54 protein-coding genes and 1 tRNA gene (1 of these 55 running past the window's edge) are annotated in these 57,671 nt (G+C 39.5%); 32 read left to right on the top strand and 23 right to left on the bottom strand.

Annotated elements, in window-relative coordinates; genetic code table 11:
- Nucleotides 1-408 carry the final stretch of a metallophosphoesterase gene (locus JOD18_RS17585; RefSeq protein ID WP_204670424.1) on the top strand. 522 nt of this gene lie to the left of the window's left edge, so the window shows 408 of its 930 coding nt (coding positions 523-930); the start codon falls outside the window, past its left edge; it ends in the stop codon at nt 406-408.
- Between the two features lie 721 nt (nt 409-1,129).
- Here JOD18_RS17585 and JOD18_RS17580 read toward each other — a convergent pair.
- Nucleotides 1,130-1,510 carry an SLAP domain-containing protein gene (locus tag JOD18_RS17580; RefSeq protein WP_204670423.1) on the bottom strand — a complete coding sequence of 127 codons (381 nt, stop codon included), beginning with the start codon at nt 1,508-1,510 and terminating at the stop codon, nt 1,130-1,132.
- A gap of 202 nt (nt 1,511-1,712) precedes the next feature.
- On the opposite strand from JOD18_RS17580, the gene JOD18_RS17575 reads away from it, so the two are divergent.
- Entirely contained in the window at nt 1,713-3,419 is a 1,707-nt protein-coding gene (locus tag JOD18_RS17575) for a methyl-accepting chemotaxis protein (protein ID WP_204670422.1), read from the top strand.
- Nucleotides 3,420-3,752: 333 nt separating this feature from the next.
- Nucleotides 3,753-5,300, top strand: a complete 1,548-nt coding sequence (locus tag JOD18_RS17570; RefSeq protein WP_204670421.1) for a PTS sugar transporter — start codon at nt 3,753-3,755, stop codon at nt 5,298-5,300.
- 90 nt (nt 5,301-5,390) lie between these two features.
- Here the strand turns inward: JOD18_RS17570 and JOD18_RS17565 are convergent, their stop codons facing one another.
- Nucleotides 5,391-6,590 (bottom strand): MFS transporter, encoded by a 1,200-nt coding sequence (locus tag JOD18_RS17565; RefSeq protein ID WP_204670420.1) that lies wholly within the window; start codon nt 6,588-6,590, stop codon nt 5,391-5,393.
- 15 nt (nt 6,591-6,605) lie between these two features.
- Nucleotides 6,606-7,604 carry an ROK family protein gene (locus JOD18_RS17560; protein WP_204670419.1) on the bottom strand — a complete coding sequence of 333 codons (999 nt, stop codon included), beginning with the start codon at nt 7,602-7,604 and terminating at the stop codon, nt 6,606-6,608.
- A 100-nt stretch (nt 7,605-7,704) separates the two neighbouring features.
- Between JOD18_RS17560 and JOD18_RS17555 the strand changes: the two genes are divergently transcribed.
- Nucleotides 7,705-8,550, top strand: coding sequence for a sugar phosphate isomerase/epimerase family protein (locus tag JOD18_RS17555; protein ID WP_204670418.1), 846 nt, complete (start codon nt 7,705-7,707; stop codon nt 8,548-8,550).
- Nucleotides 8,551-8,620: 70 nt separating this feature from the next.
- On the opposite strand, the gene JOD18_RS17550 is transcribed toward JOD18_RS17555, so the two are convergent.
- Together JOD18_RS17550 and JOD18_RS17545 are read right to left on the bottom strand one after the other, a co-directional pair.
- Entirely contained in the window at nt 8,621-9,982 is a 1,362-nt protein-coding gene (locus tag JOD18_RS17550) for a PFL family protein (protein ID WP_204670417.1), read from the bottom strand.
- 15 nt (nt 9,983-9,997) lie between these two features.
- Entirely contained in the window at nt 9,998-10,270 is a 273-nt protein-coding gene (locus tag JOD18_RS17545) for an ACT domain-containing protein (protein ID WP_204670416.1), read from the bottom strand.
- Between the two features lie 740 nt (nt 10,271-11,010).
- On the opposite strand from JOD18_RS17545, the gene JOD18_RS17540 reads away from it, so the two are divergent.
- The gene (locus JOD18_RS17540; RefSeq protein ID WP_204670415.1) at nt 11,011-11,742 is read left to right on the top strand and encodes a Cof-type HAD-IIB family hydrolase; all 732 of its coding nucleotides are present in this window, start codon (nt 11,011-11,013) and stop codon (nt 11,740-11,742) included.
- A 360-nt stretch (nt 11,743-12,102) separates the two neighbouring features.
- Complete coding sequence (gene gndA / locus JOD18_RS17535; RefSeq protein WP_204670414.1) at nt 12,103-13,524, top strand: NADP-dependent phosphogluconate dehydrogenase; 1,422 nt, start codon at nt 12,103-12,105, stop codon at nt 13,522-13,524.
- A 1,053-nt stretch (nt 13,525-14,577) separates the two neighbouring features.
- Here gndA and zwf read toward each other — a convergent pair.
- Nucleotides 14,578-16,059 carry a glucose-6-phosphate dehydrogenase gene (gene zwf / locus JOD18_RS17530; protein ID WP_204670413.1) on the bottom strand — a complete coding sequence of 494 codons (1,482 nt, stop codon included), beginning with the start codon at nt 16,057-16,059 and terminating at the stop codon, nt 14,578-14,580.
- A 350-nt stretch (nt 16,060-16,409) separates the two neighbouring features.
- Here zwf and JOD18_RS17525 point away from each other — a divergent pair, with 350 nt between their 5' ends.
- Nucleotides 16,410-17,174: a TIGR01457 family HAD-type hydrolase gene (locus tag JOD18_RS17525; protein ID WP_204670412.1), complete on the top strand. Its 765-nt coding sequence runs from the start codon at nt 16,410-16,412 to the stop codon at nt 17,172-17,174.
- A gap of 265 nt (nt 17,175-17,439) precedes the next feature.
- Here the strand turns inward: JOD18_RS17525 and mreBH are convergent, their stop codons facing one another.
- Nucleotides 17,440-18,447, bottom strand: coding sequence for a rod-share determining protein MreBH (mreBH, locus tag JOD18_RS17520; RefSeq protein ID WP_204670411.1), 1,008 nt, complete (start codon nt 18,445-18,447; stop codon nt 17,440-17,442).
- A 356-nt stretch (nt 18,448-18,803) separates the two neighbouring features.
- Here mreBH and JOD18_RS17515 point away from each other — a divergent pair, with 356 nt between their 5' ends.
- From JOD18_RS17515 to JOD18_RS17500, 4 genes are all read left to right on the top strand, one after another.
- Nucleotides 18,804-19,172 (top strand): DnaJ family domain-containing protein, encoded by a 369-nt coding sequence (locus JOD18_RS17515; RefSeq protein WP_204670410.1) that lies wholly within the window; start codon nt 18,804-18,806, stop codon nt 19,170-19,172.
- A 74-nt stretch (nt 19,173-19,246) separates the two neighbouring features.
- Nucleotides 19,247-19,726 carry a low molecular weight protein-tyrosine-phosphatase gene (locus JOD18_RS17510; RefSeq protein ID WP_204670409.1) on the top strand — a complete coding sequence of 160 codons (480 nt, stop codon included), beginning with the start codon at nt 19,247-19,249 and terminating at the stop codon, nt 19,724-19,726.
- 57 nt (nt 19,727-19,783) lie between these two features.
- Entirely contained in the window at nt 19,784-20,071 is a 288-nt protein-coding gene (locus tag JOD18_RS17505) for a hypothetical protein (protein ID WP_204670408.1), read from the top strand.
- A complete protein-coding gene (locus JOD18_RS17500; RefSeq protein WP_204670407.1) occupies nt 20,064-20,927 on the top strand; it encodes a YihY/virulence factor BrkB family protein in 864 nt (287 codons plus the stop codon). The genes JOD18_RS17505 and JOD18_RS17500 overlap by 8 nt, the downstream gene beginning before the upstream one ends.
- A gap of 130 nt (nt 20,928-21,057) precedes the next feature.
- Here the strand turns inward: JOD18_RS17500 and JOD18_RS17495 are convergent, their stop codons facing one another.
- Nucleotides 21,058-22,977, bottom strand: a complete 1,920-nt coding sequence (locus JOD18_RS17495) for a heavy metal translocating P-type ATPase (protein ID WP_239588197.1) — start codon at nt 22,975-22,977, stop codon at nt 21,058-21,060.
- 246 nt (nt 22,978-23,223) lie between these two features.
- On the opposite strand from JOD18_RS17495, the gene JOD18_RS17490 reads away from it, so the two are divergent.
- The 4 genes from JOD18_RS17490 (at nt 23,224) to pdaA (ending at nt 26,203) form a co-directional block, all read left to right on the top strand.
- Nucleotides 23,224-23,616: an OsmC family protein gene (locus JOD18_RS17490; protein ID WP_204670406.1), complete on the top strand. Its 393-nt coding sequence runs from the start codon at nt 23,224-23,226 to the stop codon at nt 23,614-23,616.
- A gap of 118 nt (nt 23,617-23,734) precedes the next feature.
- Nucleotides 23,735-23,884, top strand: coding sequence for an SE1561 family protein (locus tag JOD18_RS17485; RefSeq protein ID WP_204670405.1), 150 nt, complete (start codon nt 23,735-23,737; stop codon nt 23,882-23,884).
- Nucleotides 23,885-23,899: 15 nt separating this feature from the next.
- Nucleotides 23,900-25,207 (top strand): Na+/H+ antiporter family protein, encoded by a 1,308-nt coding sequence (locus JOD18_RS17480; protein WP_338029563.1) that lies wholly within the window; start codon nt 23,900-23,902, stop codon nt 25,205-25,207.
- 222 nt (nt 25,208-25,429) lie between these two features.
- The gene (gene pdaA, locus JOD18_RS17475; protein WP_204670404.1) at nt 25,430-26,203 is read left to right on the top strand and encodes a delta-lactam-biosynthetic de-N-acetylase; all 774 of its coding nucleotides are present in this window, start codon (nt 25,430-25,432) and stop codon (nt 26,201-26,203) included.
- A gap of 39 nt (nt 26,204-26,242) precedes the next feature.
- Here the strand turns inward: pdaA and JOD18_RS17470 are convergent, their stop codons facing one another.
- The 3 genes from JOD18_RS17470 to JOD18_RS17460 form a co-directional block, all read right to left on the bottom strand.
- A complete protein-coding gene (locus tag JOD18_RS17470) occupies nt 26,243-28,318 on the bottom strand; it encodes an RNA degradosome polyphosphate kinase (protein WP_204670403.1) in 2,076 nt (691 codons plus the stop codon).
- 619 nt (nt 28,319-28,937) lie between these two features.
- Nucleotides 28,938-30,464: a Ppx/GppA family phosphatase gene (locus JOD18_RS17465; RefSeq protein ID WP_204670402.1), complete on the bottom strand. Its 1,527-nt coding sequence runs from the start codon at nt 30,462-30,464 to the stop codon at nt 28,938-28,940.
- A gap of 216 nt (nt 30,465-30,680) precedes the next feature.
- Nucleotides 30,681-32,024, bottom strand: coding sequence for a tetratricopeptide repeat protein (locus tag JOD18_RS17460; protein ID WP_204670401.1), 1,344 nt, complete (start codon nt 32,022-32,024; stop codon nt 30,681-30,683).
- Nucleotides 32,025-32,441: 417 nt separating this feature from the next.
- On the opposite strand from JOD18_RS17460, the gene JOD18_RS17455 reads away from it, so the two are divergent.
- Entirely contained in the window at nt 32,442-34,562 is a 2,121-nt protein-coding gene (locus JOD18_RS17455) for an ATP-dependent Clp protease ATP-binding subunit (protein ID WP_204670400.1), read from the top strand.
- A gap of 157 nt (nt 34,563-34,719) precedes the next feature.
- The gene (locus tag JOD18_RS17450; RefSeq protein WP_204670399.1) at nt 34,720-35,550 is read left to right on the top strand and encodes a dimethylarginine dimethylaminohydrolase family protein; all 831 of its coding nucleotides are present in this window, start codon (nt 34,720-34,722) and stop codon (nt 35,548-35,550) included.
- A gap of 16 nt (nt 35,551-35,566) precedes the next feature.
- Here the strand turns inward: JOD18_RS17450 and def are convergent, their stop codons facing one another.
- The gene (gene def, locus JOD18_RS17445; RefSeq protein ID WP_204670398.1) at nt 35,567-36,121 is read right to left on the bottom strand and encodes a peptide deformylase; all 555 of its coding nucleotides are present in this window, start codon (nt 36,119-36,121) and stop codon (nt 35,567-35,569) included.
- Nucleotides 36,114-36,305: a helix-turn-helix transcriptional regulator gene (locus JOD18_RS17440; protein WP_204670397.1), complete on the bottom strand. Its 192-nt coding sequence runs from the start codon at nt 36,303-36,305 to the stop codon at nt 36,114-36,116. Before JOD18_RS17440 ends, def begins: the two co-directional genes overlap by 8 nt.
- Before the next feature lie 145 nt (nt 36,306-36,450).
- Here JOD18_RS17440 and JOD18_RS17435 point away from each other — a divergent pair.
- Nucleotides 36,451-36,523 (top strand) — tRNA-Ala (locus JOD18_RS17435).
- Nucleotides 36,524-36,968: 445 nt separating this feature from the next.
- On the opposite strand, the gene JOD18_RS17430 is transcribed toward JOD18_RS17435, so the two are convergent.
- The gene (locus tag JOD18_RS17430; RefSeq protein ID WP_204670396.1) at nt 36,969-37,205 is read right to left on the bottom strand and encodes a hypothetical protein; all 237 of its coding nucleotides are present in this window, start codon (nt 37,203-37,205) and stop codon (nt 36,969-36,971) included.
- 588 nt (nt 37,206-37,793) lie between these two features.
- Here JOD18_RS17430 and ald point away from each other — a divergent pair.
- Together ald and JOD18_RS17420 are read left to right on the top strand one after the other, a co-directional pair.
- The gene (gene ald / locus JOD18_RS17425) at nt 37,794-38,909 is read left to right on the top strand and encodes an alanine dehydrogenase (protein WP_204670395.1); all 1,116 of its coding nucleotides are present in this window, start codon (nt 37,794-37,796) and stop codon (nt 38,907-38,909) included.
- A 204-nt stretch (nt 38,910-39,113) separates the two neighbouring features.
- Nucleotides 39,114-39,308, top strand: a complete 195-nt coding sequence (locus JOD18_RS17420; RefSeq protein ID WP_204670394.1) for a hypothetical protein — start codon at nt 39,114-39,116, stop codon at nt 39,306-39,308.
- A 127-nt stretch (nt 39,309-39,435) separates the two neighbouring features.
- Here the strand turns inward: JOD18_RS17420 and JOD18_RS17415 are convergent, their stop codons facing one another.
- The 4 genes from JOD18_RS17415 to JOD18_RS17400 form a co-directional block, all read right to left on the bottom strand.
- Nucleotides 39,436-39,681: a YuzB family protein gene (locus tag JOD18_RS17415; RefSeq protein ID WP_204670393.1), complete on the bottom strand. Its 246-nt coding sequence runs from the start codon at nt 39,679-39,681 to the stop codon at nt 39,436-39,438.
- 94 nt (nt 39,682-39,775) lie between these two features.
- Nucleotides 39,776-40,462, bottom strand: a complete 687-nt coding sequence (locus JOD18_RS17410; RefSeq protein WP_204670392.1) for an LrgB family protein — start codon at nt 40,460-40,462, stop codon at nt 39,776-39,778.
- Entirely contained in the window at nt 40,455-40,823 is a 369-nt protein-coding gene (locus JOD18_RS17405) for a CidA/LrgA family protein (protein WP_204670391.1), read from the bottom strand. Before JOD18_RS17405 ends, JOD18_RS17410 begins: the two co-directional genes overlap by 8 nt.
- A 109-nt stretch (nt 40,824-40,932) precedes the next feature.
- Nucleotides 40,933-41,481 carry a GNAT family N-acetyltransferase gene (locus JOD18_RS17400; protein ID WP_204670390.1) on the bottom strand — a complete coding sequence of 183 codons (549 nt, stop codon included), beginning with the start codon at nt 41,479-41,481 and terminating at the stop codon, nt 40,933-40,935.
- 538 nt (nt 41,482-42,019) lie between these two features.
- On the opposite strand from JOD18_RS17400, the gene recX reads away from it, so the two are divergent.
- The 3 genes from recX (at nt 42,020) to JOD18_RS17385 (ending at nt 43,542) form a co-directional block, all read left to right on the top strand.
- Complete coding sequence (recX, locus tag JOD18_RS17395; RefSeq protein ID WP_338029562.1) at nt 42,020-42,841, top strand: recombination regulator RecX; 822 nt, start codon at nt 42,020-42,022, stop codon at nt 42,839-42,841.
- 80 nt (nt 42,842-42,921) lie between these two features.
- Entirely contained in the window at nt 42,922-43,251 is a 330-nt protein-coding gene (locus tag JOD18_RS17390) for a YfhH family protein (RefSeq protein ID WP_204670388.1), read from the top strand.
- A 21-nt stretch (nt 43,252-43,272) separates the two neighbouring features.
- A complete protein-coding gene (locus JOD18_RS17385) occupies nt 43,273-43,542 on the top strand; it encodes a YfhJ family protein (RefSeq protein ID WP_204670387.1) in 270 nt (89 codons plus the stop codon).
- Between the two features lie 88 nt (nt 43,543-43,630).
- Here JOD18_RS17385 and JOD18_RS17380 read toward each other — a convergent pair whose 3' ends face one another.
- Complete coding sequence (locus tag JOD18_RS17380; protein WP_204670386.1) at nt 43,631-44,620, bottom strand: metal-dependent hydrolase; 990 nt, start codon at nt 44,618-44,620, stop codon at nt 43,631-43,633.
- A gap of 253 nt (nt 44,621-44,873) precedes the next feature.
- On the opposite strand from JOD18_RS17380, the gene mutY reads away from it, so the two are divergent.
- The 4 genes from mutY (at nt 44,874) to JOD18_RS17360 (ending at nt 48,872) form a co-directional block, all read left to right on the top strand.
- Nucleotides 44,874-45,935, top strand: coding sequence for an A/G-specific adenine glycosylase (mutY, locus tag JOD18_RS17375; protein WP_204670385.1), 1,062 nt, complete (start codon nt 44,874-44,876; stop codon nt 45,933-45,935).
- 137 nt (nt 45,936-46,072) lie between these two features.
- Nucleotides 46,073-46,243: a gamma-type small acid-soluble spore protein gene (locus JOD18_RS17370; protein WP_204670384.1), complete on the top strand. Its 171-nt coding sequence runs from the start codon at nt 46,073-46,075 to the stop codon at nt 46,241-46,243.
- Nucleotides 46,244-46,478: 235 nt separating this feature from the next.
- Nucleotides 46,479-47,006, top strand: a complete 528-nt coding sequence (gene ntdP / locus JOD18_RS17365; protein ID WP_204670383.1) for a nucleoside tri-diphosphate phosphatase — start codon at nt 46,479-46,481, stop codon at nt 47,004-47,006.
- A 114-nt stretch (nt 47,007-47,120) separates the two neighbouring features.
- A complete protein-coding gene (locus JOD18_RS17360) occupies nt 47,121-48,872 on the top strand; it encodes an ABC transporter ATP-binding protein (protein WP_204670382.1) in 1,752 nt (583 codons plus the stop codon).
- 301 nt (nt 48,873-49,173) lie between these two features.
- Here JOD18_RS17360 and JOD18_RS17355 read toward each other — a convergent pair whose 3' ends face one another.
- Nucleotides 49,174-50,247, bottom strand: coding sequence for an FUSC family protein (locus JOD18_RS17355; protein ID WP_204670381.1), 1,074 nt, complete (start codon nt 50,245-50,247; stop codon nt 49,174-49,176).
- Between the two features lie 377 nt (nt 50,248-50,624).
- On the opposite strand from JOD18_RS17355, the gene JOD18_RS17350 reads away from it, so the two are divergent.
- Nucleotides 50,625-51,836 carry a bacillibactin exporter BcbE gene (locus tag JOD18_RS17350; protein ID WP_204670380.1) on the top strand — a complete coding sequence of 404 codons (1,212 nt, stop codon included), beginning with the start codon at nt 50,625-50,627 and terminating at the stop codon, nt 51,834-51,836.
- Between the two features lie 27 nt (nt 51,837-51,863).
- Here JOD18_RS17350 and JOD18_RS17345 read toward each other — a convergent pair whose 3' ends face one another.
- Nucleotides 51,864-52,670, bottom strand: a complete 807-nt coding sequence (locus JOD18_RS17345) for a DUF368 domain-containing protein (RefSeq protein WP_204670379.1) — start codon at nt 52,668-52,670, stop codon at nt 51,864-51,866.
- Between the two features lie 40 nt (nt 52,671-52,710).
- Entirely contained in the window at nt 52,711-54,000 is a 1,290-nt protein-coding gene (locus JOD18_RS17340) for a glutamate-1-semialdehyde 2,1-aminomutase (RefSeq protein ID WP_204670378.1), read from the bottom strand.
- A 230-nt stretch (nt 54,001-54,230) separates the two neighbouring features.
- On the opposite strand from JOD18_RS17340, the gene bcp reads away from it, so the two are divergent.
- The 3 genes from bcp to perR all read left to right on the top strand — a co-directional run bounded on the left by bcp (nt 54,231) and on the right by perR (nt 55,949).
- Nucleotides 54,231-54,698: a thioredoxin-dependent thiol peroxidase gene (bcp, locus tag JOD18_RS17335; RefSeq protein WP_204670377.1), complete on the top strand. Its 468-nt coding sequence runs from the start codon at nt 54,231-54,233 to the stop codon at nt 54,696-54,698.
- A 66-nt stretch (nt 54,699-54,764) separates the two neighbouring features.
- Nucleotides 54,765-55,337 (top strand): cob(I)yrinic acid a,c-diamide adenosyltransferase, encoded by a 573-nt coding sequence (locus JOD18_RS17330; RefSeq protein ID WP_204670376.1) that lies wholly within the window; start codon nt 54,765-54,767, stop codon nt 55,335-55,337.
- 168 nt (nt 55,338-55,505) lie between these two features.
- Nucleotides 55,506-55,949, top strand: coding sequence for a peroxide-responsive transcriptional repressor PerR (perR, locus tag JOD18_RS17325; protein WP_204670375.1), 444 nt, complete (start codon nt 55,506-55,508; stop codon nt 55,947-55,949).
- A gap of 33 nt (nt 55,950-55,982) precedes the next feature.
- Here the strand turns inward: perR and JOD18_RS17320 are convergent, their stop codons facing one another.
- Nucleotides 55,983-56,339, bottom strand: a complete 357-nt coding sequence (locus tag JOD18_RS17320) for a YgzB family protein (protein ID WP_204670374.1) — start codon at nt 56,337-56,339, stop codon at nt 55,983-55,985.
- Between the two features lie 181 nt (nt 56,340-56,520).
- On the opposite strand from JOD18_RS17320, the gene JOD18_RS17315 reads away from it, so the two are divergent.
- Nucleotides 56,521-57,393, top strand: coding sequence for a nucleotidyltransferase-like protein (locus JOD18_RS17315; RefSeq protein WP_204670373.1), 873 nt, complete (start codon nt 56,521-56,523; stop codon nt 57,391-57,393).
- Nucleotides 57,394-57,671: the final 278 nt, after the last annotated feature.

Genomic DNA, 57,671 nt, shown 5'->3' with positions numbered 1-57,671 from the left:
GAGAATCTAGCCGAGGCTTTTGAAGGGATAGATAAAAATCTGTATACCATCCTGCTTTCTCACGCACCAAGTGTGACACAGCACTACCCGCACGTACCTGCTGATTTGATTCTAAGCGGACATACTCATGGCGGACAGATTAGATTACCATTGATTGGTGCGTTAATTGCACCTGATGATGGTTTGTTTCCAAAGCTGGATAAAGGGATATACCCTTTAGGCGAAGAGCGGTACTTATATATTGACAGCGGCTTAGGCACCACAGGCGCTCCCGTACGACTGCTTAATCAGAGTCAATTCAGCTTAATTGAAATCAGTCATGGCTACTTTCACACATATAGACAAACACTTACACCTTATTATCGTGTAATCCGTTCTCCTTTCTTGCCTTGTTATTATTTTGACTGAATAAAGGTGCAAAGATTCGCTCCGGCCAAGCCCTTCGCTTTTCGACGTACAGGACGTACTAGTGCAGGCGTGGCGATTGTCGTCGCGACGTTAGCCTGCCATGGGGACGGCCTCAGCTAACTAAAAAAGAAAACCGCTTTTTTAGTGGATCTTCAGCTCGTCCTGTTCCCATAGGAGTCTTCGTAGTTGACCTACGCTAGGAAATAGTTCTACACTTCATGCAAGAAATAGCATCATGACTGGCTGCTCCCTAGAACTGCTTAATTAATTACTTCTGATGGAAGCATTCTATGAAGAAAAATGGACAATATCACCATCAAGTTTTTTTACTCATATGTCTACAATCGATGAAGCAACATGATGGTCCACTATCCTGAGTTATCCCATGCAGCTTAATAGTTAAGCTTGATTCATCTCTTGGAACTATCCTAACGTCTATTATCCCTTTATCATTCCTTGACGAACTAACGGAAGATGTAAGACTCCCAAACGTTGTAGAATCAAACCACAGCGATTGCCTTACTCACGATATCTGCCATACGTTGAAATATTTGCTGTTTTCTTTGTTAAGAAGTCGATCTACTTGTGTAAGTATACAGGCAGAATAAAGCTGTTGCACAATCAGTTGTTTAATTGTGCAACAGCCTCTTTTTTAGCGGACTTTTATATAAAAACGCTGACAGACTATAAGCAGAGGGGGAACCTTTCCGTGCTGACAGTTTTAGTTTGATAAAGAAAGGGTAAGAGAAGTCTGTTTGATTTGCTGCGGCTGGTCTATATCACTAAAGATAAAGGTCCATGGCATCGAGGTCTTGGCTGATAACTGGAGTCTGGAATCGGTAATCGTCAGTCTCGATAATACGTGGCTCTTCTCAAGCAGGAGTATCGTTTCTTCAGTCAGCTTGTGTGCTTGATGGTTAAAGTTATGCACCAATGCAGTCACCAGTAAGTCATTGCGATGATTGACAGCAATCCGGACGATAGAAAAAAATATTCCTTCAGAGGCCGTGTTTTTAGTTTGTTGAAAAAGTGTTTCTAATTCATGGCGATCCTTTAAACTGATGGTTTTATTCCAAGCTTCTTCAAATATTAGCTGCTGCATGATATTCACACTCCAATAAATAATTAGGTAGGTACATGTTATAAATTCGAAAAAAAGAAACAAACCGGCAGAAATGTCAGCTGTGCTGGTACTATGGCAGCAATACTGACACTTATGGAGTCATTTTTTATGGTGCTTTTTAAATATCTACTATAAATATTTTATCAAAAACTGTCGATATAAGTGCAAAGGAGGAATTTATATGCGACAGTTCATCAGAAATAGAAAGCTATCGACCAAATTATATATTGTATTATCTATTGCCATTTTGGTAATCTTGGCCAGTAGCTTCTTATTCATTACTACTATTTTAACAGGAAGTAAAGAATTGAGACAAGAACTATATGATCACCTCTACCAGTCTACATATTACTTGCTTAATGCAGATAGAGATTTGTACCAGGCAGATCAAGCTATTTTTACCGGCTTTTTTGCAGATGCAGGCGGTGCCTTTCAGGAAAATATCGAGCAAGTAGAACAAAGAATGCAGGCGGCAGAGGAGATTTTAATATATAGTCAAAACCTAGATGAAGCTATGGTTGAAGAAAGCTTCGCCAATTTTTATCAGGCGTTTAATCAATGGAAATCAGCAGCAGGTTCTTTCTCTGCAACGATAGATGATCAGAATGTCGGTGAAATGTTAATCGACATGCGGGAACAGTTTGAAACAGCTCGGAATGAAATTGATTTTCTGCAGCAGGAGATGGAAAATGAAACCGTTGTCATTATTAACAGACTAGAGGCTGATACTAATAATATTATTTGGACGACGGCAATCACGGTCATAGTATTTATTTTGTTATTAATCATACTTGGTGCCATCTTAATCAAACAAATAACCAAACCATTACATCAATTGGTCGCTGTCAATCAGCAAGTGGCTAGTGGTGATCTGGATGTCAGCATTACTGGAACAGAGCGCCAGGATGAGATAGGCAAGTTGGCTAAAAGCACTAATCAGATGGTAGAAGAATTGAAGGCAATGGTTGGCGGTGTCCAATCGATTGCACACCAAGTTAATCAACAGAGTGAAGACTTGTCACTGGCAGCAGAACAAGTAAGTCAAGGGTCACAACAAATTGCCATAACCATGGATGAGATGGCTCATGGAGCAGAACAACAGGCCGAGGCTTCCAGTGATATTTCGACAACGATGGAGTCGTTACACCGCCAGATTGCGTTGTCCGCTACAGAGGGGCAAGCATTGCAGCAATCCTCTCTGGAAATAATAAAATTATCAGAAGAAAGCGAGTCACAGCTGCATCAATCGGTTCAACAGATGCAAGACATCACCGCAGTTATGCAAACCACAGTATCAAAGGTGCAAAGCTTGGAACAACAGTCAAATAAAATTTCGACCTTGATTGATGTGATCCAGCAAATCGCCGATCAAACCAATCTATTGGCATTAAATGCTGCCATCGAATCGGCCAGAGCAGGAGAAGCTGGCAAAGGATTTGCTGTCGTAGCCGATGAGGTTAGAAAATTAGCGGAACAGGTCAGTGAATCGGTAGCAGAGATAACAAGTATTATTGGCGGTGTGCAGTCAGAGACTAAAGAAGTTGCAGTTGTTTTAGAAGGGGGCTATGCCACCGTAGAATTAGGGAATCAACGTGTTCATGCAAGTGAAGAAAGCTTTCAAACGATTCAGACGCAGATGGAAGAGATGATGATAAGGATTAATACAATAAGTGACAATCTCCAGCAGGTGCAGACAGACAGTGAACGAGTAACAGAAGCCGGTGCTGATATTGCCTCCACATCAGAAGAAGTAGCAGCAGGTATTGAAGAGAGTGCAGCAACAGCACAACAACAATCCTCTTCGATGGAGGAGATGGCTGGTAATGCCGAATCATTAGCCAACCTGTCACAAAACCTGAATCAGTTAATTGTCAAGTTCAAGCTTTAATCTGATCCCGCTGCAAAGATGATACACCATGTCCTGTCTTTGCAGCTAGTACTAGGGGCTTCTTTAATTGCTGGGTTTAATTGGAAAAACACTGCCGTTTATTTTAAAAAAGCGGCATTCATATTTATTCAGACAGAAAAGTAGAAATATTCCGATAATATACTAGTATCTAGTGCTGATTTTTTTTATACTATTAAGAGGATGTCAAAAAGTCCAATAAAAATGACATGACAAATTTCTGCATAGGAAGCATAGGAAACTTCTATGATTAGAGGAAGTTATGATATAATTTTATGCTTACATAATAAGGGGAACGATCTTGGGGGAGACAATGTGAAGAACATAGCAATTATTGGAAGCAGTGGAGGGAACCTCTATAATTTAGGCGGTAAACACCCTCAACAATTATTAGAAGAAATTGAACAACAGACAGACAGTGCTGGGATTGTCATTACGGCAATCCAGTTTATTGCTGCTTCAGAATCGATGGATACAGCAAAAGACAGTACAAAAGCGTCTATTTGGCAGAAAAGTGAACATGGGCTGTCTCCAAGTGCGGAAGGCAGCTTGGCGGAGATTAACCAACAGGCAAAACAGCTGGATCAAGCGATTGCTCAACAAATTGAAGCCGGCAAAATCGATGGCTTAATTGTCATGAGTGGGGATCCAGAGGGTGCGAACCAGCAAGTGCTGGAGGCTGCTGCAAAAACAAAGATACCGATTGTTGGAACTGGCGGCACCTCAATGGCTGCGATTGCTTCCAAAGGGTGCAGAGTTATTTCTACTTCTGGTACAACAGGAACTACTAACCGAACAAGGGCGGTATCGTTTATTACCTCGTTAAGCAAAGAATTTAAATTAACGTACCGGCCAATATTAGGCAGCGGCAAGTCGCAGGTATCAAAGGGCAGCGGGTTGCGCAATATTAATATTCGCGGGATTATGATGGCAGCATTGCCAGGCTTTATTGCCATGGCCTTGGTGCTTGCTTTAAGTAAAATCCCTGCACTTGGTTTTTTAGAGGATGTCTTTCAAGTTTTAATCGGGGCTTTACCGGTTATTATTGCGGTGATCGCTGCAAAACAAGTATCAGAATTGGATGAAGTATCGATTGTTGCCGGAGTGATAGCCGGTGTTTTATCGGTTGACGGCGGGATTATTGGTGGATTGATCGGTGGTATCATGGCTGGTTTATTAGTGAGATTCCTGTTTAAAACCTTTGTTGAATGGCGTTTTCCAATGACAACCGTTAACATTGGTGCTGGCGGGATTGCGGGCTTAATTGCCGGTTTACTGGTGTTCTATTTTATTGCACCAATTGCCTTATTTATTGGAGACGGCATTAAGCAGCTGCTTGAGATCACAATTGCCTTTAATCCAATTATTGCTGGGGCAGTGGCAGGTCTGCTTATTTGGCCGGCTATTATCGGTGGTGTCTATCATGCCGCTATTTTACCAATTGTTTTGTTAGATATGGAGCGTACCGGAGCTAGCTTTTTAGGTGCGATTGATATGGTTGGGCTTGTGATGGTAGCGGCCGGAATAAACCTGGCCAATATTATTCGTCCGCGTGATAAAGGCGAGGCAGCTGTAGCTGCACCAGGATTTGCGATTAATATGGGGTTTGGTACCTTTGTGGAATCGGCTTATCCGTTTATGTTTTCGAGCAAATGGATCTTTGGCGGGGCATTGATATCTGCCAGTGTTGGCGGTGCCTTAGTCGGTTTCTTTGATATTAGGGGAACAGCCTATGTGCCGACTTTTACTGCACCCCTGTTAGCAAATAATCCAGTTGGTTTTATCATTGCAATGGTGATCCCATGTTTGTTAGCTTTTCTAATTACACTGACGGTCAATTACTTTAACCGTAAATCGAGATAATATAACAAAACAGGAAGTCATTTGATGAGGTGTATAATCCCTTATCAGCTGATTTCTTTTTTTGAAATTAAAAAAAGCGGCCTGATGGAATCAGGTCGCTTCTTGTCTGAGCTTTAGCGCTAATTGTTTGCTTAGCTTACGGATCAAGATCATCAAGATAGTCATCAGTACTGCGAAGCCAAACAGCACCCATAAGGTGACGGTAACAGGGTAGGTGTCTAGCAAGCTGCCGGCAAGTTTGGGCAGGAAGGCACCGCCTAAGCCACCCATTGCTATTAATAAGCTGGTAGTTCGATCTTCCAAACCAGGAATCCCTTCGTTTACTACTAACAATCCTAGTGCAAAGATACCTCCCATAATTAAACCGGCAAAAAAGATCACAATATAGCTAAAGACTATATGTGGAGAAAGGGCAAATAACCCGAGGAAAATCATTTGTCCAAACACGGTAACAAAGAACAGCTTTCTAATATCAACGCGGTCAATGATAAGAATCATTAATAACCGGCCGAATGTCATTGCTCCCCAGAACACCGTAATACTGAGTGCTAATGCTGATGACGATAAGTCAGAAGTCATCGACAAAATCGATGGCAGATAATTAGGGAATGTCATCTCAACCCCAACATACAAAAAGAAGAACAGCGACCCCAGAAAAATAACCGGCCAAGCCGTCTTCGGATAGCGTATTTTTGCAGCAGTATGAGCCGTTTTCTCTGTTTGGGATTGTCTTTTTAATAATGGCTCATATTGACCAAAGTGAAGCAATGTCCATAAGCTGCAGCTGATAAGAATAATAACAAATACAACAGCAAAGATGTTATTCCAGTGTCCTGTTGCAATAAAAGCAGCAGATACAACAGGTATCGCTAAGGCACCTATTCCAAAGAACAATTCTGTTAATGTCATAATCGAGGCCTTTTTATCCTGTAACGCCCCAATAATCATGCCTGCCAGCAAGGTTTCCATTATCCCAAAACCAGCACCGCCTAAGGGGATGATCCATAACATGATATTCCACGGCAATAACAGAAATAAGGACAGTTGTGAGCTGGCAAATAATAAAAGGGCAATAAATAAAGTAATCCGACGCCCGATGATTTTTAGAATGGCAGGTGCTGCCAATACACCAGCAAGAAAACCAAGAAATTGATTCATAATTAACTGACCGCCATCACTGTAACTTACCCCGTAATAGTGGATTAAAGGTTCTAACACGGTTCCAATAATAATATGTCCGATTCCGCATAATAGATAGGTGAAACACCCCATAATAACAAGTTTTTTCATATGTATATCCTCCAATTAATCCATTAGAACATTTTCTAACTGTTCAAGTGTTAATGCCTTGATCCCTTTCAAGAAATCTTGATGAAATGTATCAAGATATACAATCTCAGGGACAGATGGCAGCGTATTGGTTGTTTGATAGGCCTCCCAAGCCGTTTGCAGCTGTTCGTCTGCTATCGACTGCTGATAAATAATGATTTGATGGGGAGCAAGGATAATGGTGACGATATGCAGCAGGTAACAATAGACAGCTGGAAAAGAGGCTGGCGAAATCCCATGTACCATATTCTCTGCGATCGGCAAGTATTTTATCTCGCCGGCCAAGCCATCCTTGCCTCTTTCTATCCGGCCATTTATGTATAAGCCCATGCCTGGTGCACTATTTCTGGGAAAATAAATCCCTGCAACGGATTGTTTTTCTGTATGTTGACTTCGTGTACAATAACCGTTAACAGCAGCATTAATATCATTCTCTAAAGCCACAGGTATGCCAAACTGTGATTCCAGCTGTTGAGCTAATTGTATGCCATTAAGCTTTTCGTGACTGCTTACCGTGATTTTGCCTTTAACCGGCTGCCCCGGTATACCGATGCCAATCGCAGTGATTTGTGGATGCTGTGCAATCATGTCAGCCGTAATACTTTCGATGTCTTGATAGGTATAACCTGGAGTCGCGTGCACCTGACAATAAACAGTTTCTCCATGAAGGTTAATGAGATAGACGGTACAACTATCCTGTTTATCTGTTTCATTTAGTAATAAAACTAATCCAATACGGAATTCAGCATGATAACTAAAATTAATGGCACGTCTCCCGCCTGTAGATGGAATATAGGCTCCTTCCTTTACTTCACCAGTTTCGATAAGTTCCGACAGCAGGGCATTTACGGTAACTACACTTAAATTAGTGGCAGTGGCCAATTCAGACTTAGTCGCTGCACGCCGAGTCTTTAAAGTATGGCGCAAAAGATTAATATTTTGTGATTTAATCGTCTTTCCACTTGATTTTTTCATGGCAATCCCTCACAATGAGATTAACTTTATAAAGTAGCTTTAATAAGTGTAAGATGTTTAGACAAAATAATCAACCATCAAAAAGGGAGTGGCAGGTCAAATGATAACCAAACCAATTGCATTACAATTATTCTCTGTAAGGGAAGCATTAAGTAAAGATATGAAACAAACGCTTAAGGAAGCTAGTGAAATGGGCTATGAATATGTAGAATTTTTCTTTCATGAAATTTATGAGGATGGCACCTTTTCCGAAGAAATCCCGGCAACAGAGTTAAGGGCTTATATGGACAGCCTTGGTTTACGTGTAACGACAATCCATGTGAATTACCACCCTAATTTAGATGTAGAGAATGTGATCCGCTTTAATAAAGAACTCGGCAGCAGTGGTATCGTCTTACCTGCGTATTTCTTCAGCAGTAAAGAGGATGCTTATGAACTAGCGGAATACTGTAATAAGATGGCTAAAATATATAAAGAACATGACTTGGATTTCTATTATCATAATCACTTCCATGAATTTGAGGATCTAGGCGGTGGCGAGACACCAATGGATATTTTGCTGGCTAATACAGATCCAGAACTAGTCAAAATTGAACTAGATGCCTATTGGGCTGTCAGAGCTGGCTTAGATCCAATTGCTTATATGGACAAACTGGGTGACCGCTTAGGCATTGTACATATGAAAGATATGCAAGCTAAAGCAAATCCAGTCAATTTATTGGAGCTCTTTGATGGACCGATCACTCCTGATGTAGCTTTTTCCAAGCTGGATATGACCGAAATAACAGAGATAGGGAATGGCGTATTGGATATTAAGGCCATTGTGGAAAAGGCAGAAGCGATTCCTAGTGTGCAATATATTATTGTCGAACAAGATTTTTCTGCCAAAGGGGAATTAATTAGTGTTAAAGAAAGTCTGGATAACTTGAATAAACTATTTAGTTAGTTATCATGAACAATCAACACAGAGGTCGTTTCATCCTGACTAGAGATGAAACGACCTCTGTGTTTGCCTATTAATTAATCAGTGACTGTAGCGGTGCAGGAATTCTGCCTCCGCGCTGGATCAGTTTATCGGAGTGAAATGGATTTACGCCAATGATAGGGGCACGCCCTAATAAACCGCCAAACTCAACGGTTTCTCCAGCTTTTTTGCCAATTACCGGAATAATCCGGACAGCGGTTGTTTTTTTGTTAATCATGCCAATCGCTGCTTCATCGGCAATAATCGCCGCTAATGTTGCTGGGCTGGCTGTCCCTTCAAGTGCAATCATATCAAGCCCAACAGAACAGACACATGTCATTGCCTCTAGCTTCGACAGATTGAGCGCACCATCTTCGATAGCGCGAATCATGCCATTATCCTCACTTACTGGAATAAATGCACCGCTTAGACCGCCTACATAAGAGCTGGCCATAGCTCCGCCTTTTTTTACGGCATCATTCATTAAAGCTAATGCGGCAATTGTACCGTGGGTTCCAACACGCTCTAAACCAATCTCTTCTAATATTTCCGCAACACTGTCATTTAAGGCGTTGGTCGGTGCCAGAGAAAGATCCATAATTCCAAATGGTACCTGCAGACGTTCAGCCACGACACGGCCAATTAACTCGCCGGCACGGGTAATCTTAAAGGCGGTATTTTTAATGACATCCGCTACTTCACCAAGATCGGCATCTGGATAGCGTTTTAAGGCATGCAAGACGACACCAGGTCCACTAACACCGACACTTAAGACAGTTTCTCCTTCACCAGCACCGTGAAAGGCACCCGCCATAAAAGGATTATCTTCTACCGGATTACAGAACACGACTAATTTGGCACAGCCAATACTATTATTATCTTTGGTCAGGTTAGCCGTTTGCTGGATGATATGACCTAATTGTGCAACAGCGTCCATATTGATCCCAGTTCTTGTGGTAGCGACCGAGATAGAGGCACAGACTCGTTCTGTTTGACTTAATGCCTCTGGCAAGGCTTCTAATAAAACATGATCTCCTTTAGAAATACCTTTATGTACCAACGCTGAGAATCCGCCAATAAAATCTACTCCCAAGCTTTGAGCAGCCTTATCCAATGTCATGGCCAGTTCGATGGCTTGTTTTTTGGTGGCATGCCCTAATAATTCAGCCGCAGGAGAAATAGCAATTCGCTTATTAATAATTGGTACACCATACTCTTGTGCCACTTGATTAGCTGTAGCTGTTAAATCCTTTGCACAGCTTGTGACTTTTTGATATACATTATCTTTTAGTTTGTCGAAATCATGATCCGCACAGTCCCGCAGACTTATTCCCATCGTGACGGTACGAATGTCGAGATGCTCCATTTCAACCATGCGGATGGTTTCTTGTATCTCTGTAAAGCCAATAGGCATAAGGCATTCCTCCTTTTATACGCGATGCATTGCCTGAAATACATCCTCCAATTGGATACTGATTTTTAAACCTAGTTCATTTTCTACTGGCTTGAATTGTTCTTGCAAGTGTTTAAGGTTGGTCGTGTCTTTTATATCAATGATCATAATCATCGTAAAGAAATCTTGTAAGATCGTTTGACTAATGTCTAAAATATTCATCTTATTATCGGAGAGGACAGTTGTTACCTTAGAGATAATACCAACTTGATCTTTGCCAACCACACTTACCACTGCACGTTTCTGCATGTTAATCACCTCTTTGGTTATAGAATTAGGAAATGATAGAGCTTGGAATAAATCATCATCAGCGAACCTTGTTATCGCAGTCTTCTTCTATGTAACGTTAAGTATAAACGGATAAGGAGATATCATTCAAGAAAAAACAAATATTCAGCAGATTATTTCTGTTTAAGCAACAACTCAACTTTAATACACATAAATAAACACATACCTCTCTCGATATTACGCAAACCGGCTCTACTTCTTGCCTTATCATTATTTTGACTGAAGAAGCACGCGAAGATTCGCTTCGGTCAAGCCTAACAGGAAAGCCTCTTTACCGCTTGATCCATATCCAATCACTTTTTAAATGGCTTTTATCTATTTATTTCCTTGATGAACGAGCAGAGGTATTCTAACATGACAAAACGACCAAACGTTGTAGAACCACACCATAGAGGGAGGCCAATCGTTTCGACTCCGAAGAGAATGCCCCTCGAAAAGCGAAACGATCAGCCGCAGCGGATGCCTTGCCCTCGATACCTGCCATACGTCGAAACAGCTTAAGTTGAAAGGCAGTAGCTTAGAGAAACATTTACTGCTATTCGACCGAAGTCATCACAAATATTTGTGCCTATAGGGGCTATGCAGTTTTTCGACGTACAAAAGTTAAGTAACTATCCTACCCAAGACCAGTGTTTTTGCTAATTTTACCGGTTTGGCTTACAATATATAGAGAGTATGCAGATAAGGAAAGGAGTTCCTATATGACAAAAGAGATCAAGTTAATTGCCTTGGATATGGATGGAACATTACTGGGGGATGATCACCAAGTATCAGAAGCAAATAAACAAGCTATTAAACAAGCGCAAGACAAAGGTGTAGAAGTGATCATTTCAACTGGAAGGCATTATCAAACAAGCTCCATTGTTGCTAAAGAAATTGGCATTGACTATTTGATTACGGTAAACGGCAGTGAGATTTGGACGATGTCTGGAGAATTGATTGCTCGTCAAACGATCGAAGCGGAAACTATTAAACGTCTTGTTGAACTTAGAGATAAGCATGAGGTTTGGGCTTGGCTGGCATCTGTAGATGGTATTTGGCGCGGAGAAGCACCAGAGGATTTACCTGCTTATCAATGGCTGAAATTAGGCTTCGATACTAAAGATCATCATACTAGACAGGCGATTCTTGACACCATTTCAGAATGGAATGAAATTGAGGTGAGTAATTCCAGCCCGACTAATATTGAGATCAATGCAGTTGGTGTGCATAAGGCTGCAGCCATTGAAGTCATTTGTGAGCGACTGGGTATTACGATGGATCATGTTATGGCAATGGGGGACAGCCTGAATGATATCAAGATGATTGAACAAGCTGGTTTAGGTATTGCGATGGGGAATGCACAAGAAGCAGTTAAACAAGTAGCTAACGATATCACTGCTGCTAATAGTGATGATGGTGTTGCCAAATCTATTGAAAAGTGGGTATTATAGCGGTTGTTCAAAAAGCCCGATAAAAATGACATGGCGAATTTCTGCGTTGGCTTGCTTTTCCGTTACTCACGTATTAAAAGGAAGTGGAACTTCTACTAAGATCGTCCACATCGTGTGGACAACGCAGAAGTCAACACATCCTGTGCAAGTCCGTTACTCAAAACTGCGCCGCCTTGAACTTCTTGGTCCTTTTTATCGAACTTTTTGAATCCGCACTTATAGCGCCTCGTGATAGATAATGATATGGTATAATATAGATTAGTGGTTAATTTACTAGTTCACTTACGCATTATGTCTATTTTATGATAAAATAGAGAAGGGTATAATGCAGATTTATAACGAAAGGGAGCGAATAACAGAATGGCAAAACAGCAATTTGGTGTGATTGGTCTTGCTGTAATGGGGAAAAATCTTGCGCTTAACGTAGAAAGCAGAGGTTATTCCGTAGCGGTATTCAATCGTACTTATCAAAAAACAGAAGATTTTTTAAACAAGGAAGCAAAGGGTAAAAATTTTACAGGGGCGAAAACGATTGAAGAATTTGTTGAATCGTTAGAGAAACCTCGTAAAATTATGCTAATGGTACAAGCAGGACCAGCAACGGATGCAACAATCGCTTCGTTAAAGCCGCTTCTTGATGAAGGAGACATCCTTATCGATGGTGGTAATACATTCTTTAAAGATACTATGCGTCGTAATGCAGAACTTGACGAATCTGGTATTCACTTTATTGGTACTGGTGTATCAGGCGGGGAAGAAGGAGCACTTAAAGGACCTTCTATTATGCCTGGTGGACAACAATCCGCTTATGAAAAAGTTGCACCAATCTTTGAAGCTATCTCTGCTAAAGTGAATGGAGAGCCTTGTGTAACATATATCGGACCAAATGGTGCAGGACACTATGTGAAGATGGTACACAATGGTATCGAATATGGCGATATGCAGCTGATCTGTGAAGCATACTTCATCATGAAGCATGTGTTAGGATTAGGAGCAGATGAATTACATGAGGTATTTAAAGAGTGGAATAAAGGTGAATTAGACAGTTATCTTATCGAAATCACAACAGATATTTTCAGAAAGAAAGACGAAGAAACTGGCAAGCCAATGGTCGACGTTATTCTTGATACTGCTGGTCAAAAAGGTACTGGAAAATGGACAAGCCAAAGCTCACTAGACTTGGGTGTACCGTTACCAGTAATCACAGAGTCTGTATTTGCTCGCTTTATCTCTGCTATGAAGGAAGAACGCGTAGCAGCCAGCAAAGTGCTTCAAGGGCCATCTGCACAAGATACGCCATATGAAGGCGATAAGGATGAGTTGGTAGAAGCAATTCGTCAGGCGCTTTATATGAGTAAAATTGTTTCTTATGCCCAAGGCTTTGCACAAATGCGTGCAGCATCAGAAGAAAATGACTGGAATTTACGCTATGGCGATATTTCAATGATTTTCCGTGGTGGCTGTATCATCCGTGCCCAATTCTTACAAAAAATTAAAGAAGCATATGATCGTGATCCAGAGCTTGCTAACTTATTATTGGATCCATACTTCAAAGAGATCGTGGAAAGCTATCAAACATCATTACGCCGTGTACTTTCTATTGCGATGGAGCGCGGTATTCCAGTACCAGGCTTCGCAAGTGCATTGGCTTATTTTGACAGCTATCGTACAGAAACATTACCAGCAAACTTATTACAAGCCCAACGTGACTACTTCGGTGCACACACCTATCAACGTGTTGACAAAGAAGGAGTATTCCATACAGAGTGGTTAGAAGATTAATAATTCAGAAAAACGCAGAGCATTTGCTCTGCGTTTTTCTTAAAAGATAAGAAAGTATATCCAATCCCGCTATTATTAACTATTCCAGAAATAACCTCCGTAGAAGATATAGAGAGCAAGGCAACCGCTGCGGCTGACCATTTCGCTTTCCGACTACAGGACGTACTAGTGCAGGTGTTGTGACAGGACGTCACGACCTTAACCTGCCGAGGGGCACATGCTCTTCAGCTAACTTTTGCCAAGAAGATCACTTGGCAAAAGTGGATCTTCAGATCATGTGAATCCCTTCGGAGTCGAAATGGTCGGCCTTCGCTAATGTTGTCGATAACAAGTAATAGCCAGTCCCATACTGCTGTTGCCATTTGTAAACGAACTCTATATCGTCTGCAAAGATTTCTTTTGCTATCGATGAGTAAAAATGTACTCCCTATAACCTCATGTTAGAGGTGTATTCGACTTCCTTTTTTTGAGAAGCAAGAAACATAAAAGAGGAAAGAGGATGGGAGCGGAGAGAAGTCGATTCCTGCGAGAAAGGCGGAAAGCGTCGGGTAAAAACGTAACAACTGGACCGAAGCAACTGAGATAAAGGAATCACGATGAGCTCGCGAATTGATGATGACTTTCGCCCAAGGGCATAAGGGCGACTAAGCCTCTGACGGTAGTCAATCGGCAAGTCTTCTTTATCGTAGGGCGCTGACGGAAAGTTGTCTAGTTTTTGACGCTTGTAGCCAGACAAAGGAATAGCATGAGCTGAAGATCCACTTGAAAAAGTGCTCTTCTTTTTCAAGTTAGCAGACCGACAGGCCAGGCGGCATAGAAAACACTGTGAAAGTGTCTTTTGCTTGAACAGATGTTGCACTTGTACTCTTGAGTGAAAGCGACTTCTCGCAGCGGACATCCCACTTGGCTAAAAAGTAAAGACACCAAGTGTGCTACTTGCTTTTTCTTATGCTACATCTCTAAGTGATTTGGTAGCTTCCATTAAGTAATGCTGCTTCAGAGGATGACAAACGCAAAAACAACCTATCCAGCGATGAATAGGTTGTTTTTTCATTATTCAGGTTTAACGTCCCACCATTCAAAGCCATCATGATGCAATAGCATATCGGCTTCTTTAGGTCCATTTGTACCTGACGTATAATTAGGGAAGTCTGCCTTTTTCTTAGACCAAGCCTCAGCGATTACATCGATAAATTTCCAAGAGAGGGCAACCTCATCCCAATGTGTAAAGTTAGTTGAATCACCGCGCATACAATCATGCAACAAGATCTCATATGCTTCAGGTGTATTCATTTTATCCTTTGAATTATTGTCATAACTCAATGTGATTGGTGTAGAAGAGGCGTTATAGTCACCTTTTCGTGCATTTACATGTAAAGTAATTCCTTCGTGTGGCTGTACATGGATCACTAACAGGTTAGAACGTGTCTCATGTTCTTGGCCATAATAAAGGTTCATCGGTAAATCTTTGAATTCGACCACAATTTCGGTTGATTTCTGTTTCATTCGTTTACCAGTTCGGATATAGAATGGTACGCCTGCCCAGCGGAAGTTATCAATCATCAGCTTCGCTGCGACAAATGTATCTGTGTTTGAATCAGGGTCTACACCGCTTCCTTCACGATAAGAAGCTAATTCTTCACCATTCAAAACGCCTTTGTCATATTGGCCGCGCACAAAGTGCTGATCGATTTCATCTTCATTAAAGACGCGTAAAGCACGCAATGCCTTTACCTTCTCACTGCGGATTTCTTCTGGTGTAAGACGGATAGGCGGTTCCATTGCAATTAAAGCAAGCATTTGCAGCATATGGTTCTGAACCATGTCTTTTAATGCTCCAGCCTCATCATAATAGCGCCCGCGTTCTTCTACACCTAATGTTTCACTGGATGTAATTTGAATATTAGAGATATATTGATTATTCCATAATGGTTCAAATAATGCATTTGCAAAACGGATCACTTCAATATTCTGGACCATTTCCTTACCAAGATAATGGTCAATACGATAAATCTGATCTTCTGTAAATGCTTCACGAATTTGTTCATTGAGTTCTTTTGCCGACTCATAGTTATGACCAAATGGTTTTTCAATAACAAGTCTGGTCCATCCTTCAGTAGTGGTTAAACCTTCAGACTTTAAGTTAGCTGCCAGAGTTCCAAAGAAATTAGGTGCCATCGAGAAATAGAAGAGACGATTACCTTCTGTTTGGTGCTTGGCATCTAGCTCACTAATTAAGTTCTCTAACTCCTGATAATGCTCCAGATCTTGAATATCAAATGGGTTATAATGAAAATGACTGGCAAATTCATCTTTATCAATATGAGGATCATCAAAGCTAGCAATCGATTCCTTCACTTTGTCATGGAATATTTCATTTGTCCATGGTCGTCTTGCTACTCCAATTACTGCAAAATTATCAGATAATTTTCCATTACGATAAAGTCTGTAAATGGAAGGATAAAGTTTTCTGTTTGCAAGATCCCCTGTTGCGCCAAAAATTACAATAACTGCTTTCGGGTTATTCGTTGTCATTCACTTTAACTACCTTTCTGCTTGTTTATTTACGCATTATACGCATATGTGTCACGATATGCTATAATCATGTAATCTACTACAATAATATACTGTATTATTGTAGCACGTAATATACTTCAATGGAATAATTCTACACGATAACATACAAATAAGTGCATAAATGAAAAAAATAAATCACCTTTTTTAGAAAATAAAGTCGATGAAATGAGATTTAACCTGTTTTATCGCAGTGTAATCCTCACCCAATATGCAGCACTTGTTGAAAATTATCATAAATATATACTATCATTTATTATGAAAATGACAAATAAAATACATAGAATTTTCAAAAAATTTAGGAGGCAGTTATGAAAAATTATAAAGGATTCTTAATCGATCTTGATGGCACCATGTATAAAGGTACAGAAAAAATCCAAGCAGCGATTAGCTTTGTGCAGCAATTACAAGCTCAGGACTTACCATATCTCTTTGTTACCAACAATTCCACTAAACCCCCAAGTGATGTCGCTGCAAAATTAGTGAGTATGGGTGTGCCTTGTACAGCTGACCATGTATTTACAACCAGTATGGCCACTGCGAATTACCTTAAAGAGCAGAATGCCAGCAGAAAGATCTATGCAATTGGTGAAGAGGGACTCTATTTAGCCTTAGAAGCAGCCGGCTTTGAATTAGTCGAATCGGACGCTGATTTTGTCGTTATGGGTATGGATCGTGATATTACTTATGAAAAATTAACACGTGGTGCTTTACATATTCGCAATGGAGCGAAATTTGTTGCCACCAACGGTGACGTCGCTTTACCGACGGAACGAGGGTTTCTGCCTGGTGCAGGCTCATTGATCTCGGTTTTATCAGTAACAACTGGCGTAACGCCCACCTTTATTGGCAAGCCAGAGCCTATCATTGTCGAACAGGCAATCGAGGTGTTAGGCACAGCAAAAGAAGACACCCTAATGATCGGTGATAATTATGCAACCGACATACTGGCAGGTATAAATGCCGGAATTGATTCTTTGCTTGTTTTTACTGGTGTAACGACCAAAAAAGATCTGGAAACCATTGATAAGCTGCCGACTTTAACAATGGACAGCTTGGCAGAATACGATCTATAGAAAATGTAGACAGGGGGATATTGGAAGTTAATCCCCCCTGTCGTATGTCTCATCATGCAAGTGGCCTGAAAGCATGGTTGAGTGGCCAGTAAAGGTCAGTGAGTGACCCGAAAGCATGTATGAGTGGCCAGTATAGACCAGTAAGTGGCCCGAAAGAGTGTTCGAGTGGCCAGTTTTCTAAAAACTTTAGAGTATCCACTAGATAAGGAAATAATCAGTTTCTCTTAAAATATTCTTCCTCTACTCTTTGAATACTTTTAATTAGTTATTTTGCAGCTTTTTGTAATTTCTGAATCATCTGCAGGGAACGGCCAGTTCCGACCGCCACTGATTCCAGTGGATTGGTGGCCAGATGAACAGGGACGTTTACTTCGGTTGAGAGCCATTCTTGCATGCCTTTTAACAGTGATCCGCCGCCAGTAATGGTGATTCCTTGATCCACAATATCACCACTTAATTCAGGCGGGCAGTTCTCCAGTGTTTCTGTAATTGCCTGAAAGATAGATTCTAATGTTTCTTTAATGGCAAAGTAGATTTCTGTCGATTCGATGGTTACAACCTTAGGTAATCCATTTACCAAATCGCGTCCTCTGACATCCATTGTTTCTGGTTTATGATCTTCTACTGCGTTGCCGATTTCAATTTTTACTTTTTCAGCAGTACTTTCACCGATTAAGACATTATATTTTTTCTTGATATACTGGATAATTTCTTCATCCAACCGGTCACCGCCAACGCGAACGGAACGGCTGGCTACAACACCGCCAAAAGAGATGATCCCAACTTCACTGGTACCACCGCCGATATCAACGATCATGCTAGCTTGCGGTTCGGCAACAGGCAGATCAGCTCCAATGGCTGCAGCTACTGGTTCTTCAATCAGGTGTACTTCTTTAGCGCCGAAACTCTTGACGGCATTATCAATTGCCCTGCGTTCGACCGCTGTGCTCCCTGATGGTGTACAAACCACCACACTAGGTTTACGCATAGAAACGCCAGCCTGTTTACTTACCTTCTTAAGGAAGGCTTTTAACATTTGTGTTGTACGGTCAAAATCGGCGATTACGCCATCTTTAAGCGGACGGATTGGGACAATATTCCGCGGTGTTTTACCTATCATTTCCTTCGCTTCATTGCCAACTGCGACTACTTGATCTGTTGTGGTATCTACAGCTACCACGGCTGGTTCATTTAATATAATTCCTTTATTTTTTGAATATATCAATAAATTTGCTGTACCTAAGTCAATTCCAATTTCAGTATTTGAAAACATAATATAAACCTCCAGTTGAATGTTTTTTCTCGATAACATGTATTCTAACGATATTTAGAAATGTCATTAATTTTTTATCTATAATTTAGGAAATTAATAATTTCAGCATTTTATTCATGCTAATATATAGTACTTCTGATTTGCAAGTCACTTTCTGACGGTTGATACTATAGAAAAATATGGAATAGGACAAAAGAGCTGGTTCTTATTTTTTCTTCGCAATGAGATAAATTCTTTTGTATACTTATACATAATAAAGTGAGCCTTTTGTATACAGTGGTTCTTATCATTGATGAAGTCTGACGAAACTACGTCTATGATAAAGTGTGGGTAGATTATAGAAAGGGTGGTTGAAATTGGATTTTGTCTCACAGCTAGCAGAAGAGAGAATCAAACAATCGATTGCTGATGGGGATTTTGATCATTTAGAAGGAAAAGGAAAACCGCTGCCGAAGGACAGTCTGGCAGGGGTGCCTGATGATCTGCGAATGAGCTATCGAATAATGAAAAATAGCGGTTATTTACCAAAAGAGGTTATACTGAATAAAGAAATAGCGTCGTTAAGGGATTTACTGAAATGTTGTCACCATCCAGATGAGCAAGAAAGTATTCGGCAGAAACTTTCAGAAAAAGAAGTCCAATTTCGTCTGCTAGTCGATAAAAAGAACTGGAAACAAAACAGTGCCTTTCGCAGGTACAGCAGTAAAATTCAAAAGTTGTTTTAATGGACCTACTTAAACAGATAATAACTGGAAAATAAAAAGAAACAGGATTAACAAGAGAGGTATGGTGGTATCATATGAATAAGGTATTATTTATTTGTCTAGGAAATATATGCAGATCGCCGATGGCAGAGGCGGTATTTCGTCACATTGTCAAGGAAAAGGGGGCAGAACAGGATTTTGTAATTGATTCAGCCGGTCTAGGTGACTGGCATGTTGGCAGTGTACCACATAAGGGGACGAGAAAGAAACTGGATGAGTTAGCTATTTCTTATCAGGGTCAACGGGCACGTCAGGTTGTTCCAGAAGACTTCGCTGCTTTTGATTATATGATTGTGATGGATCAACAGAACTTGGATGATCTTTCTCGTTTCGATTACAACACAGAAGATGTAATAGTAAAAAAATTGATGGATTTTGTAATAGATGCAAAAGAAGAAAACATACCTGATCCTTACTTCACCAAAAATTTCGATTATACTTATGAACTAGTGAAAGAAGGCTGTGAGCAATTATTTCATAATATTATGGAGCATAATAAAGAAAACACCCACTAATACTAATGGTATAATTCATCTGTAGAAGTGGAGTAAAGATAGAAATGGGTGACGCGAATGAGTAAAGAAAAAATTATTAAAGGAATGATTGCTGGCGCTATAGTCGGTGGTTTATTAACCTTAACTAATCGAGAAACGAGAAATTATGTAAAACAGGGATTACAGCAATGTGGAAATCGGGTTTCATTTTATATGCACCATCCGACAGAAGCTATCCATCAATTAAATGTTCAATATGACTATTACTCCAAACAGGTATCTTCCAGCCTTACTGCTGTGTTAGAAATTCTGAATCAATTACAGGATGCCACGAATAAATTAACTGAGCGGGATCAGGATGAATAAGCAGAAGTTAACAGACAATAGCCTGATTGGTTTTATCAAGCAGCTGATAGACCGGATTGGCAAGCATGATGTGCCTGGTTTATCAGCGCAATTGTCTTACTTCTTCCTCTTGTCTTTGTTCCCGTTTATGATTTTCCTTGTCACATTGTTAGGGTATTTACCTTTCAATGATATTGATGTGATGAATTTCCTATCCGATTATGCCCCTGCAGAAACAATAAATCTATTAAATAATACCATTACAGAAGTGATGAACAATCGAAACAGCGGCTTATTATCGATTGGTATTATTGGAACGCTCTGGTCGGCTTCCAACGGTATTAATGCCTTGATTCGAGCCTTTAATACAGCATATGACATTGAAGAAAAACGTTCTTTTTTTATTGCTAGAGGTATTTCGGTTATTTTAACAGTTGCTATGATCGTGGTGATTATCGTCGCCTTCGCTTTGCCGATCTTTGGTAGAATGATAGGAGAGTATGTCTTCTCCTTAATTGGTTTATCGGATGATTTTGTTAGCACGTGGAATACCTTAAGGTGGGTTATTTCATCCGCTGTGTTCTTTATTGTCTTATTGATGTTGTATAAATTGGCCCCTAGTAAGCATGTATATTTTAAACATACCTATGTGGGAGCTTTGTTTGCAACGGTATTTTGGCAATTGACCTCGTTAGGGTTCTCTTATTATGTATCCAATATGGCTAATTATTCAGCTACTTATGGGAGCCTTGGGGGTGTGATTATTATGATGTTCTGGTTTTATCTTTCCGGAATTATTGTGATGGTCGGCGGTGAAATCAATGCCCTTTTTGCTGAAAGAAGAGAACGGATTCGCACATCATCTGTAAGTGAATAGATGTTAAAAAGTTCCGGTTATTTCTAGGCTGCCTTCACTAACAAGCCTTAGAAATTCGGAACTTTTTGTGTGTGAAATAAAAACATTAAAGTATGTGTTCAAAAAATTCACGTGCCATTTTGAACACCTCTTAAAAAGATTTCAACAGACGCAGGCCATTTAAGATAACCAAAATCGTACTGCCCTCATGTCCAATGACTCCTAATGGCATATCAATGATTTGCAGAAAGTTTGTTGCAATAAGCAGTAAAATAACCCCGATCGAGAAAACAATATTCTGTTTAATAATCCTGTTCATCTTTTTCGAGAGTTTGATGGCGTACACTATTTTGGCCAAATCATTCTTTACCAGCACCATATCGGCTGTTTCCAAAGCGATATCACTCCCAGCTCCCATAGCCGCGCCAATGTTTGCAGTAGCTAAGGCAGGGGCATCATTAATGCCATCGCCAATCATCATCGTTTGTTTTTGGTTAGCAGTCAACTGCTTTAAATAATTCACCTTATCCTCAGGTAAACAATTGGCATGAAATTCCTTGAGTTTGGCTTCTTTGGCAATCGCACCTGCAATTTCGGCATTGTCCCCTGTTAACATCACTGTCTTAATTCCTAATTTGTTTAAGGTCTGGATCGCTTCCACAGAGTCTTGTCTTAGTGTGTCTTCTAACAAAAAGGCGGCGATAATCTGATTGTCTTTTTTTACATAGATGTTGGTAGCAGCAAGCTGTTCTGTCGTATAATGACGGAGAAAATCCTGAGCCATTTGCTGCCCCACCAATTCCTTATTGCCCACCAGCCAGTTTATTTGATCAATTTGGGCAGAGATCCCTTTGCCATGATGATGCTGAACACTGTTTAGCTCTACAGATGTGTCACCTTTGTAATGACTGGCCCATTTTTTCATTGCTTGCGCCAGAGGGTGAGTCGATTCATTTTCAATCGCATAGATGACATCTGCAAGCTCTGTTACCTCTGTTAGAGGATCAGCAAAAAAGTTAGTGACCACCGGCTCACCCTTAGTTAAGGTCCCTGTTTTGTCAAAGGCAACTGTATCTACCTTTGCTAAAGCTTCTGCATAAACCCCGCCCTTGAATAAAATTCCTTGACGAGCCCCATTGGAAATAGCTGATAAGGCCGCTGGCATGATGGAGGCAACGAGTGCACAAGGAGAGGCAACTACAAGCAAAATCATGGCCCGATAAATGGTGTCTGTCCATGTCCATCCTAAAAGATAATGAGGCAGAAACATCATCAGAGCAACCGTTAATAAAACGATTTTGACATAAGTACCTTCAAATTTTTCAATAAATTGTTGAGCAGGTGAGCGTTCCTCTTGAGCATGCTGCACTAATTGAATGATTTTTTGGAACATTGTTTCGGTTGGCTGCGTGTTAATTTCTATCTGCAAAGTCCCGCTTAAATTCATTGTTCCAGCATATACCGTATCGTTAAACGATTTGGGAACAGGAATAGCCTCACCAGATAAGGCACTTTCATCTATCGTGGTTTCTCCCTTGATGATCAAGCCGTCAGCCGGAATCCGTTCTCCTGTCTTTACGACAATTTGATCACCTATCACTAATTGATCAACAGATATGGTTCGGCCATTCCGTAACCTTGCCGTTTCAGGCTGTAATTTAATCAGGCTTTGCAGTTCTTTTTCGCTTTTATGTGCGGTATAGCTTTCTAAGGCGCCTGATAAAGAGAAGATAAAGATAAGGATGGCTCCCTCTGCCCAATAGCCGATGGAAATGGCTCCGACAGCCGCAATAATCATCAATAATTCTACGTTTAAACTTTTGGTTGCTATTGATTCAGTAATACCTTCTTTTGCTTTGGCAAATCCGCCAATTAAAAAGGCAGCGATTAGCAGGCTGATCCAGAGTTGGTGGCTGATGTAATTATTTAATAACCATGCACTTAGAATAAGGACACCGCTGATCATAGCAGCTAGTAATTCCAGATGCCGTTTGATAAATAATCCAAAGACTGGGGACGACTTTTCTTTTTCCATATCTGATGGATAATGGTCTATTTTTGCTTGAGTCATTGTATACCCTCCTTAAGTTGTATAGATGTTCTAATTGAGAATATTCAGACTGTGAAATACAGTTGATATTGATTATCATGTTCATTTATTATAATTATTATAAATTAATAATTATTTTAATTTTAACACTATCCATGTAAAAGTCAATATTTTATTTAATTAAATATTGGAGAAAAGGGATTAGAGGCTTAGCAAACAGCAATTGGTGGTAAACTAGTAGTAATAAAGCGATGAGGAGGATGAAAAATGGAATTCTACTTGAAAAAGGCTGGTGTAAGAGCTGATTTAGCGTATGGAACATTAGACATATCAGGAAATGAAGACTACGGCTACCGTCCTTATGAATTGATGGTTGCTTCTGTAACAGGCTGTATTGCTTCTGTTTTTGGCAAGTTATTGGACAAGAAGCTGATAAAAATTGATGATTTAAAAATAACAGCTAATGTGGAACGATCTCCTCAAGATCTAAATAAAATAACAGCGATCGATCTGCAATTTGTTGTGAAGGGATACCGCCTAAAGCTGGATCAATTAGAAGAATGTCTGGAAACGGCCCGTGAAAACTGTTCGGTGATTCGAACGATAGAGGATTCGGTGAAAATAACCGAACGGTTGACGCTTATTAACTTAAGTCATTAAGTTAATGGTTGAAAGCTATCTGATAGGTGTGAAACTGCGCTCGTGAGATAGAAAAATGCTAGACAGGCATGATTATTTCGATTAGGATGGTTAAGGGGATAAAGGAAGGGGTGTTATAATGCAGAATAAAGAGAAGATTCAGACATTACGTTCTCAATTACAATTGTTCCTTGACCGTCTTGACCATCTTGATCCAGAGGAGGCCTCGCTTGCAGATATAGATCAGTTAATCCAACTAATCGAAAAAATGGAAAAAGATATTATATAAAAAGGGGAAAGTACTGTGTTAGAGTGGGTAGTTATTACTTCGGTCATTGTTATGCTTATTTTGAGTTTACTAAGAGTACATGTGATTTTTGCAATTATTATTGCTGGTGTTGTGGCGGGATTAATGACAGGAATGAACCTGACAGACACGATTGACATGTTAATTAAAGGAATGGGAGCACAATCGAATACCGCATTAAGTTATATTTTACTTGGTGTGTTTGCAGCAATGATAAGTTATACAGGAATCACTTCGATTCTAGTGCGTTTATTAATTAAAGTATTAACAGGCAAAAGAACAACACTGGTGTTCGTGATCGCCGCTATTGCTTGTTTATCACAAAATATAATCCCTGTTCATATCGCTTTTATACCAATCTTAATTCCTCCGTTATTAAAGATTTTTGATCAAATGGAATTGGACCGTCGAGCTGTTGCCTCTGCTTTAACGTTCGGCTTAAAGGCACCATATATTATGATCCCGGCCGGTTTTGGGCTGCTTTTTCACGAAACAATTCAAATCGGTATGCATACCAGTGGTATAGATTTGACAGTTCCTCAAATTGCCTTGTCTTTGTTGATCCCCGGCGTGGGGATGATTGTCGGCTTGTTGATCGCCGTATTATTTACATACCGAAAACCGCGAGAACCAAAGCCACAAATAAGTATAAGCCCTACTACTGAGGATAAACTGGATAATATCACGTTTAATCTAAAACATGGATTAACGATCGTTGCCATTTTAGCTGCCTTAGTTGCACAAATTATTACAAATAATTTAGTAATCGGAGCACTTACCGGTATTATTCTAATGATTTTACTTATTGCGGTTCCATTAAGAGAGGGAGACGCATTTGTACAGAACGGGGTAGCTATGATGGGATCAATTGCCTTCGTGATGCTTGTGGCTGCTGGATACGGAGAAGTTTTAAGAGAAACTGGAGCAGTAGATGCCCTGTTAGAAGCTTCCTCCGGTATGCTGACAGCTAATAAATCAGTTATTGCCTTCGTGCTGCTGCTCGTTGGTTTAATTATTACCATGGGAATTGGTTCCTCCTTTGGCACGATCCCTATTATTGCTACCTTATATGTGCCAATTTGTGCAGCGGCCGGCTTTTCGCCAATGGCGATTGCAGCATTGATTGGAACTGCTGGTGCCTTAGGTGATGCCGGCAGCCCGGCCAGTGATAGTACATTAGGTCCGACATCAGGTTTAAATGCCGATGGCAAGCACCATCATATTTGGGATACATGTGTACCAACCTTTATTCATTATAATATTCCGCTGTTTATTTTTGGCTGGATTGCCAGTATTGTATTATAAGCGGATTGCATAGAGAACTCACCTTTTTGACAAACTAAAAGAGGATGTTCAAAAAGCCCAATAAAAATGACACTGTGAATTTCTGCGTTGGCTTGCTTTTTCGCTACTCACGTATTAAAAGCATACGCTCCGTGGCTCAAAGGCTGCGCCGCCTTGAACTTCTTGGTCCTTTTTACCGAACTTTTTGAACAAGCACTAAAAGAAAAAAAGGTGAGTTTTCTAATGAAAAGAATAATGGTTATAATCGCATTAACTTTCCTGTTGATACCTCTTCAAGCAGAGGCGGTCAGCTATGGCTGGGGCTATAAAAAAGGACATAATCATCAGCCTCCAGAAGTGGGTAAATATCAAGCCATTTTAGACAAGCATCAAGCTTTTTATTTCGATGACTCTGGGGATAAGCATGTCTATTTAACATTTGATAACGGCTATGAGGCTGGTTATACGGAGCAGATTCTTGGCGTGTTAAAAGAAAAGGATGTCCCGGCCACGTTTTTTCTTACTGGCCATTATGTAACCGATCAGCCGGAATTAGTCAAACGGATGATTGCTGATGGGCATATTATCGGAAATCATTCTGATGGGCATCGTGATTTTACAGCGATTTCCAAAGAATCATTTATCAAAGATGTCTCTGTACTAACAGAGAAAATTAAAGAAATAGATGAGAAAGTCCCTGTACAGTATCTCCGGCCGCCTAAAGGAACCTTTAATGAATCTTCTCTGTCATGGGCAGATGAGTTAGGGTATACACATGTTTTTTGGTCACTCGCATTTGTTGATTGGAATGAAGGCTCTGAACAAGGCTGGAAACATGCCTATAAACAGGTGATGGATCAAATTCATCCAGGTGCTGTTGTACTTATGCATACGGTGTCTCAGGATAATGCGGATGCTTTAGCTTATTTGATTGATGATTTGAAAGAACAAGGTTATCAATTCAAAAGCCTCGATGATTTAATGATGAAGAAATTACTGCCGAAAGGCTTCTATTAACAACAAAGTCCCTAGCGAAATAGCTAAGGGACTTTGTTGTTATTGTAAGGCTTGAATCGCCTGTTCAAACAATAGCAGCTGGCTGTTTACAGGCAGATTCGAGTCGACATAGGAATATGTCCCATCAGAGGCTTGCGCCCTTGCTTTTATCGAATCTTGAAGCATAAGATCAAGAATGGAAAGAAGCCGAGCCTTAATCCGTCCTTCAAAGATAGGGAACATTAATTCTACTCGCTTGATCATATTACGTGTCATTAAATCAGCTGAAGATAAAAATATTTTATCTTCACCATGATGATGAAAATAATAGACCCGGCTGTGTTCCAGAAATCTGCCGACAATACTGATAACCCGGATATTCTCACTGATTCCTGAAATGCCAGGCCGCAGACAGCAGATTCCGCGCACAATCAAATCGATCTGTACACCAGCCTGAGAAGCCTGATACAGTTTCTCAATCAATGGCTTATCTGTTAATGAATTCATTTTTGCCATAATCCGGCCATTGTCATACTTCTTATGAAAGTTAATTTCTTGATCAATATAAGTTAATAAATCATTGCGGATATCAAAAGGAGCCATTGATAAATGATGAAAGACTGGCTTCTCTGTATAACCGCTTAAGTAGTTAAAAAAGTTTGTGGCATCTACACCGAATTTTCGTTTCATCGTTAAATAAGACATATCGGTATAGAATTTGGCTGTTTGATCATTATAATTTCCTGTTCCAAGATGGACAACCCGTTCAATCCGATTGAGATGTTTGCGTACAATTAATGTGATCTTGCTATGAGTCTTCAAGGAGATCATACCATATATCACATGGCAGCCGGCTATTTCTAATTGTTTGGCCCATTGGACATTATTCTCTTCATCGAACCGTGCCTTTAATTCAACCAGTACAGTAACCTGCTTACCATTTTCAGCTGCACGTTTTAACGCGGCAATAATGGGAGAACCTCCGCTGACACGATATAATGTCTGTTTAATCGCTAACACTTCCGGATTATCAGCTGCTTCCCGTATTAAATCGACAATCGGCTCAAATGATTCATAGGGATGATGGAGGAAAAGATCCCGTTTTCTTACCGCTTCAAATACCGTCTCATCTTCATGAATATCTTGGGCAGGCTGAGGAATGAGCGTTTCATAGACCAGATGCTCATAATCTTGTTTGACCTGGCTGTAGAAGTCAGCAAGACAAGTTAAGTCAAGTGGACCATTGACAATGTATAAATCTTTTTTGTGAATTTCTAGTACATGTAAGAGGAAGTCAACCATTTCAGGTGCATGCCCTTTTGCTTCTACTTCTAAACGAACAGCTGCTCCGAACTTACGCTTTTTTAATTCTTTTTCAATTTCTCTCAGCAAATCGTGTGCTCCATCTTCATGAATGGTCATATCTGCATTCCTGGTAATGCGAAAGACACTGGTAGAAGTGACACGATAGCCTTTAAAAAGTTTATAGATAAAATGACGAATCACATCTTCTAATAAGATAAAGTGATGTTCATTGATTGGCAAGAAACGATCTAATAAAGCAGGAACTTGAACAATAGCTGTTTTTGTCGGTGTGTGTTCCTGTTCATACTCATCTACGAGCTGAACGGCCAAGTTTAACGACTTATTTAACAGCATCGGAAATTTGCGGTACGCATCAACTGCCATAGGCGTGAGGATTGGATAAATGTGCTCATCAAAAAATTGTTCTAATGAGTTTACCTCCTGTTTCGACAGTTCTTCGATATGAAAAATCCGAATCTGTTCCTTGTCTAAATCGCTGAGTAAGCTGGTATAGAGGGTATATTGCTGTGTGACCAGCTCATGATTAAAAATGGAAATAGCTGCAAGCTGCTGTTTTGGTGTCAGACCTGACTTATCATCAGGCCGGTTAAAGCCTGCCTTTACTTGATCTTTAAGGCCAGCTACTCGAACCATAAAGAATTCGTCTAAATTGGAGGAAAATATCGATAGAAATCGTAATCTCTCTAGTAATGGATTGCCTGCATCATCTGCTTCTTCTAATACTCGCTTATTAAAGGAGAGCCAGCTAAGTTCTCTATTATTATAATAGGCAGGTGATTGGGCATTTGTCTCTTGTATGTTTGTCTCCATGAAGCACCATCCCTTTTAGAGGTTGTTCAAAAAGCATGATAAAAATGACATCAAATGTCGGAGCTGGCGATAGGGGAACTTCTGCTAAAACCGTCCTCATCATGTGGACAACGCAGAAGTCAACACATCCTGTGCAAGCCCGCTACTCAGGTATTAAAAGCATATGCTCCTTTCCTTAGAAAAGAAAACATTTTTCCTGCGTGCAAAATCTTTTGCTCAAAGCTGCGCCGCCTTGAACTATCAACGTACAGGACGTCACGGCTTTAGCCTGCCAACGCACAGGATGTACTAGTATCGCTTTGCAACATGATGTTCTTTTCATCGAACTTTTTGAACAGACACTTATAATAAATCATTCCTAAAAACAGATTGTCAGCTGTCTGTAACCCGTCTTCCGTCTTTTGAGGGGGTGGTGAGAGGAAAATAGGAAACAGTTGCTAACCATCCGGTGGATATTTTTACCCTAGGGTGAAAGTCTCTTTTTATCATAACCTGTCGATGATTAGCTTATATGAAGTAGATGTTAAATAATTGTAAAGTTTGATGCAGCTTGTCATAAATACAAGTTACAACCCTACTATTAATCAGCGGGTAGGTTCCTGCTGACGGCAATTTTATTTCACCTTGACTTAAACTTTAATTGAATCTCTCTCTTAATGGTCTTTTCTAAATGTTTCTTTTGCTTCTCGGATTGATATTCTTCTGGCATGGTGTCGTCTTTACACAATAAGGTAATCACTAGGGTATGCTTCTTCCATTTAAATTGAAGATCCTGAACAGCCTGTCGTTTCGTAGCATCCAGGCAATAGCAGAATTTAAGTATGGCTCCCAAGTCCTGTAATTTATCCCGTTCTTCTTTTAAAAACCATGATTTATAAGGTTGAATAAACTGTTTAAAAACCGTTTTATTTTTATAGGAAGCAATTAAGGCTAATTTCAGGCGATCCTTGTGCATTAAACCGTCAATTGTACGGTTGGCTAACAAGTAGAAGGTGTGCTGTGCACTTGCTTCAGAATCAATATACTCGCCTAAATGAAACAGATAACTAGCCTTCTTTAATAGATTCCAATCATGTTTATCTAAGTGTACTAACCCATTTTCTTTAAGATATTCAAATAATTTTCGGGTGAGAAATTGCACATGGGTAATTTGCTTTAATTCCAAATTATAATCATTGATCAGTTCTTGAATGCTGTCTTCTACTACATTGGGAAAAAGCAATGAACCAGTTTCTCTTACTAATTCTTCATAGAAAACACCATCACGCAATCCTTTACGACTAAGGATAAAGCTTTCTGCTTGAACGATTTGATACAGGCTGTGAAATACTTCAATCGCAGGGATAATAATATCTGCCCTATCTTTGGATAATCCTTCGACTTTGGCTAATTTCCCTGGCTTTAACCCTGTCAAATAGTTGCTTACAGCCATAATATCCTTATCAAACATTTGATATTGGTGCAGGCCGGCTAAGGGATATTTTTTCAGGTTTTGATCGATTTGTGCCAAGTTGCGGGCGCTTCCTCCAATTGCGATTAAAGGTACTTCTTGATTGCGAAGCCAAGGCAAAGTGGCGAACTGTTTAGTTAGATAATGCCGCAGTTGCAGCAACTCTTTTGTTGTGGGAATAACCTCCTTGAAGAAATCCTTTAAGGTCAATGCACCAAAAGGGAAGCTGTGTGATTCTTTCAGTTCACGATTTTCAAACAAGGTGACTTCGGTACTTCCACCGCCAATATCTACGGTAATTCCTGTTGAAATAGAGGTGGAGTTAACCACAGCCAAATAGCCATAATAGGCCTCTTCTTCCTCGGATAGAATACGCATGGTTAAACCTGTACTGTCTTTTACTTGCTTTTCAATGTCTGCTTGATTACTGGCTTGTCTGATCGTTGCAGTAGCTACACAGACAATGTCTTGTACCTTATGGGTGTGAAGCACCTTCTGAAAACTTGCAAGTGTATCGATAAGACGATCGATGCCTGTTTGATTCAGGCTGTTGTCTTGTTCCAGAAACATACGGAGCCGGGCAACTGCTTTGACGTTTTCCACTTCTTTTAATCTGCCGCCTTTTTCTCTTACATAAATAACTAAGCGCATAGTATTCGATCCAATATCAACGATAGCATAATATTGCTTCTTCATTTACTTCACCCTGTTTCTTGGATAATTTTCCTTTTATTATACCATACATATCACGGCATCTTGGCAATGAAGAAAGTGTTTTCTTTTGAAAATAGTGAACCAGTTTACAAATTTTGTGAACATGAAAAACTGCTGTTTTAGAGTGAGGTTTATCACTAAGAACAGCAGGATGTCATGGTTCAATATTTCTTATGAAGGCAGGTAGCTGCTTATCGATTAACTTGAAGGCAGGGTGGCTAATAATTGCTGATAAGTTTGGGCTTTTTCTTTATCTCCATTGGCTAGATGGCTTTTATACAAATATTGGATGGGGGATGTGTCATCTGGAGCAAGTTCCATTTCCCATTCAAAGCAAGCTATCGCTTTATCATACTGTCCCAGCTCGTAATAGATTTCTCCTAATACAAATTGTTGATCAGGGTTATCGGTTAGCTGTTTAATTTTTCGCAGTTTTTGAACAGTTGGCAGCTCATTGTGATCGATACATGCTAAGAGATCGCTGAGCGCAGTGCTGGAAAGCAGTTTCTTTACTAGCTGTTTCAGTAATTGATCTAACTGATGATGATCCTCATATAACGAAGTAATCAATGGCAAGATCTGTTGATACCTTTTCGCTAGAAAGTCTGCAGAAACATGTGGGGCTGCTTGATCCAACAGATCCAGTTCTATTGGCTGTTCCTTTGTTTGTAAGAAATAATCAAGGATGGCATCGTATGCACCTAACGATAGTAATTGTTCCATCAGTTCGCGAGTGAAGCGGTGAGATGGAAGCAGCTCAGACCAAAACGATACCTGTATCTTATCAGCGTATGCTGCAAAGGGCAGCTGATCAAGTGACAGTTTATCTTGTAAGGAGTCATGCTGGCAGTAATAAAGCAGGATTTGGTCAAATGCACGTTCTTCTATACCATATTGATCAAACAATGGTTTTATGAATGAATGAGGGAAGTGATGATCAAAAATATAATTTTCCAGATAGAGCGGATCGGACCAACCGGCAGCTAGTTGCTCTATATCTGCATATAAAGTTCTGTATTTTTGGAAATCGGTATGTTGAAGCATATCATTGGCAAAAGAGTCTGAGGGAAGGGCGTTATGATAATGAAGCACAATCTGAAAAGCTTTTTTTAACTGGCCATTGCGGCGATATTGATAAAAGCTTTCCTTACATAAGGTTTGAATTTTTTGTGGCTGGATATAATTATCAAACATAGCAAGTATATAGAGTCTCTCTGTCGCAGAGAATTGTTTTTTTAGTTTATCAACCATTTGATTATTTGTTATTAAGGGATAAGCCGTTTTGGATTGTAGGAAGATATTGGTCAGAACATGATCAGTGGAGAAGGTAAATCCTTCCCGTAACGCTCTGGCTAGAAAAGAGTGAAGGTGGACAGCAGCCGTTTTTTTTACATTAATAAAATGGCTTTTATAGCAAAATAAATAATAAGTATGTCCATTCTTTCCGTGGGTTTCCACTATTTTCATTTGTTTGTAGGCTGTTAGCTGCACCACGCGCAAACGCACTTTTTTCTTTTGGTAAAGAATTTCTAGCATGGTCATATAAACAACTCCTTCGATAACTAGTTATCACCAGTGTAGCATAAAACATATTTTGTAGATATCGAAATTCATTTTTAAGATAAAGCTGGAGAAGGGACAAACCTTATTCTATAGGCACAAAAGCACTATTAAAAAAATTTTTTTAAATATGAGCAAAACTATTGAAAGTCAAAAAAGGTCAGAGTATAATAATAATCAAATAAGGTCAAAGATAGTCAAAAGTCAAATTGACCTTGACCTTTATTCTTATCTAAGTGCATTCGTATAGTAGTCCTATCCTGGCAGATTTGGAGAAAGTTCCAAGGAGTCTAAGTGGGATAACAGATGATAGTACCCCGATAAGTTTCGCTATCCATTAGTGAAGGAGGAAGAACGCCCCACTGAGGATAGTTAACTAAATTGAAGGAGGAATTCGTTATGAAATGCCAAAAATGTGGTAATCATCAAGCAACTGTTAATCTAAACCTTCGGATAAACAATCAATCTCAATCATTACATGTATGTCAATCATGCTTTCAAGATATTAAAAATGAAATGAACCAACCTTCAGGAATGTTCGGTGGACAAGGCTTTGAACAGTTCTTTAGCGGTGGAGCCAATGGATTCAGCGGCACACAGGCGCAAACAAGAACTGCCCAAGGCGGGCAAGGAAATGGTCTGCTGGATCAGCTTGGTAAGAACTTATCGGATGCGGCTCGTGCAGGGGTTATCGATCCTGTCATTGGCCGTGAACAAGAAGTAAAACGTGTAATTGAAACACTAAACCGCCGCAACAAAAACAATCCAGTGCTAATTGGGGAACCTGGTGTAGGTAAAACAGCCATTGCTGAAGGTTTAGCTTTAAGAGTAGTGGAAGGAAATGTGCCGGCAAAATTGTTAGATAAGGAAATTTATATCTTAGATGTGGCTTCTCTTGTAGCCAATACCGGCATACGCGGGCAATTCGAGGAGCGCATGAAACAATTAGTGACAGAGCTTCAAGAACGTCAAAATGTGATCCTTTTTGTTGATGAGATTCACCTATTAGTCGGTGCCGGTACAGCAGAAGGCTCCCAAATGGATGCCGGTAATATTTTAAAACCAGCGCTTGCACGTGGTGAATTGCAATTAATTGGGGCAACTACGTTAAAAGAATATCGTCAAATTGAGAAAGATGCAGCTTTAGAACGACGCTTACAGCCTATTATTGTCAAAGAGCCGACTGTCGAAGAGGCGGAACAAATTCTATTAGGTTTGCGCGATCGTTATCAACAATATCATCAAGTCAACTATTCTGACGACGTTATTGCAGCAGCTGTTCGATTATCCAAACGCTATATCCAAGACCGCTTCCTGCCAGACAAAGCGATTGATCTAATCGATGAAGCTGGTGCACGATTGAATTTAACCGTCAGCGAAACAGATTCTGACAGTATCCAAAAACGTTTAGATGAAATTGTTAAACAAAAAACAGAAGCAGCTGAACAAGAAGACTATGAACGTGCTGCTAATTTAAGACACGAAGAAATTAAGTTGGAGAAAAAACTAGCCGAAACACAAGAAACACCAAAGGCAGAAGTGACTGTTGAAGATATTCAATTAATTATTGAAGAAAAAACAGGTATCCCAGTTCGTAAAATGCAAGCAGATGAACAATCTAAAATGAATCAGCTTGCTGGTAACTTAAGCAAGAAGGTAATTGGACAGCAAACAGCGGTTGCCAAAGTAGCAAAAGCCATTCGCAGAAGCAGAGCTGGCTTGAAACCTAAATACCGCCCAATTGGCTCTTTCTTATTTGTAGGACCAACTGGTGTAGGTAAAACCGAATTAACCAAAGCACTTGCTGAAGAATTATTTGGCACCAAGGATGCCATGGTTCGTTTAGATATGAGTGAATATATGGAGAAACATGCAGTTTCTAAACTTATCGGTTCACCTCCTGGCTATGTAGGACATGAAGAGGCTGGACAATTAACAGAGAAAATCCGCCGTAATCCATACAGCCTGGTGTTGCTGGACGAAATTGAAAAGGCACATCCAGATGTACAAAATATGTTCTTGCAAATCATGGAGGACGGTCACTTAACAGACAGCCAAGGCCGGACGGTCAGCTTCAAGGATACCGTAATTATCATGACAAGTAATGCAGGTACCAATGCTAAAGCAATTACCGTAGGCTTCAACAATGATAACAATCAGGCTGTATCCGAATTAGAGAATCTAACCCAATACTTTAAAGCCGAATTCTTAAATCGCTTTGACGCGATTATACCATTCAATGAGTTAACAGAAGCTGATATATTACAGATTGTTGACTTAATGTTAAATGAGTTGACTGAGCACTTACAAGAATCAAATCTTGAGATAACAGTAAGTGATGAAGTGAAGCAATTCCTAGCTGATAAAGGCTATGACCGCCGTTTTGGTGCACGTCCATTACGTCGAGTTATTCAAGAGAAAGTCGAAGATGGCATTACCGATATCGTTTTAGAACAAGAGAACGTAACAAAGGTAGAGATTGTATTGGAAGATGGCGAAATTGAAGTAAGAAGTGTGTAAAGGAAATATGCAGAAGGGCTGTTGCACCGTGAAATTACATGGTGCAACAGTCTTTTTTTTGCAGATAATTTCTAAGCGCCATCCGAGCATGAAATAGGGAGAATAGAGTATCATATAAAGAAGTACCCATATTTTCCAAACGAAAGAGGCAGTATATATGATTTATCAAACCAATGAATATGCTCCGTTAAAAAGGGTAATTACCTGCCCGCCAATGTATATGGAAATAAGAAATATTATCAACATAACTCAGCAAAAATACAAACAAGACAATATCGATGTGTTTAAGGCTCTAGATCAGTATCAAGAATTTGTACAGACCCTTACCTTACATGGGGCAGAGGTGCTGGAATTATCGCCATCCCCTGATCTAAATGAACAAGTTTTCACACGGGATATCGGATTTACAATCAATCATCAGTTGTTCACATGTAATATGAAAGAACCGATTCGTCGAGGAGAAATCAGTGTTCTGCAAGATTTTTTACAGAAAAAAGGGATAGAATATCATGCCCTGCCAGTACCAACGCTGGAAGGCGGTGATATTGTATTAGCCAATGACACCATTTATGCAGGTACAAGCAATCGAACGACACGAAAAGCGATCGAATATCTGGCAAAAACAATCCCGGATAAACAAGTGGTTCCTTTGCAGATGAGAGAAGATATACTGCATCTGGATTGTTGTTTTAACCTGGTAAGTGATGAGATCGGCATCATCTATCCTGATGCCTTTCCGGCAGAAGATCTAAAGCGTCTGCGATCTGTGTTTGAGTTAATCGAAGTATCTGACCATGAACAATTCGCGATGGGGACAAATGTGCTTTCGCTTGGTGGGGGAAAGGTGATTGCCTTACCGGAGAATCAACGAATCAATCAGTTGTTAGCACAAAAGGGTTTCGACATTATCGAAGTACCTTTTTCAGAAATCATTAAATCAGGCGGCTCATTTCGCTGTTGTTCATTAGCGGTGGAAAGGGGAGTTTGACGATTGACTCCATCCCCTACACATTCAAAAAAGGCGACTCTTTATTGATATGATCATAAAACATAATTCCATTAAGATGATCCATTTCATGTTGAATCAGAATGGCACTGTAACCGTTAAAACGGTAAGTATGCTTCTCGCCCATTTCATCATAGGCCGCTATTTTGATCCTCTCATAGCGAGGAACATGGCCAAGAATTTCCCGGTCTACTGATAAACAGCCTTCCCCTTCCGGCAGGTAGATCGTATGTGGCGAATGACTGATAAGTTCAGGGTTGATGATTTTTAATGCCTTCTGTTCTCCATTACTTTCATGATAGAGGACTGTAAACATTCTTTTATTCAGCCCAATCTGATTGGCAGATAAACCAGAACCTGGTCTTAGTTTATATTTTTTAGCTATCTCTGCATTTTGGCTGTTTTGCAGATAGGTCAGCATACAAGCTAACTCTTCTTTTACCTGATTGGAAACAGGGAATTCAACTGGTGCTAATTTTTTCCTCAGGATAGGATCCCCTTCTTTAACAATATCTTTCATCGTAATCATATAGTCGGAATGAAACTTACTCATAGATAAACACCTCTTCGATATTTTTTTCCAATGCCCTGGCTATTTTAAAAGCCAATTCCAAGGTGGGATCATATTTATCATTTTCAATACAATTGATCGTCTGCCTTGATGCCTTGCAAAGTTCAGCAAGCTTGGCTTGGGTCATATTAGATTTTTTTCTTAATTGTTTAATGATATTTTTCAAAGTAGTCCCTCCTCGATTTGTCAAAAGTATTTGACAAAATAGTAACATAATATCATCAAATTGTCCAAAACTTTTGACATTTAATTTAAAATTAGTACTTGAACCAGAAAACCATTTTGTATATAATAGGGAAGTGACGTTTAAAGGGGCATTAGCTCAGCTGGGAGAGCGCTACACTGGCAGTGTAGAGGTCAGCGGTTCGAGCCCGCTATGCTCCATTCAGAAAAAACACTTTTCTTATTCAAAATAAGAAAAGTGTTTTTTCAAAAGAATGTGAGTTATTCTACTAAGGAGTTATAACATAACTTAAAACTGTTTCTCCATCTTCTCCTGTTTATTTAAACCCTAAGGTTTTATTTGAAAAACGTTATTCTTCTATAATTCCACACAACTTTTTTCGTGAACCTCTGAAACTTTATACTATAGCACGAACGAAATACATTTCACCTGATACTCCTAAACCTTTATCAGTAGCATGTTCATTAAATATTTTTTCAATTTGTTCCATGCTCTCGTTTATAACCATTTTATGTACGGATGGTGACTGTCCAAAACAGCATAACTTAACAACATCTATTGGCTCGTGTAAGTAAGATATTCCCCTGATTGTTTCAATTTCAGCATTTTCAAGTGCGCCTATAGCAAGATGATTTCTAATCTTATCTAGATAGGAGTACCTTCAGGCAGCGCTGCAAAAAGATTCGGGAAAAGTTCGGGCAATTCTGGTGATAATTGATCACCAGGATGCAAACTTAAGACCTTGCCACCATTCTTTATAATTCTTTTTAAATCAAAATAAGCAGAAGTTGGCCCTTTACGATTATATGCACAATCAAATTGCTCTGATTCGAATGGAAGTCTATCTTTGAAGCAGAGGTATCTCAAATGGTTCAAAATCATGTTATTCGCTCCTTTTTTGTATAAGTTTAGTATATCATATTTTCCGACATTTGATCACTTTGGTCAAAAGGGCATATTCTTATTTTATTGCCGGTCTATTAAAGGAACTAGAAACCTTTTTTAGTAAAAACGACGAATTTACTTTATTTTTTCAGTAATAGCATTGTAAGTTGCTTTTTTTAAATAGAGAAAAAGTTAAAGAGTCTAATGTTTTTTATGTGAAGAGACTTAGCGGGAGACTTTTACCATAAATTAACGCAGGAAACAAATGCTTTGCACACAAAAAACTTAGTTTACATAATCCGAAAGTGGCCAGTAAATGAAGTAGAGTGGCCAGTAACTAACATCAACTGGCCAGTAAACACCTGCGAATGACCGGTATCATTATCAAAGCGGCCATTAAATCTCATCAAGTGGCCACTACCCCAAAAGAATCCCTAAGCTGCCGATGATCAATCCATTATTCAGATTAAATCCATATCATTTTGCGATTAATAGCATTTTTTTGTATTAGTTCCATATAAAAAAGGGAATAAGAAGGATAGGATTGATTACAATGAATAAGTAAATAAGAAGGTTGGTGACTTTATGAAAATCGGTGTACCAAAAGAGATAAAAAGTAATGAAAACCGGGTGGCCATTACACCGGCAATGGTAATGATGCTAACACAAAACAACCATGAAGTAGTAATTGAGACTGGTGCTGGTGCAGGAAGTCATATTTCGGACGAGGCCTACAAACAAGCTGGGGCGCAGATGGTGACTTCAGCAGAACAGGCGTGGGCACAAGAATTGGTCATCAAAGTGAAGGAGCCACAGCCAGAAGAGTTTGCTTTTCTGCGGAATGATTTACTCTTATTTACCTATTTACATCTAGCTGCTGAGGAGGAAGTAACAGAGGCGCTTTTAGAAAGCAGAACGACGGCTATTGCCTATGAAACCATCCAAAATCAGGATGGCAGTTTGCCTTTGTTGGTTCCTATGAGTGAGATTGCCGGGAGAATGTCCGTTCAATTAGGTGTACGCTATTTGGAGAGAATATATGGCGGAAAAGGAATTCTGCCCGGCGGGGTTCCAGGTGTCTCGCCAGCTAATGTAGTCATTATTGGCGGCGGAATTGTTGGAGCCAATGCGGCAAAAATTGCCCTGGGTTTAGGCGCACGTACCACATTGTTAGATATTAACATGGAACGACTGCGCCAGTTAGAAAACGATTTTCAAGGGCGGCTGCATACATTAGCCTCCAATGAATTTAATATTATGGAACAGGTAAAACAGGCCGATTTGCTGATAGGTGCAGTGCTGATTCCGGGCGGTAAGGCTCCTAAACTGGTATCGGAAGAAATGGTCAAAGCAATGGAGACAGGTTCAGTGATTGTTGATGTGGCAGTAGATCAAGGCGGATCGATTGAAACAATTGATCGAATTACTACCCATCAAGATCCTATTTATGTAAAACATGGTGTTAATCATTATGCAGTGGCCAATATCCCTGGCGCTGTCGCTAAAACATCAACCTATGCACTGACTAATGTTACGGCACCATATGTATTAAAATTAGCGAATCAAGGTTTCAAAGAATATGGGCGGAATGATCCAGCCTTTGCGAGAGGTATCAACACTTATCAAGGCAAGATAGTCCATGAAGCTGTGGCACAAGCTCTAAATAAGCGGTTTATGGATATCCGTGATGTTTTTGTATAAAAAAGAAGGTCAACAGAGGAAAAATATAACGTAATGCTCAAAAAGGGGTACCAGATCATATATGATTTAGTATCCCTTTTTTATGTTTTTGAGGCAAAACTAATAAAATCTCCTGATTGATTTTTAACCATATGCCATTTAGAATGGTAAGTAACGCATGGTTTTTCTATCTAGAGAAACTAGGCTTTTAAGTGAGGTGGTTATTTGATAATTGCAGCAGAGGTGTTGCAAGTAATTGCTGTAGCGGTGTTGGTTTTTAGTTCATTTATGTATTTAAATGATTTAACAAAAAGGAAGAAAGAAAGAGGCCTTTCAACGTTTGAGTCTGTTATGCTTGTTATCGTTGGAATTGCAATTTTTGCACTTGCTATCAGTCGACTGATTCTAATATTTGCTTAATACGGCTTTATGTAGATAGCTTGTATGGTAAAGGAATTTACATATATAAAAAGCTCAGCATAACATCTGAGCTTTTTGAACATCTTCTATTAACATTTTTATTGCATCAAAACTCATCTGACTTCTATTATTGATAAATAGCAAGTTCTTCTTCAATTGCCTTTCTAATTTTTGCTAATGTTTCTTCCGGTGTATTTCCATGTACCCGTTGATTATTAACTAAGGCATAGGGCTTGAGCCGGCACAGACCGCAAAAATTCAGACAGTCATTGATTAAAACAGCTACTTCAGGATATTCTGATTCAATAATTTTTTCTATATCAAGTGCATTGATTAAATTGCTATCACAAATTTCTACCACAACGATTCCCATTATCATCACCTTCCTATGCCCTCACAGGCACAAAGAGAATCATTCTTTAAAATACCGTGTATGTGGTGTTCTGTCAATTGATTTGTTCTATTGGTCATATCCATAATAAGACAAGTGGAACAAGGAAAGAGACGACAATAGCGGTTATGGTCATTGATAAGGCACTAACTGCACCTTCCAGTTCACCAATTTCTAATGCCTTTGCGGTTCCAATTGCGTGAGAGGCAGTACCAATCCCTAAACCTTTGGCAGCTGGGTGTCGAATCCGGCATGCTTTCAATACAAGCGGTCCAAACATAGCTCCGCTTATTCCTGCTGTCATGACAAAGACAGCAACTAGAGATATGTTCCCGCCTGCGGTTTCTGTAATACTGATTGCAATAGGGGCAGTCACTGATTTGGCGGCAACTGTCTGAATCAGCCAGTCCTCAAAATGAAACAGTTTTACACCTAGAATGCCGCTTAAAATACCAGTAATCGATCCAGCAAAAATGCCGGCGCCAATCGGCCAGAGATATTTTTTAATTAAAGAAAGCTGGCGATACAATGGGATAGCAAGTGAAACAACGATTGGCCCCAAAAAGAAATCAATCCATTGTCCGCCAATCATATAGGTTTGATAAGAAGTATCTGTTATTACCAGCAGTAAAACCAAACAAGCAGTAGACAGAAAGATCGGCAGTAAAAAAGGGTTGGGCTTTTTCATGTATATTAATTTTGTTATAACATATAAAAGAATAGTGATTGTTACGGCCGCGACACCAATAGCTAGTTTAATCATCTGCTTGCTCCTCTTTTCTTAGCATAAGGTCTGTGATCCAACTGCTGAGAGCAATCACTAATAAAGTGCTTACTACCACGATGATAAGCACAATGCTTCCCTTACCATAGAAGAAATCTAAATATTGAACCACTCCGACGGTAACCGGAATAAAAAATAACGGCATATCCTTTAAGAGGATGTCTATGCCATCCCGAATCCAGCTTAGCTTAATCACCTTAAGGACAAGTAAACTGAATAATAACAACATACCAATCAGGCTCCCAGGGATAACTAATGAGAAATAGTTCTGAATAAACATACCAATATAGTAGAATAAGAACAGTACACTAATTTGCAGCAACATCATTATATATTTCATCTAGGCAACCTCCACTATTTATCATACGCCTTGGAATAGAGCGGAAGCAAGAAAAAAAGATAACTGCTTCTTCCCTGATTAAGAAAGAAAAGTTATCTTGACATATCGGCTAGATCGCCTCTTCACCCTCATTACGATTTTCAAAATAATTGAGATAATGCTGCCTCTCAATAACATACAAATCATATAGCGGCTCAGGCAATGCCGTATTAATCTGCTCCAGTACAACAGGATAGGCTTTATTTCCTGCGGTAACATAAGGAAGTTTCCATATGGCACTTAAGGATCTCAAATTACTATGTCTAATTTTAATAAAAACCGTTTCAATATCGAGCTGGTAAAATAATTCTTGGAGAAAGGCGTCCTTGGCTACCTTATTATAACCTTTACCGAAATAAGGTCTGCCGATCCAAGTGGCCAGGAAACCGCTCTTGTTCGTTATATCAAAAAGGTTTATCGTACCAATCGGATTGAAATATTCATCCATGATGGTGCGGGAAATCAACTCTCCGCGTTCTTCTGCCTCGATCGTTTGTTTGGTCAAAAAGTAAAACTCATCACTATTGTTTGCTTTATTCCGTACATAGGGAAATACCTCAGGGTGCGACATGAGTTCAAATAACTGTGATGCCTCTTGCATATCCCTTTTTTTTAACATGAAAAATCCCTCCTTACCTGGTATCGGGAGGGTGATAAGAAGACAGAATGACCGCATAGCTGTTTTCCGCACCCTCGAATTTTTATTAGAAGATAAACAAAAATTCGGGGTGGGAATCGAACCCACTAGAACCTGTTCCACAGGTGGCGCACCATTTGCCTTCCCTAATATTATAGACTGCAGCTTGATGTTATAAGTTGATACAACTTCACCTCATTGTGTGCTTTAGATCTAACAAGTGGAATCAAAAGATTTATAGAGGATAACAAAAATTAGAGAAGTTTGCTTTATATTTAGATTCAACTTATTTAAGATCATTTTTCATACGTTTATATTACAAAAAAACAATGCTAATTGTAAATAGGTAATTTGATAAAAAATCAAAAAAATTAAAGTAAATGAATGTTATATGAAGTATTCGTTAATTATTTGTAATTTATAGCTTAATTTGATGTTTTTAAATCATTATTGACCTAATTTGATGTAATTTAATATATTTGAAGAACAAACGTTTGTATGGTAAAATAAAAAATGAGAGGTGATAAAATTGCCAGTTATATCAAAAATAACGACACAACAGAAGCGAAAGGATCGCTATAATATCTTCTTGAAAGAACAAGACCGGGAATATTACAGTTTTAGTGTGAATGAAGATATATTGATCACCTATCACTTACATAAAGGAATGGAACTGACAACAGAGGTTATTAACCAAATGAAAGAGCAGGATGCCGCACAGAAGGCCTATCTGCTCGCTGTAAAATATTTAAGTTATCGCATGCGTTCAGAAAAGGAAGTTACCGATTATTTACTTGGTAAGGACATTGATCAGGAATATATAGAAGAGGCTGTTACAAGGCTGAGACAAGAAGGCTATTTAGATGACCTTGCTTTTAGTGAGGCTTTGGTGAATACGAGAATTCAAACTTCTAGCAAAGGTCCGTTGATGATTAAGAAAGAATTGTTGGACAAGGGGGTTTCACTGCAATGGATTGAACAGACTTTAGCGGCATTTACGTTTGACAAACAATTGGAAAAAGTAGAAAAATGGATTCAAAAACAGTTAAAACCGTCCACTAAGAAATCCCATAAGCAGCAAATAAACAGTCTCAAACAATCGCTCTTACAGAAAGGATTTACTCATGATGTAATAGCAGCAGCCATTGAACAGCTGGCAGCAGGCCGCGATCAGGAGGCAGAATATAATGCGGTTATATTTCAAGGTGAAAAACTGATGACTAAATATCAAAAGAAGGACACAGGCTTTACATTAGAGCAAAAAGTGAAGGCGGCTCTCTACCGCAAAGGATTTCCAGCAGATTTAATTGATCGTTTTATGGCGGAATATGTAGAAGAATAGCAGATAGGTTTGGATATTAGATGAACTTGGTGATACATGGTAAAATAGGGATAAGCAGTATAGTGGGGGTGACAAGTTAGATGGATAGAAGATACAGTACCTATACAGTAGAAGAACTGCGCAGCGAGATTGCCCAGCTTAAAGAGAAACTGCAGCAGGCAGAACAATGGGGAAATGTAAGCGAATATGAAATATTACAGCGAAAAATGCAAATGGCGGCAGCCTATCTGGTGAATCCAGCAGATTTTCATAAAGGGGACCGTTATGAATTAGCCGGTGACCCGGGACAGCAATTTGAAATAACGTATATCAATGGTGTATTTGCATGGGGACACAGAATCAATTTATTAGGTCAGAAATTTGAAAAAGAAGAAGCTGTTCCTTTATCGATTTTGGGAGAGAGAAAATAAAACAAGATAGGAGAATGGGGTATGCATGAAGAAATCCAGAAATTGTCGGAAGAACTGCTGCAAAGGGATTCGTCTTTGACAGTACTTGAGGCACGCAGCTGGATTGAACTATTATGGGAAGATTTTGAATCAACAAGAGCTAAGGCTGGGCGAAAATATGAAGGAGCGGATATTACAGTCAAGTTTGTTCGTCACTTTATTGCACAGTACGGAGACAGCTTAGCAGACTTTGCAACCAGATATCCCAAATACCAGAAGTTAATTGATCAAAACAACCGAACAGTTCATTAGCAGGAAGTATTGTTTGACGTGTTTCTGATAAGAACAAGCAGAGGAGTCTTACCAGCTGCTCCTCTGCTTGTTGCTACATATCGATGGACTAGATCATTCCACTATCTATTTTTAATTTGCTTTGCAATTTTTCCTCTGAGAAAATCCATCCTGTATACGAGTTCATTAAGCGCATGTTATCATCGATCTGAACAATGGCAATAAAAGGATAATGTCCATCCTCGGAACGATAACGTAAGTCAATAAATCTTACTTCACTGAAATCATCGTATTCAATGATCTCCCAACGGTATATTGGGGAGAAAGATAAAAAGGCTGAAATATTTTTGTCCTGTTTTGCAGTCCTGATCAGTTCGTTATCTGGGACAGAGATACGAAGAAATCTGTCTTCAATAGTAATGTGACCATCGCCGACCCTGCCTACATAGTAATGACTATCCGTAGTCAAAGCAACTCGCCAAATATTCTGTTTAGAAGTAGGAGAAGTAGCAATCTGTACTACTCCGTCAAAGTTCTCGTGAATAATCTTGACAATTTCCCGCTTGTCGATAAACCGCTTGATGTAATACAATACAATAACGAAGTAAATTAACAGCCAAGTGTAACCAGGATTGGCACCTAATATCCATGCAATAATCCCAATGATATGCAGGCTGAAAATATAGGGATCAAATGTGCTGATAAAACCATGGGCGACCCACTTTCTGGAGAAAGGGCGATAAGCTTGTGTTCCGTAAGCATTAAAAATATCAACAAACACATGGAGAATAACTGCCAAAAAGGTCCATAGCCATAGATGCAGAAAATTAACGGCAGGAACAAATAGATAGATAATCGACGCAACAGCAATACCCCAAAAGACAACAGCGGGGATGGAATGAGTTATTCCTCGGTGGTGTCGTATATATACAGCGTTGTTTCTCAATTTTAGAATAGTGTCAAAATCAGGTGCATGTGATCCAATAATCGCACCGACCATTACAGCAGTAAAAAGGGTCGTATCTTGTTGTACAACTGGATCTAATGTAGCTAGTCCACCTATGGCAATGCCCATGGTAATATGTGTGGCAGTGTCCATACAGGTTACCCCTTTCTGAATTGATTTCGCTTTTTAAATATTTGATGTCATGAATGATGGGTGATAATCAATTTACGTAATAGTCAATCATTGTGTGCTGGGTAATGGATAGCTCTCTCAATTTTTATTCTTTAACTAAATAACTATACTTTATTTTATCATGGTGGCTTTGTACAGTAAAATTTTTCGTTACTGTCTAAAGAGTCTGTCAGCAACTGTGATTAACTTATAAAAGGCAAAGGATGGATAAGCAGTGTCATATACATCTACTATTAATATACCCCAATTTCAGCAAGATTTAATCAATTGGTTTGAAAAAGAACAGCGGGAATTGCCGTGGCGTGAGAATAAGGATCCTTATCGAGTATGGGTGTCTGAAATTATGCTGCAGCAAACAAAGGTTGATACTGTAATCCCCTATTTCCAAAATTTTATGCACCAATTTCCAACATTAGAAGCTCTTGCTGGAGCGGAAGAACAACAGGTATTAAAAGCATGGGAAGGACTTGGTTATTATTCGCGTGCCCGTAATTTACAATCAGCAGTGCAAGAAGTCGTTGCAGAATACGATGCCAAAATACCGAATACTCCGGAACAGTTAGGTGCATTAAAAGGTGTTGGACCTTATACCAAGGGAGCCATTCTCAGCATAGCCTTTGATAAACCAGAACCGGCAGTTGATGGGAATGTGATGCGTGTATTGTCACGTATACTGAGAATTGAAGAAGATATTGCCAAGGCAAAGACAAGGAAAACTTTTGAAGCGGCTGTGAAGGAACTTATTTCAGAGGAAAATCCTTCTGCTTTTAATCAAGCCTTGATGGAATTGGGTGCATTAGTCTGTACCCCAAAAAGCCCAAGCTGCTTGCTATGTCCAGTGCAGCAGCACTGTCTTGCTTATCAGGCTGGTGTAGAACAGACATTGCCGGTCAAAAACAAGAAAACAAAGCAATCAACCAAAAGCTATTTTGCTTTGGTGCTTGAAGATGAAGAAGGCAGATATGTCTTGGAACAGCGGCCAGCCCAAGGCTTGCTTGCCCAACTATGGCAATTTCCTATGGTGGATCAAACAGAGGTGGACAAGCGACACCTTGAAGTGTATATCCAGGAAAGATTTCAAACAGAAGTAAATCAGATAACAGAACTGCAGCCTGTAAAACATGTATTTTCCCATCTTACTTGGCATTTGCAGGTGCTACATGTGAAAATCCAAAGTGATTTGCAATTACCGGAAAGAATGCATCTATTAACGATGGAAGAATTGGATGCTTATCCGTTGCCTGTATCCCATCAGAATATTTATAAGCAGTTGTAGAGGTTGTTCAAAAAAGCCCGATAAAAAGGACTATCATCGGGCTTTTTTGAACACTCATTTGTTTTTTAAAAAAACTCCACGTCTCTTGTATAAAAAAAAATTACTTGGATAAATTAAAGGGCGTGGAGGTGATATCGATGGCAAAACGTAATAATCAAAATAACCCAAGCAAAACAGACGCTCAAGAAGTGAGACGTCAAAACCAACAATCACAACAAGGACAAGGTAAATACGGTACAGAATTTGCAAGTGAAACAAATGCAGAGGAAGTACGTCAACAAAACAAGCAATCTGAAAATAAAAAGTAATATTATACAAACAAGAGTAAGCTTGATTCTTTTTACAGGAGTCAAGCTTATTTTTGTGTGATTAGGGTTTGTAAAATCCCTTTTTAAACAGAATTTCCATGAAATAGTAAAATTATTCAGATAATGATGGACTTCCACTACAAATTTTACTTTTCTAAAATTGTATTATTTTCAATTGTAAATATTTATCGTTATAATTATTAATATTATTAAACAAAAAGGAAGGTAAATACGTATGGATGACCTTGAACCTGGAAAAACAATCGAAATACAAAGTTACAAGCATAACGGTCAGCTCCATCGTGTCTGGGATACAACAACAGTCTTAAAAGGGACAAGCCAACAAGTAATTGGTGCAAATGATAAAACATTAGTAACCGAAAGTGATGGCAGAACGTGGATCACAAGAGAACCAGCAATCTGTTTCTTTCATATGAAGCATTGGTTTAATGTAATTGGTATGCTGCGTGATGACGGAATTTATTATTATTGTAATATCAGTTCCCCGTTTGTATTTGAAGATGGAGCGGTAAAGTATATTGACTATGATTTGGATGTAAAGGTGTTTCCTGATATGACATATAACATCTTAGATGAGGATGAATACGCCTTACACAAGGAGCAAATGAATTATCCGGCAGAACTGGATCAAATTTTACGAAATAATTTGGATCATTTACTGCATTGGATTAGACAAAGACAAGGCCCGTTTTCACCAGAATTTGTTGATCAGTGGTATGAACAATATCTGACATATAGATAAGATTGGATTCTGAAAGTCGAGCCGATGGATGGTAGCATCGTGGTAAAGCACGAGGCTTTCATCTGCGGGGATAGCAGCGTGATAAACAAAGAGATAGAAGAGAGGTAATAACACTTGGATAGTATAAAACGATATTTGCAATTTGTTTATCCGTATAAGTGGAAGATTTTGCTGACGGTTTTTATTGGGATCATCAAATTTGGGATCCCGCTTTTGATGCCGTTAATTGTAAAGTATGTTATTGATAATATTGTTACAGTGGACACGTTAACTGCTGATGAAAAAGTGACGCAGCTCTTCTGGTTAATGGGGATAGCTGCATTTTTATTTGTGCTTTTACGGCCGCCGATTGAGTATTATCGCCAATATTTTGCCCAATGGACAGGTAATAAGATCCTATTTGATATTCGTGAGCGTCTATTTGACCATATTCAGCGCTTGAGCTTGCAGTTCTATTCGCGAACCAAAACTGGTGAAATTATCTCACGTGTAATTCATGATGTCGAGCAGACAAAGAATTTTGTGATGACAGGGTTAATGAATATTTGGCTGGATATGTTTACGATCGTTATCGCCATTGTGATCATGTTATTTATGGATGTCTGGCTAACCATAGTATCGATCGCACTTTTTCCGTTATATGTTATTTCAGTTAAAATATTTTACAGCAAGTTACGTCTGTTAACAAAAAAACGTTCACAAGCATTAGCTGAAGTGCAGGGACATCTGCATGAACGGGTACAAGGGATTCCGGTTACGCGCAGTTTTGCATTAGAAAATTATGAAGAGAAAGAATTTGATAAACAAAACCAGAATTTCTTAGATAAGGCAGTTGATCATACGGTATGGAATGCAAAAACCTTTGCTGTCATGAATACTATTACTGATGTTGCTCCCTTGCTAGTGATTGGATTTGCTGGTTACTTTGCAATTACTTCTGATTTAACTATTGGTACAATGGCAGCTTTTGTCGGTTATATGGATCGTGTTTATGGACCGTTAAGGCGATTAATTAGTTCTTCAACAGTATTGGTTCAATCGATTGCTTCGATGGATCGTGTCTTTGAATTCATGGATGAGAAATATGATATCAAAGATAAAAAAGATGCTAAAGAACTAACAGAGGTGCAAGGCCATGTAACTTTTGATCATGTATCTTTCCGATATGAAGAAGAGGAAGAACTGGTATTAAAGGATATCTCCTTAGATGTTAACCAGGGCGAAACCATTGCCTTGGTTGGTATGAGTGGCGGCGGTAAGTCGACCATTATCAGTCTAATTCCACGCTTTTATGATGTAACAGGCGGAAGGATCCTAATTGATGGACAAGATATTCGCGATGTAAAAGCTCGTTCATTACGCGATAAAATTGGGATGGTTTTGCAGGATAACATCTTGTTTAGCGAATCCATTGCCATGAATATTCGCATGGGAAATCCAGAAGCAAGTGATGAGGAAGTGGTAGCTGCCGCAAAAGCTGCAAATGCTCATGAGTTTATTACGGGATTAAGTAATGGTTACGATACATTGGTAGGCGAGCGGGGTGTCAAATTATCAGGCGGACAGAAACAGCGGATAGCAATAGCGCGTGTATTCCTGAAAAATCCGCCACTGTTGATTTTGGATGAAGCCACCTCTGCATTGGATTTGGAGAGTGAGCACTTAATTCAAGAGGCGCTGGAGAAGCTGGCTGCCGATCGTACCACCTTTATCGTTGCCCACCGGCTCTCAACGATTACGCATGCAGACCGAATTGTTCTAGTCGAAAATGGCGAAATTGCAGAAGAAGGAAACCACTACGAATTAATGCAGAAAAAAGGTCATTATTATAATCTGTATCAAGTACAAGAATTGGATATTGATTAAAGAACAAAAGCGTAGAGCACCCGTTCAGCAACGTACGAACTGGACTGAAGCACAGAGATAAAGGAAACACGGTGAGTTAGGAATCGATGTTGACTTTCACCCAAGGGCATAAGGGCGGCTAGGCATCTTCGTCAATCGGCAAGTCTTCTTTATGGGGCTGAGGGAAGTTGCGCTAGTTGCTGGGTGCTCGGAGCTGGCCGGGGCTATTCTTCGACAAATAGGTATTCACCAGCAAGAATTCTATAATTTTCTAACCAACCAAAGAAGCGCCCTATCCTAGCGATAGGGCGCTTTTGAGCGGTTATGGACCTGTCTTGTCTTTAATATCTAAATCAGCTTGTTCATGGAAGTTCTGATAACTGTATAGAATTTTTTGTAAATGCAGTATTTCCTTATGATATTCCATTAGTCTAGAAGCAAGCGGCAGTAAGGCCAAGCGATCGTTGTCTTCTTGTTCATAGACTTGAATTAGTGTATTGACGAGGTTTGGAATATCCGGATCAGTAATATCTTCAATTGATTTGGTCGGATTTTTTTTGATTTTACCCATTGCACTTAATAGCAGCCGCTCATGGGAATAAATAATTTTATCCAGTTCATCAATCAGCACCTGTCTAAATTCCCTTGGTATATGTTCGACTTTATGATCATATTGGTGAAAGGCCCTAAGTGTAGCCAATGATTTTTTTGATGTATAGATCATTTGTCTGAATAAAATTAATTTACGCATTCTTGGTATGCGGTCTTTTTTTCGGTAGACTTTTTCTTCGCTAAATAATAAAAACATATTATCAATACGATGGATTTCTGTTTGAATCCGGTCGATCTCTGTTCGTAATGCTGGATCATCAGACAAATGTTTGGTAGAAATCCGCAGCCATTGCAGGATATCCGAAGTAACCTGATCAATCGAACGAAATAAACGCAATTCATATTTAGGCGGAATAAATACCAAATTAATCAGAAAAGCCGATAAAATCCCAAGTGTCAATGCAGAGAAGCGGACACCAGCAAAGTGCAGCAAGGCCATATCTGTTGTTTCCATCACTGCGAGCACAGCGATGATTGCTAAGCCAACTGTGCTTTCATTCATTTTAATGTACATACATACACCAATAACAAGAACGATAGTAAAGCCAGTTACTACAGGATCATTTCCAAGTGCTAATACGACAAGTGCACCAATACCAACACCAAAGATGTTAGCATAGAATTGTTCCAACACAGTTTGGAAGGAACGGTAAATATTTGGCTGAATTGCAAAAGAGGCTGCGATTCCGGCATAAGTAGCTGATTCTATGCCCAAAATATGTGCCATGTATATGGCGATAGTAATGGCAAGGCCAGTCTTTAACATTCTTGCTCCTAGCTTCAATATTATTGCACCAACCTTCCTATTATCCCATTGAAATTGTCTATCAACTCCTATTTCTAGGCTGGGTAAAATGCCAAAACAGCCTAGTGGAGAATGGACGCAAATCTCCACCCTGATAAGTCTCGCTATCCGTCACTTAGGGAGGAGGAAAATCCCTGCTGATAGCAGTTTCGCTTTATCACAGTGTAATCTGCTCAGGCTCAAGCAAAACCAAATGTTAAGGGGAAAACACCTTCTTAAAGGAAGGCTCACTTCACCTGCATATTTAGTATAACAATTTTTTTCCTTAGATTGTAATGAAAAACTAAGTATGAAAAATGGCTTCCAGTGAACACTACGTGTAGTAACATAGAACTGAAGGAATGGAAGGGAAACATGTGAAAGGTAAAAAGTTAGATATCATTGCATTGGCTTCAATCCCCTTAGTCATGACCTTGGGGAATTCCATGCTGATTCCGGTTTTGCCAATGATTGAACAAGAACTGCAGATAAGTTCATTTCAATCCAGCTTGTTGATCACCGTTTACTCTGTGGTGGCCATCTTGCTTATTCCATTGGCGGGCTATTTATCGGATAAAATTGGAAGAAAAAAGGTAATGGTTCCTAGCCTCCTCATTACGGGTATCGGAGGACTTGTATCTGCTATAGCAGCTTGGAAAATGGCAGATCCTTTTTTTGTGATTCTGATAGGCCGATTTCTTCAAGGGATCGGAGCAGCAGGAGCATTTCCCATTGTGATCCCTACTGTTGGGGATATGTTTGATGATGAAAAGGATGTAAGTGCAGGACTTGGCATGATTGAAACCTCCAATACATTCGGTAAGGTATTAAGCCCGATTATTGGGGCGCTTCTTGCGATCTATATATGGTTTTTGCCATTTTTATTTATTCCAATTTTCTCCGCAGTAGCAGTTGGATTAATTTGGTTTTTGCTAGAAGCCCCTAAACGGCCAGAGGATAAACAAGGACAGACTTTTGCTGATTTTTTACGAATGATCCGTCAAGTGTTTCGTGATAATGGCAGATGGTTAATTGGTATCTTCCTGATTGGTGCGATTAATATGTTTATTTTGTTTGCCTTCTTATTTCATTTTTCCACCTTATTAGAAAAACAATATCAACTGGATGGAGTGATGAAAGGCTTGGTGTTAGCGATCCCGTTATTGTTTCTTTGTATCGCTTCCTATATTACCGGTAAGAAGATAGGGCAAAACAAACTAGTGATGAAATGGACGATCTTTATTGCGAATCTGATTGGTGCAGTTCCATTACTGTGGATCAAGGGTGATTTAGGTTTAGTTTTCTTATCTATTTTATTATCACTTTCCGGACTGGGGATCGGGATTTCTTTACCAGCACTGGACGCTTTGATTACAGAAGGGGTAGAGAAGGATATCCGTGGAACAGTGACAGCTTTATACAGCAGCATGCGTTTTCTTGGTGTGGCAGCAGGCCCGCTCATTATGGCTGTATTGATGGAGAGAAGTGATCAAGGGACATATTATATATTAGCTGGCTTAGGCGCTGTCGCTGCCATCCTTACGTTGATAACTGTCAGACCCACGAAGGAAGAATCTGTTTCTTCATAAAAAAGATAGCGGGAAATCCCGCTACCTTTATCTATTCAATCGCAACATCAACATAAACCCTGCAATAAACGTGACAATAGAGGCCATAATAGTCGCTGTGGTAAAACCACCCTCTAAACTGGCAAAAATCGCAAAGATCGATCCAGTAATTAAACCAACCATAGCAGCATATGTTTCTGAGATGTAATGCTCCAATAGGTAATGAACAAGTTTACTTGTTAATAAAACCCCTAGTATTACTCCGGCACCGATGGTTAAAACGATCGGCATATCAAAGCTTTTCAGTGAATGAGTCGCCAATTCATATACACCAAGAATGGTGAGGATTAATGCCCCGCTTATTCCCGGTAATACTAAGGCTGTACTAGCAATAAATCCAGCAAAGAAAAGGAACAAATAATCACCAATCGATAAATTAGCACCTGTCAGATCTGTTCCAACCAGAAACTGTGTTGCTGCTACAAGTACTAAAGCTGCTGTCATAATAAGATAATGCTTGGACTGGAGTTTTTTATTGGCAAAACGAACCGTCTCTTTCCAAATAAAAGGGAGAAAACCAACGATAATACCAGCAAATAACATTAAGGTCGGTGTACGGAAATTGGTTAGAAAATAACTAATAACCAAGATCGACACGGCAAAGCCTCCGACCATACCAATCCCGAATACGATAAGAAATGGGATAGCATTTTTTCGATGACTGCTTGTCAGTGCATTGATGGAACCAATCAGGCGTTCATAGACGCCTAATATCATGGCCACGGTACTCCCACTCACACCGGGAACTGTTTCGGTAATACCAACAGCCATTCCTTGCAAAATCGTTTTTAACATGAAGATACCTCCTGGGAAATAAATATCCTAAATGAATAGTTTAACTTAATTTACTGAATGCAAAATCAATAGCTGCGATTGTCTTGTGAATGTCTGTTTCTGTGTGTGCAGTAGTTAAAAACCAAGCTTCATATTTAGAAGGTGCCAAATTAACTCCCTGCTGCAGCATCAATTTGAAAAAGCGGCCAAACTTATCACCATCTGTGTTTTCAGCTTGTTGATAATTAGTGACTTTTTCTGTTGTGAAATATAAGGTTAATGCCCCTTTTAGACGATTAACAGAAATATCGATACCATGCTTTTCAGCTGCATTCAGCATGCCTGTTTCTAAAAGTGCCCCAAGACGATCTAACTCTTGATAAACGCCGTCTGCTTCTAGTACCTCCAGGCAAGCAATTCCAGCTGACATAGATGCTGGGTTTCCGGCCATGGTACCTGCTTGATAGGCGGGGCCAAGCGGTGCTACCTGTTCCATAATTTCCTTTTTACCGCCATATGCCCCAATGGGTAAGCCGCCGCCAATAATCTTGCCTAAGGCTGTCATATCAGGTTCAACATCAACAAGTTGCTGAGCAGAACCATAGGTGAAACGAAAAGCAGTAATCACCTCATCATAAATAACTAAGGAACCATTTGCATGAGCCAGGTCATTAACTGATTGCAAAAAACCTTCGGCTGGTTCAACAATACCGAAGTTGCCGACAATAGGCTCCACGAGTACAGCCGCAATCTGACTGCCCCAATGAGTAAGAGCCTCTTCCAAGGCTTTAATGTCGTTAAAAGGAACAGTAATTACCTCCTGAGCAGTTGCCTTTGTCACCCCGGCAGAATCGGGATTGCCAAGAGTGGAAGGACCGGAACCAGCTTGAACGAGTACAGTATCAAAATGTCCATGGTAGCAACCGGCAAATTTAATAATTTTCTCCCGTCCTGTATAGGCACGTGCCACCCGTACTGTAGTCATGACTGCCTCTGTACCAGAATTCACAAAGCGAACCTTTTCGAGTGATGGAATGGCTGCCTTTAGTTTTTGGGCAAAGATATTTTCTAATTTTGTTGGTGTGCCGTATAATACGCCATTTTCTGCTGCCTTTTTAATTGCTTCGGTAATGTGTGGATGAGCATGTCCTGTAATGATGGGTCCATAGGCACTGAGATAGTCGACATATTGATTTCCATCAACATCCCAGAAGTAGGCGCCTTTTGCCTTTTCCATATAGACAGGTGAGCCGCCGCCAACTCCTTTATAAGCACGTGAAGGAGAGTTGACACCTCCAACAATGTGTTTTTGTGCTTCTTTATGTAAAGCTTCTGATTGACTAAATTGCATGAAATAAACCTCCGATATATCCTGATTGAAAATCATACTTGTATATTATAGCACTTTACACAATCTCCACCAAAGTGATCTTATCCAATCTAAGTGTAAAAAAAGTGTGTCCTAACATTCTGCTTCCCTTTGCGGTGGTCTGATTTTGGCAGGTATAAATGTATATTAGTTGAGTGTCAGCGTTTTTTTCGATACCCTAGAGATATCATGGATTAGTGGAGGGATAAATAATGACAGTAGAAGTTGGACAAAAAGTACAAGATTTTGAATTAATGAATAATCATGGAGATAAAGTAAAGCTGTCTGATTACAAAGGAAAGCATGTGGTGCTTTATTTCTATCCAAAGGATGACACCCCCGGCTGTACAACAGAGGCATGTGACTTCCGTGATAACCATGAAAGCTTTAAGGATTTAGATGCTGTAATTCTTGGCGTCAGTCCAGATTCAAAAGAAAGCCATAAGAAATTTATTGATAAACATGATCTTCCTTTTGAATTACTAGTGGATGAAGAGCAAGAAGTGGCCGAACAGTTTGGGGTATGGCAGTTAAAGAAGAACTTCGGCAAAGAATACATGGGGATTGTACGCTCTACTTTTATTATTGACAAAGAAGGTGTTCTGCGCAAGGAATTCCGTAAAGTCCAGGTGGAAGGGCATGTCGATGAGGCTTTAAACTATATTCGCGAAGAATTATAAAGAAGAGTGTGAGCACTTGGCGGCTCACACTCTTTATTTGGATCAGCATGAAGGAGTGATCTTGACATGAGAATTTATACCAGATCAGGTGATAAAGGAGAGACATCATTGATTTACGGCAAAAGAGTAGCCAAAGATCATTTGCGTGTCGAGGCCTATGGTACATGTGATGAAGTAAATGCCATAATTGGGCAGGCAATCAGCCTGATAGAACAAGAAGAATTTTCAGAAAAACAGCGGCTTATCCGCCAATTGTCAACAGTGCAGACGCTTCTTTTTCATGTAGGTGCTGAACTGGCAACACCCGAAGAGAAAGAAGTAACTTGGAAATTAGAACAGCAGCATATCACCCAGCTGGAACAACAGATTGATAAATGGCAGGAATATCTGCCAGAACTGGATAACTTTATTTTACCTGGAGGCCACTTAGCTGCCAGCACCTTGCATCATGCACGTACAGTTACAAGAAGGGCAGAACGGCTGACGGTGGGTTTGAAAGATGAATTAAAGGATTCGCTAGCCATTCCATATCTGAACAGATTGTCAGACTACCTATTTGTGACTGCTCGTCTGATCAATCAGCAATTAGGTGTAGATGAGATAGTATTGCTTACAGAGAGTTCATCTCAAAACACATAAATATATCTCTCTTCAGTATACTTATATTGACAGAACTCCTATAAAGGGAGTACACTAATTATAAGAATTATAAAGTAATAATTGTATTAATACTGGTGCAATTGTAAACTAGTAGTTATAGTTAAGAGCCTATTTACAATTATGCAGTAGAAAGTGAGGTGCACGGCAATGTCTGAACAGATGTTGCAAGAGGCTGTCGACAAATTGAAGTCTTCTGGTGTTCGAATCACACCTCAACGTCATGCGGTGTTAGAATACCTGCTGAATGCTGATACACACCCGACTGCTGATGATATTTATAAAGCGTTAGAAGGAAAGTTTCCTAATATGAGCGTCGCAACGGTTTACAACAATTTACGAGTATTTCGTGAAATTGGCCTAGTCCGTGAGTTAACGTATGGTGATTCTTCCAGCCGCTTTGATTGCAATACAGCAAAGCATTATCATATTATCTGTGAGAATTGTGGCAAGATTGTCGACTTCCATTATCCAAGCTTGGATGAAGTCGAGGTATTAGCGGAACAAATCACAGGCTTTGATGTATCACATCATCGCATGGAGGTCTATGGGGTATGTCAAGATTGTAAAAAAGAGAAAAGACAAATTAATTAAGCAAAAAATAAACACACGAACAGATTCGTGTGTTTATTTTTTCGGTTGGCGATTATATTTTTCATCAAACTCTTTGCCTTCCAAATCCTTATCCAAGGTAAGAGGTTGTCTGCAATGCATACAAGCATCCACACGACCAAGCATCTTGGTAGGCTTTTCACAATTTGGACAGATAATGGAGACAGCCCTTGTCGATAACATACCGATCCAGAAGTAAATGACGGTGCTAAGGACAATCGATAATGTACCAAGAATCATAAATAACAGCATTAGCCACTCGATACCACGGAATAATAATCCGACATACATAATGATAAAACCGAGGAAGACCAGTGCTAAAGCAAAGGTTCTGATTCTGTTGATTTTATTTCTATATGTTATTTCTGCCATGCTTTTTCCCCCAACAAACGAATTGTTCTCTGGAGAGTAGTATAGCACAGACAAGACAAAATTGCTTGTAAATCACCACATGATTCAAGTAAAATGAGTTTATGTGTCGCTTTTAACGGGTATATGATAAAGTATGGAGAAGGACGACTACGAGGGGAAACTGCTCAAGGGGGAGAGTTTATTGGAGGATATACTACGACCGATTTATCAGGAGCGAGCTAGTAATCGCAATACACTTGGGATTTTGATGATTGAGAAGCGAAATCAAGTCAGTCCTGAGACAGATAACTTTGACTCCATTTTATTAGTAATTGTTAAGGATTTCGAAAATGACTGGCTGGTGAAGCATTATGAATTTGGTAGCAAATCAGCAGCATTGCATATTATTGACCAAGAGCAGTTAGACAGCTGGATTCGGAATAATACATATCGCAGAGCTGTTGAATGGATTTTAAATGGGAAAATCATTTATGATCGTAATGAATATGTTACTAACCTGAAAGAAATGCTTCAGCTATTTCCATATGAGCAGAGAAGTCTTCGTCTAGCGATGGAATTCTCCAAGCTGACTCACGGTTACAATGAATCCAAGCACCTTTATGAAACCGGCAATTACTTGGACGCATACAGCAGATTGCTTCGTTCCCTTCATTATTTGGGACGTATTGCCATCTTAGAAAAAGGTTATCATCCAGAAGTAGTCGTGTGGAATCAAGTTAAGCGAATCGATACACAAGTATATGAAATATATGAGAAATTAATTAGAAGTACGGAATCGATTGAGGTTAAGATTGAACAGACTTTTCGTGAAATTGATCTGACGCTTGAACCACGAGTGGCAACTTGTGCCGAACATTTATTACATGTGATGCAAACTCAGGATACGCCATGGGGATTCGGAGAGTTGAAGACACATCCAGATATAGAACCATACGCTTATGATTTGGTGGGGATTGTAGAATATCTAGTTTCAAAGAATATCATTCAAGTAGTATTAGAGGATACTAAGAGCAGTGATGTCAAACACCGAAAATATAAAGCTGCTGAAGGATAAAGATAATCTTTATTAATAAATACAAAAAAGGTGTTGACTTTGTCCTCTGCACCATGGTATATTATTAAGCGTCGCTGAAAACGACAATGATTTACATCAAAATGCTTTTTAAAAATTCAATAAAAAAGTTATTGACTTTGAAAAGATGAGATGATATAATTTAAAAGCTGTCGCAATGATAGTGAAACAACATTGATCATTGAAAACTGAACAAAACAACCAGTATGTAAAAGAAGAAAAAAGCAATATGCTAGCTTGTCAAAAGCGAGCACAAGACA

The sequence above is a fragment of the Gracilibacillus alcaliphilus genome (genome assembly GCF_016909015.1).
GTDB classification, from domain to species: domain Bacteria; phylum Bacillota; class Bacilli; order Bacillales; family Amphibacillaceae; genus Gracilibacillus; species Gracilibacillus alcaliphilus.
Note: the sequence above shows the minus strand (reverse complement) of the source record. Positions and strands in the feature narration are given on the sequence as shown.

What these genes read in the sequence shown, in the direction of transcription:
- JOD18_RS17465 (WP_204670402.1), bottom strand. Translation starts at nt 30,464, where the DNA reads ATGAAGAAGCAATATTATGCTATCGTTGATATTGGATCGAATACTATG.
- JOD18_RS17505 (WP_204670408.1), top strand. Translation starts at nt 19,784, where the DNA reads ATGAGTAAAGAAAAAATTATTAAAGGAATGATTGCTGGCGCTATAGTC.
- def (WP_204670398.1), bottom strand. Translation starts at nt 36,121, where the DNA reads ATGAGTAAGTTTCATTCCGACTATATGATTACGATGAAAGATATTGTT.
- JOD18_RS17340 (WP_204670378.1), bottom strand. Translation starts at nt 54,000, where the DNA reads ATGCAATTTAGTCAATCAGAAGCTTTACATAAAGAAGCACAAAAACAC.
- JOD18_RS17565 (WP_204670420.1), bottom strand. Translation starts at nt 6,590, where the DNA reads ATGAAAAAACTTGTTATTATGGGGTGTTTCACCTATCTATTATGCGGA.
- JOD18_RS17560 (WP_204670419.1), bottom strand. Translation starts at nt 7,604, where the DNA reads ATGAAAAAATCAAGTGGAAAGACGATTAAATCACAAAATATTAATCTT.
- JOD18_RS17525 (WP_204670412.1), top strand. Translation starts at nt 16,410, where the DNA reads ATGAAAAATTATAAAGGATTCTTAATCGATCTTGATGGCACCATGTAT.
- JOD18_RS17555 (WP_204670418.1), top strand. Translation starts at nt 7,705, where the DNA reads ATGATAACCAAACCAATTGCATTACAATTATTCTCTGTAAGGGAAGCA.
- ntdP (WP_204670383.1), top strand. Translation starts at nt 46,479, where the DNA reads ATGGATGACCTTGAACCTGGAAAAACAATCGAAATACAAAGTTACAAG.
- JOD18_RS17545 (WP_204670416.1), bottom strand. Translation starts at nt 10,270, where the DNA reads ATGCAGAAACGTGCAGTGGTAAGTGTGGTTGGCAAAGATCAAGTTGGT.
- JOD18_RS17500 (WP_204670407.1), top strand. Translation starts at nt 20,064, where the DNA reads ATGAATAAGCAGAAGTTAACAGACAATAGCCTGATTGGTTTTATCAAG.
- ald (WP_204670395.1), top strand. Translation starts at nt 37,794, where the DNA reads ATGAAAATCGGTGTACCAAAAGAGATAAAAAGTAATGAAAACCGGGTG.
- JOD18_RS17430 (WP_204670396.1), bottom strand. Translation starts at nt 37,205, where the DNA reads ATGATTTTGAACCATTTGAGATACCTCTGCTTCAAAGATAGACTTCCA.
- JOD18_RS17460 (WP_204670401.1), bottom strand. Translation starts at nt 32,024, where the DNA reads ATGACCATGCTAGAAATTCTTTACCAAAAGAAAAAAGTGCGTTTGCGC.
- JOD18_RS17400 (WP_204670390.1), bottom strand. Translation starts at nt 41,481, where the DNA reads ATGTTAAAAAAAAGGGATATGCAAGAGGCATCACAGTTATTTGAACTC.
- mreBH (WP_204670411.1), bottom strand. Translation starts at nt 18,447, where the DNA reads ATGTTTTCAAATACTGAAATTGGAATTGACTTAGGTACAGCAAATTTA.
- JOD18_RS17370 (WP_204670384.1), top strand. Translation starts at nt 46,073, where the DNA reads ATGGCAAAACGTAATAATCAAAATAACCCAAGCAAAACAGACGCTCAA.
- JOD18_RS17330 (WP_204670376.1), top strand. Translation starts at nt 54,765, where the DNA reads ATGAGAATTTATACCAGATCAGGTGATAAAGGAGAGACATCATTGATT.
- JOD18_RS17410 (WP_204670392.1), bottom strand. Translation starts at nt 40,462, where the DNA reads ATGATTAAACTAGCTATTGGTGTCGCGGCCGTAACAATCACTATTCTT.
- perR (WP_204670375.1), top strand. Translation starts at nt 55,506, where the DNA reads ATGTCTGAACAGATGTTGCAAGAGGCTGTCGACAAATTGAAGTCTTCT.
- gndA (WP_204670414.1), top strand. Translation starts at nt 12,103, where the DNA reads ATGGCAAAACAGCAATTTGGTGTGATTGGTCTTGCTGTAATGGGGAAA.
- JOD18_RS17470 (WP_204670403.1), bottom strand. Translation starts at nt 28,318, where the DNA reads ATGGAGACAAACATACAAGAGACAAATGCCCAATCACCTGCCTATTAT.
- JOD18_RS17450 (WP_204670399.1), top strand. Translation starts at nt 34,720, where the DNA reads ATGATTTATCAAACCAATGAATATGCTCCGTTAAAAAGGGTAATTACC.
- JOD18_RS17320 (WP_204670374.1), bottom strand. Translation starts at nt 56,339, where the DNA reads ATGGCAGAAATAACATATAGAAATAAAATCAACAGAATCAGAACCTTT.
- JOD18_RS17485 (WP_204670405.1), top strand. Translation starts at nt 23,735, where the DNA reads ATGCAGAATAAAGAGAAGATTCAGACATTACGTTCTCAATTACAATTG.
- JOD18_RS17345 (WP_204670379.1), bottom strand. Translation starts at nt 52,670, where the DNA reads ATGTTAAAAACGATTTTGCAAGGAATGGCTGTTGGTATTACCGAAACA.
- JOD18_RS17405 (WP_204670391.1), bottom strand. Translation starts at nt 40,823, where the DNA reads ATGAAATATATAATGATGTTGCTGCAAATTAGTGTACTGTTCTTATTC.
- JOD18_RS17390 (WP_204670388.1), top strand. Translation starts at nt 42,922, where the DNA reads ATGGATAGAAGATACAGTACCTATACAGTAGAAGAACTGCGCAGCGAG.
- JOD18_RS17490 (WP_204670406.1), top strand. Translation starts at nt 23,224, where the DNA reads ATGGAATTCTACTTGAAAAAGGCTGGTGTAAGAGCTGATTTAGCGTAT.
- JOD18_RS17415 (WP_204670393.1), bottom strand. Translation starts at nt 39,681, where the DNA reads ATGGGAATCGTTGTGGTAGAAATTTGTGATAGCAATTTAATCAATGCA.
- JOD18_RS17580 (WP_204670423.1), bottom strand. Translation starts at nt 1,510, where the DNA reads ATGCAGCAGCTAATATTTGAAGAAGCTTGGAATAAAACCATCAGTTTA.
- JOD18_RS17540 (WP_204670415.1), top strand. Translation starts at nt 11,011, where the DNA reads ATGACAAAAGAGATCAAGTTAATTGCCTTGGATATGGATGGAACATTA.
- bcp (WP_204670377.1), top strand. Translation starts at nt 54,231, where the DNA reads ATGACAGTAGAAGTTGGACAAAAAGTACAAGATTTTGAATTAATGAAT.
- JOD18_RS17455 (WP_204670400.1), top strand. Translation starts at nt 32,442, where the DNA reads ATGAAATGCCAAAAATGTGGTAATCATCAAGCAACTGTTAATCTAAAC.
- JOD18_RS17380 (WP_204670386.1), bottom strand. Translation starts at nt 44,620, where the DNA reads ATGGACACTGCCACACATATTACCATGGGCATTGCCATAGGTGGACTA.
- JOD18_RS17510 (WP_204670409.1), top strand. Translation starts at nt 19,247, where the DNA reads ATGAATAAGGTATTATTTATTTGTCTAGGAAATATATGCAGATCGCCG.
- JOD18_RS17385 (WP_204670387.1), top strand. Translation starts at nt 43,273, where the DNA reads ATGCATGAAGAAATCCAGAAATTGTCGGAAGAACTGCTGCAAAGGGAT.
- JOD18_RS17495 (WP_239588197.1), bottom strand. Translation starts at nt 22,977, where the DNA reads ATGACTCAAGCAAAAATAGACCATTATCCATCAGATATGGAAAAAGAA.
- JOD18_RS17550 (WP_204670417.1), bottom strand. Translation starts at nt 9,982, where the DNA reads ATGCCTATTGGCTTTACAGAGATACAAGAAACCATCCGCATGGTTGAA.
- JOD18_RS17575 (WP_204670422.1), top strand. Translation starts at nt 1,713, where the DNA reads ATGCGACAGTTCATCAGAAATAGAAAGCTATCGACCAAATTATATATT.
- zwf (WP_204670413.1), bottom strand. Translation starts at nt 16,059, where the DNA reads ATGACAACGAATAACCCGAAAGCAGTTATTGTAATTTTTGGCGCAACA.
- pdaA (WP_204670404.1), top strand. Translation starts at nt 25,430, where the DNA reads ATGAAAAGAATAATGGTTATAATCGCATTAACTTTCCTGTTGATACCT.